A 57,671-nucleotide genomic window follows, 5' to 3' on the forward strand; every position below is an offset into this window, starting at 1 on the left:
CAATTGCACCGTCAAATAAACGGTGAATTTCTGCCAGAGTGATGTCGTTTTTGGAGCGTATCAGATAATATCCGCCAAATTTTCCCTGCTTACTGCTTACCAAACGTCCTCGTTTCAGGTCTAATAAAATCTGTTCCAGGAACTTTTTAGGAATATTGGCTCCATCAGCGATTTCAATAGTTCTTGAAATGTGATTTTCTTCTTGTTCTGCTAAATAAAGTAAGGCCTTAAGGGCGTATTTTGCTTTATGTGATAACATCTTTGTTTTAATTATGAATTATAAATTGTGAGTTGTAAGTTGTGGGTAGTTAAACTTAAATTTTATTTTAAAATTTAAGTTTAAGGGGAAACCTGAAACCTGAAACCTGAAACCTGAAACCTGAAACCTGAAACCTGAAACCTGAAACCTGAAACCTGAAACCTGAAACCTGAAACCTGAAACCTGAAACCTGAAACCTGAAACCTGAAACCTGAAACCTGAAACCTGAAACCTGAAACTGTTTACCAGCCCCCGCTAGAACCTCCTCCAGAGAAGCCTCCTCCGCCAAAACCTCCGCCAAAGCCACCTCCGCCTCCGGATGATCCTCCGCCGAAGCCTCCAAATCCTCCTCCGCCGCTTCTTCCAAGATTGCTTAGAATGATGACATCGAGCAGGCTAGGGCCGCCGCCTCCGCTATTATTGCCTGAATTGCCTCCGCCACCTCTTTTATTTCGGGACAGTAAAATTAATACAATTACGACAATTATAATAAAAGGCAGGATTGGAAAATCTTTTCCTTTGGTTTGTTTGCGCTCGCCTTTGAATTTTCCTTTAAAAACATCAATGATCGCATCTGTTCCTTTGTCAAGTCCGTTGTAAAAACTTCCGGCTTTGAATTCCGGAATAATTATATTTCGGATGATTGTTCCGCCAATTCCGGCAGTCAATCGGTCTTCGAGACCATAACCGGGATTTATGGCAATTTTTTTCTCCTTTTTTGCCAGCAGGATAATAACACCATTATCGTCTTTTGCAGTTCCTCCAATTCCCCAGGTTTGCCCCCATTTGGTTGCTAACTGACTTACATCTTCACCTTTTAAACTTTCGATTGTAATTACTACAATTTGAGTAGTAGTGGAGTCAGAATAACGAATTAGTTTTTGTTCCAGCTGAGATTTTTCAGATGCATTTAAGATGTTGGCATAATCGTAAACCGAAGTTTGTAAACTTGGTTTTTCAGGTATTGTAAATTGTGCAAAAATACTGTTGCAGGTAACAAGCGCGATAAACAAAAGAGTAAACTGAAAAATTCTGTTGGAATTTGAGATTTTGTATTTGGAAATTTTCATTATTTATCCTTTTGATATTTCGTTTGATAATTCATTGCTGTCTCCTTCAGACCACGGAAAGTATTTTTTCAATTGTTCGCCGGCATTCAAAATACCGTCGACAATACCTTGTTTAAAATTTCCGGATTTAAATTGTTGAATTAGGGCATCTTTGGTGCAGTCCCAAAAATCAGGAGTAACCACATCATTTATACCTTTGTCTCCGCAGATTGCAAAAGTTTTATCAGCAACGGCAAAGTAAAACAAAACCCCATTTTGAAGCTGGGTTTCGTGCATTTTTAATTCATGAAAAACTTCTAAAGCCCTTTCAAAAGGGACTTTAGAAGTACTTTGTTCTATATGTACTCTAATTTCGCCAGAAGTATTTTTCTCGGCCACGCGAATTGCTTCTACAATTTCCAGCTCTTCTTCTTTGGATAAAAAATCTTCTACTTTTGACATTGAAATAATTTTAGAGTTTAGATTGTTGATTTTAGATTATGATCTAAAAAACGGTTTTAGAATTTTACTTCAACCGGTTTGTCTGCACCTTCAACTGCATTAAAGTATGCTTTTTCTTTAAATCCAAACATACCTGCAAATAAACTATTTGGGAATGTTTTGATGTGGTTGTTGTATGGTTTTACCGCTTCGTTGAAACGTGTTCTTGCCGTTAAAATCTGATTTTCAGTACTAGCCAGTTCGTCTTGTAGTTTCAAGAAGTTTTCGTTTGCTTTTAATGTTGGATATTGCTCAACAGAAACCAATAATCTTGATAAAGAAGAAGATACGCCGCTTTGAGCTTTGTTGAATTCAGCAAGTTGTTCCGGTGTAATATTAGTAGGATCTACGGTTACACTTGTTGCTTTTGCACGAGCTTCGATAACAGCTGTTAAAGTTGATTTTTCGAAATCGGCAGCACCTTTTACAGTGTTTACTAAATTTCCAATAAGGTCATTACGTCTTTGGTAAGCTGTTTGAACATCTCCCCAGGATTGCTCTACAGTTTGGTTTAATGTTACCGCAGTATTGTTAATCCCTTTAACCCAGCTGTAAATTCCTATAAGTACAACTGCTCCAATAATCCAAGGCAAAAATCTTTTCATGTGTATTTAATTTAAGTTTGTTTCTGATTTAATTAATATCTTATAATTCGTTCTTAATATCGATTAATTGTGTTTTGATGGTCTCTAATTTACGTATTATTTCGAATTTATCTAATGTTTTCTTTTGTCCTTCTTTCAAATGTGTTTTGGCTCCTTCAAGTGTAAAACCTCTTTCTTTAACCAAATGATAGATCAATTGTAAGTTGGTAATATCTTCGGGCGTAAACATTCGATTGCCTTTGGCATTCTTTTTTGGTTTCAAAATGTCAAATTCGCTGTCCCAAAACCGAATCAATGATGCATTGACATTAAAAGCTTTGGCTACTTCGCCAATGCTGTAATATCGTTTATCTTTTGAAAGCTCAATATGCATGTTTCTTAATTTTCTATATTTATTCCAAAAATACTACTTTTTGCAGTATTAATCTAATGACTGATTTTCCTGGTTTGCCATTTGTGAAATGGCCACATATTCGACTGCCGAAATATTGCCGTAATAGAAGTTCAGCGGATTTACGACTTTACCGTCTTTGTGTACTTCATAGTGACAATGCGGTCCTTCAGATCTTCCTGTGCTTCCCACGTAACCAATAACATCGCCTCGTTTTACACGTTGTCCGGGTCTGCAATTGTATTTGCTTAAATGCGCATACAAACTTTCGTAGCCAAAACCATGCCTGATGACCACATGATTCCCAAATCCGGATGCCGAATTATCGGCTCGTTCGATAACGCCATCTCCTGTAGCATAAACGGGAGCACCTGTTTTGGCGGTGAAATCCATTCCGTTATGCATTTTTCGTACTTTCGTGAACGGGTCGGTTCTGTATCCAAAACCGGAAGCCATGCGTATTAAATTCTCATTTCGTACAGGCTGAATGGCCGGAATTGCCAGCAATAAAGTGCCTTTTGTACTGGCTAATTTTAAAATTTCATCTAACGATCGAGACTGAATCGCTAATTCTTTAGAGAGACGATCTATTCGTTTTGTGGTATTTAAAACCAGTTGAGAATTGTTGTAACCTTCTAAATCTTTATATTTTCGGGAATCTCTGAAACCTGCTTTTCGAATAGAATCCGGAATTTCGGCTTTGTTAAAATAGACTCTGTAAATGTTATTGTCTCTGTTTTCTAATGTCTCGGCTACGGCATCGATTTCATCCATTTTTCTGTTTAGAATGGCATATTGTAATTTCAGATTTTCAATTTCTCGTGCCTGTAAACGATCTTTTGGCGTTTCAAAATAGGGAGTATTGATTAAAAGTATAAAAACTAAAAAGCCAAATAATGCCGAAGCCAATAAAAACAGTAATGCATAGCCAACTTTAGCCCTTTTTCGGGTCTTTATTTTTGTATAAGCCAGATTTTCTGAGTCGTAATAATATTTTACTTTCGCCATATTTTAAAATACCCTATTTTTGCAGCTTGTAAAATAAGTTAGTCGAACAAATTTAGTAAATGTTTCAGATGTTCACAGCTTTTTTCAAGAATAAAACAATTTAGATAATGTGTCAATTTGATAATTAGATAATGTCTTAAATGCGAAATTTATTGTTTGGAACTTTAAATTTTGTATTAAAAAGAGGTAAGTATCACATTTTCAGATTAACATGTTTCTAATTAATTATCACATTTTCAAATTGACACATTTTCTAATTTTAATATGAAATCACAAGACGTACGTAAACAATTTTTAGATTTTTTTGAGAGTAAAGGACACACTATTGTTCCTTCAGCTCCTATTGTACTTAAAGACGACCCAACCTTAATGTTCAACAACTCGGGAATGGCCCAGTTTAAAGAATATTTTTTAGGAAACGGAACGCCAAAAAGTCCAAGAATTGCCGATACACAAAAATGTCTTCGTGTTTCAGGAAAGCATAATGATCTTGAAGAAGTAGGTATCGATACTTATCACCACACGATGTTTGAGATGCTGGGGAACTGGTCTTTTGGAGATTATTTCAAAAAAGAGGCTATCAACTGGGCTTGGGAATTATTGACAGAAGTGTACAAAATTCCAAAAGAAAATCTTTACGTTTCGGTTTTCGAAGGAAGTAAAGAAGATAATGTGCCGTTTGATCAGGAGGCTTGGGATATCTGGAAAGAATTAATTGATGAAGATCGCATTATTCTGGGGAATAAAAAAGACAACTTCTGGGAGATGGGAGATCAGGGACCATGCGGACCTTGTTCTGAAATTCACGTTGATTTGCGTACTCCGGAAGAAAAAGCAGCCGTTTCAGGAAAAAGTTTAGTAAACAACGATCATCCTCAGGTGGTTGAAATCTGGAATAATGTATTCATGGAATTCAATCGTAAAGCTGATGGGTCGTTGGAAAAACTTCCTGCGCAACACGTTGATACCGGAATGGGATTTGAGCGTTTGTGTATGGCATTACAAGGAAAAACATCCAATTACGATACCGATGTTTTCATGCCTTTGATTAGAGAAATTGAAACTATCACCGGGGCAAATTATACTGTTAAAGCATCAAACGAAGCGGAAGAAAAAGTAAATATTGCGATTCGTGTAATTGCAGACCACGTTCGTGCGGTAGCTTTTGCTATTGCTGATGGACAGTTGCCGTCAAATACCGGTGCAGGTTATGTAATTCGTCGTATTTTGCGTCGTGCTATTCGTTATGGATTTACTTTCTTAAATATAAAAGAAGCTTTCATCTACAAGTTAGTAGAAACTTTAAGTGAACAAATGGGAGATTCTTTCCCGGAAATCAGAACTCAAAAAGCACTTTGCTCGAATGTGATTCGCGAGGAGGAAAACTCTTTCTTACGTACTCTTGATCAGGGATTGGTACTTTTAGATGCTGTGATTCTGAACAATTCAGGAGATACCATCGATGGTAAAAAAGCTTTTGAATTGTATGATACTTACGGTTTTCCGATCGATTTAACAGCTTTGATTCTTTCTGAAAAAGGCTTGAAATTAGACGAAAAAGGATTTCAGGAGCAATTGCAATTGCAAAAAGAACGTTCCCGTGCCGCTTCAAAAGTTACTGCAGGGGACTGGAATGTTTTGGTAGAAGATGATATTCAGGAGTTTGTAGGCTACGACAGATTATCGCATCAGGTAAAAATTACGAAGTACCGCAGAGTGGATAGCGTGAAAGACGGAGAAATTTATCAATTGGTTTTCAATGCAACTCCATTTTATGGTGAAAGCGGAGGACAAACAGGAGATAAAGGATATCTGGAAGCTCAAAATGGTGATATCGTTTATATCATTGATACTAAAAAAGAAAACAATCAAACAATCCACCTGGCAAAATCGTTGCCTGAAAATTTAACAGGAACATTTAACGCGGTTGTGGATGCGCTTCAGAGAGCAAAAACATCATCAAATCACTCGGCTACGCATTTATTGCACCAGGGATTGCGTAAAATATTAGGAACACACATTGAGCAAAAAGGATCTATGGTTCGAAATACTTCTTTGCGTTTTGACTTCTCTCACTTCTCAAAAGTATCCGATGAGGAATTAAAAGAAGTAGAAAATTTTGTGAATGCAAGAATTCGTGAAAGTTTGCCTTTAATCGAAAAAAGAGCTATTCCGAAAGATCAGGCTCTCGAAGAAGGAGCAATTGCTTTGTTTGGAGAGAAGTATGGTGACTTGGTTCGTATGATTAAATTTGGTGATTCTGTCGAATTATGTGGTGGAACTCACGTAGCAAATACTGCTGATATCTGGCATTTCAAAATTATTTCAGAAGGAGCTGTAGCGGCAGGAATCAGAAGGATTGAAGCAATTACGAGTGAAGCTGCAAAAGATTATTTTGAGTCTCAATTGCTTTCTTATGATGAAATTAGAGAGACCTTGAAAAATGCTCAGGATCCTGTGAAAGCGATTCAGTCTTTACAGGAAGAAAACATTCAGTTGAAAAAACAATTGGAAATCTTGTTGAAAGATAAAGCCAAAAACATGAAAGGTGATTTGGCTAAAGAATTGCAGGAAATCAATGGCGTTCAGTTCTTAGCAAAACAAGTAGATTTAAATCCGGAAGGAGCAAAAGATTTGGCTTATGAATTGGGTAATTCTTATAATAATCTGTTTGTAGTTTTCGCAACTGCACAGGAAGGAAAACCAATGCTGACTTGCTATATCTCTAAAGAAATTGTAGCAGAGAAAAACCTAAACGCCGGACAAGTAGTTCGTGAATTAGGAAAATATATCCAGGGAGGAGGAGGAGGACAGCCTTTCTTCGCCACTGCAGGAGGTAAAAATGTTGATGGAATTGCTGAGGCTTTGGCTAAAGCAGTTGATTTCGTGAAGTAATTTTTTAGTCTCGCAAAGACTCAGAGTCGCAAAGTTTTTTTTAAGCTTTGCGGCTTTTTTTTTAGCTAATTAATTCAATATAGGTTTTTTCTTTAGTTTTGTAAGAAGATAAAATGACAGAGAATGAAATTTCAGCGATCGTAGTCGATTCGATGTCTGTTATAAAATACATGTAAAACTTGGACCAGGATTATTAGAATCTGTTTATGAAGCAATTTTGTATCATGAATTAACGAAGAGGGGTTTACGTGTAGAAAGACAAAAGCCCTTGCCCGTAATTTGGGATCAAATTAAATTAGACATCGGATTTAGAGCTGATTTAATAGTAGAAAACAAAGTGATTTTAGAAATTAAATCAATTGCACAAATTACAGATGTTCATGCAAAACAAGTTTTGACTTATCTAAAAGTTACCAAAAATGAAATTAGGATTATTAGTTAATTTTAATGTCCCAATCATTAAATATGGCATTAAAAGAGTAGTGAGTAATCTGTGATAAAAAGCTTTAAAAAACTTTGCGACTCCGCGTCTTTGCTAGATGAGCAAATTCAGAAGTAACGAGTTTTTTTATAGATAAAAGAGATAGGTTTTTAAGTTTTGTTTTGTTTTATTTGTAGGATTATTAAATAAATAAATTTACCAAACATGAAAAGAATTCTATGTTTCTTTAGTATTTTATCACTTATTTTAGCTTCTTGCTCCAGTAATGTTGAAAGTGCTGTCAATGCAGAAAATGTGCTTTTGCCCATGACAGAAAAATACACAAATGCCTCTTATCCGGAAGATAGCAGTACTGTGACTTATGCTTATGATGGAAACAAAATTACCAGTTTAACATACGACAATGGATCTGCAGTTGTATTTACGTATACCGGTAATTTAATAACAAAAGCAGTATATACAGAAACTTACGAAGGTACAACTCATACAAGTACTACTACTTTTACATATGAAAATGATAAACTTAAATCTACATTAAAAGTTAACTCGGGAAATTCTTTGCATAAAAAAAGAACTTATACCTACAATGCAGACGGAACAATTTCGACGATTACACTTCTAATTAATCCACAAACCCTTGAAGAAACTGAAGATTCATCCACTATTCTTACTCTGGATGTTAATGGTAATATTATTAAAGAAGAATCGGATGGTTTTACGACTGTAGTAGAATATGATACTAAAAACAGCCCTTTCAAAAGTATATTAGGATATAGCTCATTGCTGGACTCCGATGTTTTTGATCAGGACGCTAACTCTTCAAATAACCTGATAAAAGTGACTGATATATCTGGCGATGGTAGTCAGGATATAAACACTTATGTGAATACATACAATAGTGATAATTATTTGACTAAATCGGTAAATGGTGTTGAAACAAAAGAGTATACCTATTAAAAAAAAACAATTAGAAAAATAGAAGTACTCTCAAAAGCTTATTTGAAAACAAACTAGCTCCGGTAAGAAAAATGTAAATCCGACAAGTTTTTAAAACCTGTCGGATTTTATATTTTATCGTATTTCAATCAAAGGGAGAAATCTTTGTTCGAAATGACAAATAGTGCTTTTCGATTGATTATTCAAGAAAACTCAGAACCTTAGCAGCTTAGCCTCTTAACTATTTTCGTTCCCCAATCTGCTGGCGCCACATTGCGTAGTAAAGTCCTTTCTCAAAAATTAAATCTTCGTGTTTTCCTTGTTCGATGATTTTTCCTTGCTCCAGTACAAATATTTTGTCGGCGTGCATTACGGTTGATAAACGGTGCGCAATCAGAACCGTGATTCTGTTTTTATCGGATATATTACGAATAGTAGTATTGATTTCTTCTTCGGTAATAGAATCCAGGGCAGAAGTAGCTTCATCAAAAATCAATAAATTCGGATTTCTTAAAATAGCACGGGCAATCGACAAACGTTGTTTTTCACCACCGGAGACTTTAATTCCGCCTTCACCAATTGTAGTGTTTAAACCGTCTTCAGCACGTTGCAGCAGTTTTTCACAGCTTGCTCTTTTTAAGGCATCGTATAAGTCTTCATCGGTAGCGCTAGGTCTTACGAACAATAAATTCTCGCGAATTGTTCCTGAGAATAACTGAGCGTCCTGAGTAACGAATCCTAATTGTTTTCTTAAATCCAGTAAGTCAATTTCTGTAGAGTCGATGTCGTTGTAAAATACCTGACCTTCGGCTGGGGTGTACAATCCAACGAGTAATTTGACCAAAGTTGTTTTTCCTGATCCTGACGGGCCCACAAATGCAACTGTCTGTCCCTGTTTAATTTCGAAATTGATATTTTCAACCGCTTTAAATTTAGCGGTTTTATGCTGAAAACTTACATTTGAAAAGAGTAAAGACTGAATCGCTCCAACATGCTTTGGGTTTTTTGGACGAAATTCTTTCGGAGCACTCAATAAGGTCTTAAAATTCTCCATCGAAACTTTAGTTTCATTTAAGGCAATAATGAAATTTCCAAGTTCCTGAAGCGGTCCGAAAATGAAAAAAGTAAAGAAAACCATCGTTAGTAAATCACCCACAATAATTTTTCCTCCAAATAAGAAATAATATAAAGTGAAAACCACACAAGTTCTCAAAAAATGTACGGTTGTGCCCTGAATAAAACTCAAACTCCTGATGAAACGGATTTTTTCAAGTTCAAGTTGCAGGATTTTAAAGGTGTTCAGGTTTAGACGTTTTTCTTCCTGATACGTCAATCCAAGACTTTTTACAAGTTCAATGTTTCTTAAACTTTCGGTGGTGGAACCAGCCAAAGCATTGGTTTGATTTACGATTTTTTTAGAGACAATTTTGATTTTTTTACCCAGGTACGAACTAACCAGAGCAATTATTGGTGCTGTGATCAAAAAGATAATCGAAATACGATAATCGATTCGGGCGACATAAACAATTACAAATACAAAGCCAATCACCGTCTGGAAGATTAAAGAAATAGATAGTGTGATTAATTTCTCAGAATCAGAGCGTACTTTGGTGAGTTTACTTAACGTTTCACCGCTTCGTTGGTCTTCAAATTCGGCAAACGGCAGGTCCAGTGATTTTTTAATTCCGTCCGTGTACATCTGTGCTCCGGTACGCTGAATGACAACATTGGTAAAATAGTCCTGAAAGTTTTTGGTAATTCTCGATACCATAGCAGCACCAAGTGAAAGTCCTAACCAAAATGCTAATGATTTGATAAAACCGACTGCGTTTCCATCGTATTTATGTAAACCAACACCGCAATCCTGCATTAATTTACCGGTAATAATAGAGTCTGATAAACTGAAACAAATGTTGATCGAAGCCATAATCAAAGCAAAAAATAGTAACATTTTATGTTTGATTATATAAGAATACAGTAATTTCATAAGTGAGTTTGAATTTATGGAAGGTGTAAAAGTAGTGAATTGTTTAACACTGTTAAATGGATTTTTGTTATTAAAAATGTAATTTTTTTGCAAAATGATTTAAGTGCAGGTGATGTGTTATTTTAATTCAGAACCCGTATTCCATTTTTTTAATCCGTAAGCAATAAGTAAATACAAGAAAATAGCTAGGTATTTATACGGTTTTTTGTTTTTTAGTTATTTTTTTTCTAAAATTTTTTTTAGCGTATATTGTTCATTATTAGTGCCTTAGGTTTGTTTTGGATTGAGTTCTGTGTTTTCGATGTGGAATCCCGTAAGGTTTTGATTCTGAGGTGTATTACGTTTGTAATGCTAAAAATAATGCTGGTAAAAATATTTTAGGATTTGATAAAATTTCTTTTGTGGATGGAGAAGGAAGCGGAGTTTTTGACAATGAAATTGCAGATACTTTAGGAAAGAATATATGTTCTATCTATAAGTTAGGCGTATAATACAGCCGGATATCCTGAAAAAAGCATTGATAATGCTGAAGGATTAAAATATACATCTGAATATTTCTATTAGTAGAAAGTTTAAAATTTGGGGGCGAAAAGTCGGGGGCATTTTGTTTTCGGCTTTTTTGTTTGTGAAAAATAACCGAAATTTACACAAAACAACTTCATGCAATTCAGAACCCAGATTCCAGTTTCAAAAAGCAATAATCCAATCGATTATCATTCGAAGATCATTTCTATGGGATCTTGTTTTGCGGAAAACATGGCAGAGAAATTTGATTATTTTAAGCTTCAGAACGAAACCAATCCATTTGGAATTATCTTCAATCCTGTTTCTATTGAGAAAGTGATTCAGAGAGTAGTTACACAGGAGTTTTTTACGGAGAAAGATGTTTTTTTTCATAACGAACGCTGGCATTGTTTTGAAGTTCATTCAGATTTGAGTCATTCCGATCGACAGGAGTTGTTGCAAACACTTAATGAAGCAATTAGTAAAACAAACAAACAAATTAAAGAGGCGACTCACATCATAATAACTTATGGAACTTCGTGGATTTACAGAAATATTGAAAGTAACGAAGTAGTCGCTAATTGTCATAAAGTACCGCAAAAACAATTCACGAAAGAATTATTGACGGTTGATGCAATTCAGAAAAGCATTCAAAATACCATCCGTTTAATTCATGGCTTAAACCCCAATATAAATTTCATTTTTACCATTTCACCAGTGCGTCATATCAAAGACGGTTTTGTAGAAAATCAATTGAGTAAGTCACATTTATTTACGGGACTTCACCAGAATCTGCAATCTAAAATTGAGAATCAGCAATTAGAATATTTTCCTTCTTACGAAATTATGATGGACGAACTTCGTGATTATCGTTTTTATGCCGAAGATATGCTGCATCCGAATGCTGTAGCAATTGACTATATCTGGCAGAGATTCAGTGAAAATTATATTGCAGAGAATAGCATTCTGACCTTGCAGGAAGTGGGCGAAATTCAAAAAAGTCTGCACCATCGAAGCTTTAATCCGGAATCTGAACAGCATCAGAAATTTTTAGTCAAGCTTCGTCAGAAAATAAAAACGGTAGAAGAAAAATGGCCGCATATTAAGTTCTAAAACCTTCTGTACTTTTAAGATATTTTGATATTCAGTGCATTGCGGGTATTTGCTAAAATTTAAAATATCAATTTCAACAGAGCAGAATTCTTTATGTTTCCACTCGGTAATCACAATAGCAAACGTAAGAAAATAATTATTTGTTGCTAAATTTTAGAATAATTACAGGTAATTATGTAAATTGTTTGAGTTTAAATTTTACAAATTTGTTTTTGCAGATTTGTCTAAATCAAACTTTAATCTAAATGTGTTTTATTGACGTATGAATAAGAAAACCATTCATTTTCTAAAAAAAACACTTCGTGTACTGCTTTGGTGCATGGCTTCTGTAATTACACTTTTGTTGCTTCTTATTGTATTAATTCAGGTTCCTTCCGTCCAGAATTTCGTAAAAGATAAGGCCATTACTTATCTGCATAAAAAGATAAAAACCAAAGTTTCGTTAGATCATATTTCGATAAAATTTCCGAAAGACATTGTTTTGGAAGGATTTTACTTTGAAGATCAAAAAAAGGATACTCTCTTAAGCGGAAAACGTCTGGAGTTGGATGTTGATTTGTTTAAATTGATCAACAGTGAATTGGAGATTAATTCGGTTTCACTGCAAAATACCACAGCCCGTATTTCAAGGGACAAAAAAGGAGCTTTTAATTTTGATTATATTATTAAAGCGTTTGAGTCGAAAGAACCAAAGGTTGAAGATCCGAACAGCCAGCCTTTTAAAATTTCGATTGTAAAAATAAATCTGGATAACGTCAGGTTTGATTTTAAAGATGATTTTTCTAAAAACGACACTCGTGTAAAACTCACGCATTTTGATACCAAATTCCGGGAATTCGATTTAGATAAAATGAATTTCAACATTCCGGATATCAATCTAAGCGGATTAAAGGTAGTTTTGAATCAGGATGTGGTCGAAAAGATCGCTAAAGCATCAGTGCAAACGATAGATACCGTCTCGAAAAGAGTAGATTTCAATTTGAAGTTAGGAAACATCAGATTAGCAAAAATTGATATTGTTTACGACAACAAAGATTCCAAATTAGATTCCGGAATACAACTGGATCGGTTGAATGTAGCCGTAAACAAAATTGATCTGAACCGTCAATTATTGGATTTCGAAGCTTTCGAACTTAAAAATTTAAAAGGGAATTTACGGTTGGGCGCAAAAGACAAACAGCTTCAAACTCCCGATTTAGATACTACTGCCATAAAACAGGCAGGATGGAAAGTAAAGTTGAATGTTATAGACATCCAAAATATAGCGTTCAAATTTGATGATATGCAGTCAAAACCAATTTCGAAAGGAGTTGATTACAGTCATATGGATCTTAGTAAGGTTAATTTTAAAGCAGAAGAATTGTATTATGGGAACGATACAATTTCAGGAAATATAAAAACGCTGACCTTAAACGATAAAAGCGGCTTGCAGCTTCAGGCTTTAAAAACCAATTTCTTTTATGGACCAAAGAACGCTTACCTGAACAATTTGTATTTAAAAACACCCCAAACGCTTTTTCAGAATAGTATAAAAGTGAGTTATCCTTCTATCGCTTCTGTTTCCAAAGATTTGGGTAATCTTACTTTAGAGGCCAATTTAAATCAGTCCAAAATCGGTTTTAAAGATGTCCTGCTTTTCGCTCCCGATTTACAGAAAACCAATCCGTTTAAGAGTAATCCAAATGCCGTTTTGAAGGTCAATGCACGTTTGAGTGGGAAGATAAAAGATCTGAATATTGCACAGTTCGAAATGAGCGGAATCGGAGCTACAAAAGTTGCTGTTTCAGGAAAGATAAAAGGGATGCCTGATGCACAAAAAGCGGATTACGATTTAGACATCAGAAAACTTTCAAGCACATCAAAAGATATTTATTCGTTTGTACCTGCGGGAACTGTTCCAAAGAATATTCAATTGCCTTCACAGCTGAATTTACAAGGAAAGTTCAAAGGTTCTGTTGCCAATTTTAAAACCAAGCTGGCTTTCAGCAGCAGTTTCGGAAATGCAAAAGTGGATGCCTTGTTCGATCAGCGAGTGAAGAAAAAAGAAAAGTATGATGCGACCGTTTATTTGCTGAATTTTGATTTAGGTAAATTGATTAAAAACGATTCAATAGGAAGAATTACGCTTAAAGCGAAAGTAAAAGGCAAGGGATTAGATCCAAAAACAGCGCAGGCAGAATTTGACGGATTGGTTCAGAAGGCCGTTTTTAATCAATATACTTATAAAGATCTGGCTTTAAAAGGTAGTATCGAGAAAGGATCTTTTGTCATAAACTCCGGAATGAAAGACCCGAACCTGCATTTCGGTTTAACGGCCAGTGGAAATACTGAAGAGAAATACCCTTCCATTCAGTTAAAATTAAACCTGGATATTGCCGATTTGGAAAAATTAAATCTGCATGCCGGTCCAATGAAGCTGCGTGGAAATGTTGACGCTGATATTGCCAACAGTAATCCTGATTTTTTGAACGGAAAAGTATTTCTTTCAAACATTCAGATTGCACAGACAGCAGAACCTATCGTTCTCGATTCGATCAGGCTGATTGCTTTTGCCGATCAAAATAGAAACAATATCAAAGTTTCTTCTCAGTTTTTAAATGCGGAGGTTGATGGGAAATACAAACTGACGACTTTGACAGCAGCATTAAAAAAATCACTGTCAAAGTACATCGATTTAAAAAGTCCAAAAGTAAAAGGAGAAACGGATGAGCAGCGACTGGCTTTTACGGTGAAGATTGATAACGATCCCGTGTTACTGAAACTGCTTCCTGAATTAACGGGGTTGGAACCTGTTACTTTATCAGGAAAATACAACAATGTAATCGATTCTCTGGAAATAAAAGGAAGTATTCCGAGAATTGTATATGCCGCTAATACCATTGCCGATGGGAAAATCAATATCGAAGCCAAAGAAAATGGTTTAGAATACAATGCTTCTTTTGGAACAATTGAGAGCGGTTCTTTAAAAATTCCATTTACAAGCTTATCCGGAAAAATTGAAAATAATGTTTTGGATTATGCCCTTGAAGTAAAAGATGTCAAAGAGAAACAACAGTATTTTATTGCGGGAGACTTAAAGCACGACGGTTCAAAAAACAGTTTCAGAATTGATGCTCAAAATTTTATTCTGAATTATGATAAATGGAATATAGATCCGGAGAATTTGGTGGAGTTTGGAGGTAAAAGGTTGTTTGTCAATAAATTTTATTTAGAAAATTCAGGAAACGAATTAAAAGTTCAATCGCAGGGAGATCAGGATAATGCACCACTACAAGTTGATTTTGCAAATTTCAAAATAGAGACGATTATGAACATCGTCAAAAAAGACCAATTGTTAATGCAGGGTCTGATTAATGGACATGCACTGGTTGAAAATGTAATGACAAAACCCACTTTTACTTCGGACATAAAAGTAGATCAATTTGCTTTCAAAGGAGAGCCTGTTGGAGATATTACAGTAAAAGTAGACAATAAAACCCATAATTTGCTGGCAGCCAATATTACACTTAGTGGAGAAGGAAATGAGGTGAACCTGACCGGAAATTATAAAATTGACGATGGAAATCTAGATTTTAATCTGGATCTGAACAAATTATACATCAAAAGTATTCAGGGGTTCAGCATGGGCAATCTGACTGAGGGAACTGGATTTTTAGCAGGAAATTTCAAAATTACCGGAAATGCTGCTGCGCCAAAAGTAAACGGAGTACTGGAATTTAAAGAGACAGGTTTCAGAGTAACAAAATTTAATTCCTACTACAAAACAGAAGACGAAAAAATAACACTTCAGGATGACATTATCACTTTTGATACCTTTACTTTTCATGATGAAAACGACAATGAACTGATTGTAAACGGAACCATTAAAGCAACAGATTATACCAAATTTGACTTTGGCTTAACTGTAGTTGCAGATAATTTCAGAGCGATACATTCAGAAGAAAAAGACAATGATTTGTTTTATGGAGATTTGGTGTTAGACAGCAAGCTGAATATCAAAGGAACACTCGAAAATCCTGTAGTTGGCGGCAATATTAAAATAAATAAAGACACTAAATTTACAGTTGTGATGCCGCAATCAGATCCTTCAATCGCCGATCGGGAAGGGATAGTTGAATTTGTAGACGAAGACAATCAATATCTGAAACAAACTGTTGCAATGGAGCAAAAACTCAATCAGTCGCGGTTAGTGGGTATGGACGTTAGTGTGGCTATTGCCATCGACAAAGAGGCAGAACTTACTTTGGTTATCGATAAAGGGAACGGTGATTATCTGAATCTAAAAGGAGAGGCAGAACTTACAGGCGGAATCGATCCGTCCGGTAAAACAACGCTGACCGGTAAGTATGAATTCTCAGGTGGGGCGTATGAGATGAATTTCAATATGATCCGACGAAAATTTGATATTCAGAAAGGAAGTTATATCATATGGAATGGGGAACCGACTATGGCTAATTTGAACATTACGGCTATTTATAAAGTAAACGCCGCACCAATAGATTTGGTAGGAAGTCAATTGCCAACGGATAATTCTACTCAGAGAAACACTTACAAACAGAAAATTCCGTTCGAAACTCTCTTGAAAATGAATGGTGAACTTTTGAAACCGGAAATCACTTTTGATATTGTACTTCCGGAGGGGAATAATGATGTTTCCGGAGATGTTGTAACGCGTACGAAAACAAAACTCCAGCAGTTAAGACAAGAACCAGCGGAATTGAACAAACAGGTTTTTGCTCTTTTATTGTTGAATCGATTTATAGGTGAAAATCCATTTGCAAGTGAAAGCGGCGGAACGAGTGCAGAGTCTATGGCACGACAAAGTGTGAGCAAAATTTTATCACAGCAGTTAAATGATCTTGCCGGAGAGTTAATTACGGGAGTTCAACTGGAATTTGATCTGGAGTCGACAGACGATTATACCTCAGGAACAAGAGAAAACAGAACCGACCTGAACGTCGGGGTTTCTAAAAAGTTGTTAAACGATCGATTAAAAGTTACCGTAGGGAGCAGTTTTGCCGTTGAGGGTCAGGAACGTGCCAACGAGCAAAGTGCCAATATTGCGGGAGATGTAGCATTGGATTATCAATTAACCAAAGATGGCCGTTATATGGTTCGGGCTTACCGAAAAAATGAATATCAGGTGGCGGTCGAAGGTCAGGTAGTTGAAACCGGTGTTGCTTTTATCATCACCATGAGTTACAATAAATTCCGTGAACTTTTTCATCGAAGTGCAGCCGAAAAAGAAATGATTAGAGAAGAAAAATTGCGCAACGAAAAAAAGAAAAAGAAAGAGGAGGAGCAAAAAAAGGAAAATCAAATAGAAGGGAATGAGCAAAAAACTTAGCAATATAAGAATGAAATATGTCAGATATTTTGTTGTGCTGTCCTTATTTTTTGTTTTTGGATGCAGTAACACAAAATATTTGCTGGAGGGAGATTTATTATACACAGGAGGTTCGGTAACCGTAAAAGATTCAATTCTTAAAAAGAAAGAACGAAAAGAACTGGAAAATGAACTGAATGATTTACTGCGCCCTAAACCCAACAAACAATTTCTGGGATTACGTCCTAAGTTATGGTTTTATAATATCGCCGGAGAACCTAAAAAACAAAAAGGAATCCGATATTGGCTGCGTACCAAAGTAGGAGAGCCTCCCGTGCTTTTTAGTAAAGTTGATTTAGAGTACAATGCATCCGTCCTTCGCAATTTTACCGAAAACAGAGGGTATTTTAAAACCCGCGTCAGTGCCGATTCTACTGTTAACGACAAAAGAGTTACGGCAGAATACACACTGATACCGAAAAAACGATACACCATAAAAAGTGTGGCTTTTCCTGACGATTCCTTGGCGATGTCCAGAATAATAGGAAGGTCAAGCCGAAGAAGTCTCTTAAAGGTTGGGCAGCCGTATGATTTGGATGTTATTAAAGCCGAACGGGAACGTATCGATGCCAGACTTAAAGAAAAAGGGTATTATTATTTTAATCCGGATTATCTTTTAGCGCAGGTAGACAGCAGTAAAGGGGATCATGAAGTAAAAATTAAATTGATCATTAAAGCCGATACTCCGCCAAAGGCCCTTACAGCCTATAAGATTAATAAAATTGTCGTCTATCCTAATTTTACTCTTTCAAAAGACAGTGTAAAATACCAGCCGAAAGACGTTACTCAATATAAAGATTTTACGATTATTGATACCGCTAATACTTTTAAACCAAGAGTTTTTGACCGTGCGATCCGCTTCAAAAAAGGAGATCTTTACAATCGCAAAGACCACAATCTGACTCTAAATCGTTTTGTGAATCTTGGTACATTTAGTTTTGTGAAAAATGAGTTTAAACCTTCAGACAGTTTAGATAATGTACTGGATTCGTATTATTACCTGACGCTTTTGCCTAAAAAGTTTATTCGGGTAGAAGTTTTAGGGAAAACAAATTCGGCCAGTTATACCGGTAGCGAAATTAATATAAACTGGAACAATCGAAACTTGTTTAGAGGAGCAGAATTACTCACCGTATCTGTTTTTGGCGGAGCCGATTTTCAGCTGTCAGGAGCCAATAACGGAAAGAATATTTATAAACTTGGAACTGAAACCAGTCTGACCTGGCCAAGACTCATAACACCATTTCACATCGAAGGGCCTATTGAATTTGTTCCCAGAACGAAAGCAACCTTGAGATACGAGTATCAAAACAGAACGCAGTTGTATGCCCTGAATTCTTTTAAAACATCATTTGGTTATTTGTGGAAAGAAAACATTCGCAAAGAGCATCAGTTAAACGTTGTGGATATTACTTACGTGAGCCCGAATCACGTGACGGCTGAATATTTAGCAGATATTGAAAAAGATAAGTCTTTGGAAAAAGTAATTGAAAAACAATTGATTTTCGGACCAACTTATACGTATACCTACACCAATACCATGCAAAAACGTAAGAAGAGTACGTTTTACTTTAGTGGTGATCTCGATCTGGCGGGTAATATTACAGGCCTGGTTACCGGAGCTAATGTCAAAAAGAACGATACTATTAAAATATTTAACGTTCCGTTCAGTCAGTTCGTAAAAATGAGAGGTGATTTTAGGCATTACTTAAAATTGGGTAAAGAGAGTGAATTGGCCAGCAGAATTATTTTAGGAATAGGGATTCCGTATGGAAATTCAGGGGCTTTACCAACGTCTAAACAATTTGTGGTAGGAGGAACCAACAGTATTCGAGCCTTCAGAGCCAGATCGCTGGGGCCGGGAAGCTATCTCAATACACAAACGACCAATGATTTTCTTCCCGATCAGTCAGGCGATTTGAAGTTGGAGTTTAGTACCGAATACCGGGCAAAACTTTTTAGTATTGTTCGCGGAGCGTTATTTGTAGATGCCGGAAACGTTTGGCTTTTAAATGCCGATCCCAATAAGTCCGGTGGAGAAATTACCAAAGATTTTATGAAAGATATTGCCGTAGGAGCCGGAGCCGGATTGCGTTTTGATTTGTCTTTTTTAGTTTTAAGAACCGATTTAGCATTTCCGTTGAGGAAGCCCTATTTACCGCAAGGTCAGAGATGGGTAATCGATGATATTAATTTCGGAAGTGGTCCCTGGAGAAAAGAGAACTTGATTTTAAACATCGCCATTGGATATCCGTTCTGATTTTATGTTTTTGAAACAGACAGAATAAAATAAACCGCAGGAATAGAAAGCTTACTTTAAACTTCTATTCCTGCGGTTTAGGAGAGTTATTTTTACAATCCGGAAATAATAAATTCGCTTCTCCTATTCATTTGATGCTCTTCTTCTGTGCAATTTTCATTATCAGAGCAATGGTTTACAAGCTGTGTTTCACCATAACCTTTGCCGGTTAATCTGTTTTTATCAACACCATGTTTAATAAGCCAGTCTATAGTCGATTTAGCCCTTCTATCAGACAACAGCTGATTGTATTTATGCGTCTGACGGCTGTCTGTATGAGAACGAATATCCAATTTCATTTTAGGATACAAGTTCAGTACATCCAGAATTTTTTCGAGGTCTAAAGCAGCTTCTTTACCAATATTGGATTTGTCCAAATCAAAGTAAATCATTTTGATACCAAAAACTTTACCTAAATTATCTCCAATGGTTACCTGGTAGCTGGATTTTTCAAGAGGAATCGGTAAATAAGCTTTTGAACGATCTTTTGACACCAGTATTTTTTGTTCCCAGGTGGTGTAGTTTTCTTTTTCGGCCCTGATATAATAGGGAGTTTCAGGATCTAAAATGAAACTATAATTTCCTTTCTCATCGGAGAAGGTGGAATCTTTTACATTCATGCCCTGATCATACAAGGTGATTTTGGAATTTGGTAAAATTTCATTACTGTCCAGATCAGTCACAACTCCATATAATTGGTAGTCAGTATTTATTTTTTGTGTCTCTAAAAATTTATAAATATCATCTGATCCTTGTCCGCCTTTTCTGTTCGATGAAAAAAAGCCTCTTCGGGATTTGATGTCAATAATATAAGCAAAATCATCATTAGGAGAATTGACATCTGCTCCTAAATTTTGAATATTACTAACTCCGGCATCATTTATTTTTCCAACAAAAACATCAAGACCACCAAGTCCCGGATGCCCGTCTGAAGCAAAGTAAATTTCATTTTCATCGGTTACAAAAGGAAATGTTTCTTTTCCTTCGGTGTTGATTCCGGGGCCTAAATTTTGAGGGGAGCTGTATCCTCCGGTACTCAGGATTTTGACCTTGTAGATATCAGATTGTCCTATTGTTCCGGGCATATCTGAGGCAAAATATAAAGTCTTTTCATCCGGGCTGAGAACAGGATGTGCCGTACTGTAATCATTACTGTTAAAAGGTAATTCTACGATATTATCCCACTCCTTCTTTTGATTAAGAGTGGCTTTGTATATTTTTATAAAGGTAGTTTTTTGTTCGTTTTTCCCTTTTTTACCATCCATATAATTATTGCGAGTAAAATAAACAGTTGTTCCGTCTTTTGTAAAAGTGGGAGTGGATTCGTGAAACTTACTATTGATTTTTGATTTTATTTTTTTAGGTGCGCTTGGATTGAAATTTTCATCCAGGACAGCCTCATAAAGGTTGGTGAAACTTTCACCTGTCCATTTATGTCTTTGTTGTCCCAGTCCTCCCGTATCTCTTGCAGTGGTGAAAACAATTTTATTTTGGAAAAACGTTGTTCCGTAATCCGAATACTTACTGTTTATTCCTGAATCTTCAATCGTATAGCGTCCGGAATTAGCTTTAATCAAATCCAGATAGTTTTCATTTTTTTTGTAGAGTTTCCCCCTTGTATCATTTTTTGAATGCTGAAAGAATAAATCAAGCATTTGATTGGCTTTCTCTGTGCGATTTGTCGATTTTAACGATTGTGCATATCGGTAATAATATTCGGGTTCCACATCGTTAGTCATGGCAAATAGCTCGTCATACCATTTTGCAGCTTTATCAAATTCAGCATTAAAGTAAAAAGAGTTACCCAGTTTTTTGAACATATCTGCAGACTTGTAGCCTTTTGAAGCTACTCTTTCATAGGTTTCAATTGCATTAACATAAGCGTAGTTGGCATATTGTCTGTCTGCCGTAGCTATTTTATTCTTTTGAGAATAAGTATGAAGTGAAAAAAAACTTAGTATTAATAGATAAAATGGTATATAATTCTTCATAGTAAATAATTTTAAAAGAAACGAGGGGTTGTCATTCTGCTTTGTTTTCTGATAAACTCAAAACGCAGGAATACTTCATGCGAACCATTACTGTAATTGTTTAGTTTTGAGGATTCAAGATCATAACCGTAACCAATGTACATACCATCTGTAAGCTGAAAACCGGCCATGGTACTGAAAGCGGCATCCCATCGGTAGGCGATTCCAACCATAAATTTATCATTGAACATAAAATTACCTGAGACATCCACTTGCAACGGCGCACCTTGTGCTATTTTTGTAAGTAATGCGGGTTTGAATTTTATATTATTGTAAGCACTCAAATTGAAAACATATCCTCCCATTAAGTAGTAGTTAATTTTGTTTTTGAATATGGCTACTTCATTATTGTCATAATAGTTGGTCACTATAAAATCCGGTGCCGATAAACCGATGTAAGCTTTGTCAGAATGCCAATAAACCCCGGCTCCTATATTTGGAGATATGACATTATTTAAATTTTGTAAATGAGGATCGTCCAAATCTGCGGGATTGAGCCTACTGGTGTCCAGATTAAAAAGACTAACAGTTCCTTTAAGCCCGAATGAAAGTTTAAAATTATCTGAAGTTTGAACCGTATAAGAAAAGTCAGTCGATAAAGAGCTTTTATCAGAAGCACCAATTTTGTCATTTACAAGAGAAACACCGATACCTAAATTACTGTCGTTTATAGGGGTATTAACTGAAAAAGCGCTGGTTTTCGGAGCTCCTTCAAGGCCTACCCACTGTGCGCGATACAATCCAAAAATACTCATCGTACCTCTTGATCCGGCATAAGCAGGATTAATATTTATGGTATTGTACATGTATTGTGTGTATTGAGCATTTTGCTGAGCCGCGATATTTATTACATTGAAAAGCAATAAGAACCTTAAAAAAATTAAACTCTTTTTCATTTGTATATTTATTTTTAATGAAACTTCTGTGTGAAAAGATTGTGAAATTCCCTGTGTTTTTATCTAAAAGTAAGATGTAAGTATCCGCTTTTTTCGGTCATGAGCGCACCGTTTCCATAGGAAAGCACATAGAAATAGGTTCCTGGCGGTAATCCTACACTTTGGTTTACGGTTGCTCTGCCTTCAGAAATCCCACGAAAGAAATTATTGTTTGTGCCATAATTGTTAGTTTCGAATACTTTGACTCCCCAGGAATTATATATGGTTACCGAATTATTTGGAAACCGTTCCAGACCTCTAATTTCGAAGTAATCATTTTTGCCGTCTCCATTTGGAGAAACCATATTAAAAACAATTACCTCCGGATTTGTAATACCGGCCTGCGCTTTATTATTAAGCGGATTATAATCTTCCGGAGTTGAATTTTCCAGAAAAGCAATGTTAAGGTAATCCCCTGTTGCTTTTACTTTGGCTGTTATGGTCAATGTTTCTGTTTGATGGGCTAACAGTTCTGGTAAATTCCAGATTCCGGTTGTTATATTATAATCTCCGGACGAAGTTTTAGATGAGGTATACAGATATCCTGATGGAAGTATATCTCTAATTTGAACATCGTTGAAATTATTTCCTCCCAGATTTTCAGCAGATATGGTAAATGCAATCTGTTGACCGATGTTTGCAACGGGATTATTTATTGTTTTTCTTATCTCAATATCACTATCCTCATTGGGCTTTAAACATGCTTGAACCTGTATAGGAAAATTAATGCTTACAAGAGGATTGCATTTAGCTTCATCAATATAATTGACTTCGATAGTCCCTTTTCCGACATTATTCCACAAAACTGTTACAAAATCGTCTGATTGCTGTCCTCCATTTACGATAGTGCCTTCATTTGAAACAAGCCAATTGTAAGAGGACATTCCGGCAACAGTAGTGTAGGTTACTTTTTCTGAAATACAGACCGACGTAAGCCAATCAGGATCTTTATTAAGGACATCATTTTTAACAATTACGGTTACAGCTAAGCGATTTGTACTCTCACATGTACCCGCTTTTGCCGTTCCGTAATAAGTTTTACCATCAATTAATAGTGTTGCGGACGGAATTATATTCCCTCCTGTAAGTGCATCGTACCAGGTAATACCGGTTCCGGAAGCTGCTAAGTCTGCTACTGTAGCTTTTGTTGCTGCACAGAATTGTTGTGTAGCAGCACCGGTTGGCGTTTTTGGATCACTAATGCTAACGGTTACAGCTAAACGGTTTGTACTCTCACATGTACTTGTCTTTGCTGCTGCATAATAAGTTTTACCATCAATTAATAGTGTTGCGGACGGAATTATATTTCCTCCTGTAAGTGCATCGTACCAGATAACACCGGTTCCGGAAGCTGCTAAGTCTGCTACTGTAGCCTTGGTAGCTCCACAGAATTGTTGTGTAGCAGCACCGGTTGGCGTTTTTGGATCACTAATGCTAACGGTTACAGCTAAACGATTTGTACTCTCACATGTACTTGTCTTTGCTGCTGCATAATAAGTCTTACCATCAATTAATAGTGTTGAGGACGGAATTATATTTCCTCCTGTAAGGGCATCGTACCAGATAATACCGGTTCCGGAAGCTGCTAAGTCTGCTACTGTAGCCTTGGTTGCTGCACAGAATTGTTGTGTAGCAGCACCGGTTGGTGTTTTTGGATCACTAATGCTAACGGTTACAGCTAAACGGTTTGTACTTTCACATGTACCCGCTTTTGCCGTTCCGTAATAAGTTTTACCATCAATTAATAGTGTTGAGGATGGAATTATATTTCCTCCTGTAAGTGCATCGTACCAGATAACACCGGTTCCGGAAGCTGCTAAGTCTGCTACTGTAGCCTTAGTAGCTGCACAGAATTGTTGTGTAGCAGCGCCGGTTGGCGTTTTTGGATCACTAATGCTAACGGTTACAGCTAAACGATTTGTACTCTCACATGTACCCGCTTTTGCCGTTCCGTAATAAGTTTTACCATCAATTAATAATGTTGAGGATGGAATTATATTTCCTCCTGTAAGTGCATCGTACCAGATAACACCAGTTCCGGAAGCTGCTAAGTCTGCTACTGTAGCCTTAGTAGCTGCACAGAATTGTTGTGTAGCAGCGCCGGTTGGTGTTTTTGGATCACTAATGCTAACGGTTACAGCTAAACGATTTGTACTCTCACATGTACTTGTCTTTGCTGCTGCATAATAAGTTTTACCATCAATTAATAGTGTTGAGGATGGAATTATATTTCCTCCTGTAAGTGCATCGTACCAGATAACACCAGTTCCGGAAGCTGCTAAGTCTGCTACTGTAGCCTTAGTAGCTGCACAGAATTGTTGTGTAGCAGCGCCGGTTGGCGTTTTTGGATCACTAATGCTAACGGTTACAGCTAAACGGTTTGTACTTTCACATGTACCCGCTTTTGCCGTTCCGTAATAAGTTTTACCATCAATTAATAGTGTTGAGGATGGAATTATATTTCCTCCTGTAAGTGCATCGTACCAGATAACACCAGTTCCGGAAGCTGCTAAGTCTGCTACTGTAGCCTTAGTAGCTGCACAGAATTGTTGTGTAGCAGCGCCGGTTGGTGTTTTTGGATCACTAATGCTAACGGTTACAGCTAAACGATTTGTACTCTCACATGTACTTGTCTTTGCTGCTGCATAATAAGTTTTACCATCAATTAATAGTGTTGAGGACGGAATTATATTTCCAATTATAGCTGCATCATACCAGACAACATCAGTTTCAGAGGTAATTAAATCAGCTACTGTAGCCTTAGCAGCAGCACAGAATTGCTGGGTAGCGTTTCCTGTTGGGGTTGACAAACCTCCAAGTGAAATGTTGACAGATTCTGTAAAATAACATCCTCCGAAAGAATTAATTTCTACTTTGTAAGTACCAATTTGTGCAGCCGTTATATTATTGATATTTAATTCAGGGGCACTAATTTGCGTACCATCAGGCAATGTCCATTTTATCGAATTTACCGGCCCCATTTGTATTATAGACAATTTGATATCACTTCCGATACAAACAGTTCTGTCTCCACCATTTATTAATTGTGAAAATGAACTTCTTAAAATCAGAGGCTGTAAGACTTCATAGCAGGCTGTTTTTGCTTTTACGATATAATTTCCTGCAGTCAGTCCTTTAAATACAGGACTTGATTGTCCTGTTGTTGGGAAATCGGAATCTGTTTCTTTTTTTATAAAGTAAGTAATACTTTCTGAAACATTGTCTACTTTGGTATGAAGATCCCCTGTTGTATTTCCTGAACAGACAATTCCGCCAGATTCAGATAAATCAAACGTAGGGAAATTAGGTTGAACATCTACAAAAGCAGTTTGGGTGTTCTCAATTAATTCGGTTTGCAAGAGAGGCCTTCCACTTATAAATTTTCGGGTTATCCCTATTTCATATTTTCCTGCTATATCCTGAAAAAAAGAAAAATTACTGATTCCCTCTTTTAAAGTATTAGACCCCAGAATGGCATTAAAAGATCCCATGCCTGCAGGTCCACTGACAATCCCGGGGAAAATTTGGTTGTTTCCATAAAAATTAGCCAATGTGCTGTTTATTGCACCTGTACCGACAGCTGATACTTTTACAGTTATATTTTTGTTGTAACGATCACATCTTGAGGCGTCTGGACTAAAACTAACGTTGGTGATTTCAATTTTTGTAAAATAACTGTCTAAAACCACTTGAAATTCCTCATCGAAACAAGCCGAATCTTTTATTCTTATGGTATAAGTTCCTGGAAGTAATTCATTTCCTAATCCAAAAATAGGCTCGTTATAGGTTACTGCCAATGGTGACGGACCGTTTACAAGGTTTACGGTAACTTTACCTTGCAAGCCTACATAACCGGGAGTGGCCATAGGAGGATATACCGCCAGTGCACATTTACCAAAAAACGTAGCACTTGGTCCTGTGAAAAATTGTATTTTACCTTTGATGTCTTTATCAGGAGCAAAATAATTGGGATCAATAAAAACATTTTTAGGATCAGTAATAACAGGTTTTTGAGAAAAAGTGTTTGAGGTATTGTTCGTAAAATAGTAAGTTGTTATTGAGATTCCTGTATTATCCGTGACTTTTATAGTGTAGCTTTTGCCAATATTTAGTTTACAAATTTCCAAACTGTTTATACCTGTAACAGTATAAGTATTTTTGATACCTGTACCGTTGTCTGTTACTTCTACGGTATAAGGCAAACAGCCCCCCTGATCTTTAGGTACGTTTTTTAGCAAAACTTGTCCCGTGTCATTGCAATTGGTGTTCAAAGGGTCATCTTCGATACTAAATTCAAAATCAGTAAAAGGTTTAACAATCCCTATAGCAGATGCTCCATAATTCAGTTCAACAGTTTTTGTTATGTTACAATAGGTTGCGCTCAAACGGACAATACCCCATTTGGAGCGATCTGAAGGCATTGAATATTTCTTTCTTACATCAGTAAGAGTGAGATTGTCATAAACATCCCAGCCTGATCCCTTCTGAATCTCTAATTTGTAAATAAAATTCGGGACCCCATAAAGAGGAGGGAGAGCATTAAAATAAGCGCCACCATTACTTACAGCTAATAATCCGTTTGGAAGGGTAGCACTGCTAATACCGGAACAGACATCATTTGGAGTATTATAAATTAGATCAACAGCATTAATGGTTCCTTTATCAAGGTTAAAATTTTTCAGAACTTCATTTGGCGGAAGATTCAATACGGTTACAGGTGAAATTAAAGTACCACAATTATCTGTAGCCGAAACTTTATAATTGCCACTTGGTATACCATTAAGTCTGACGATACCGGTTGTTGTTTGTACGCTTCTTACAACGGTACCATCTGAAGCATTTAACAAGTTAACGGTATAGGGAGGGTTTCCTTTTTCGGCGTTAATAGCAATATCCCCCAGAGGATCAGGATCTGATGCACAGTAAGTATAATTTTTTGCGGTAAAAAGTCCAATAGTGGGAGAAATAGAAGAATAGGTGCTGCCTACCTTTATGGTAGTTGCAGCTTTTATAAAAGTATTGTTTTCGTAATACCCATAGAAATAATCTCCTGCCTCTAAGTGCGTAATTAGAGAAGCTGAAGATGCAATAATATTTGCCGGATCATAAGGAGATTTTGCAACAGCATAGACTACAGGTTCAGAAACATTTTTAACAGTGATCGTAATTGTACCATCTGCTCTACCATCGCCGGTACAGGAGGCATCTGTGGCAACAGCAGAAATTTCTGTCTGGGCAATTGCGGCTAAAGGCAGTATATAGAAAAGTGCAACTAGTAATTTTGAAAATTTCATAATGAGTCCGTTAAATTGTGTTTTTGGATTGTGGTATAGTTAAGTTTAGAAGGATGACAATTCAGAAGAAAGCACTAAAATTTCGTTTAACTCAATAATGAAATATATAGTGCCTTCAAAGCTGAATTGATGGGTGCCATCTTTTATCTTCATCTTAACTTAATGCAAAGGTATTTAGGACAATTGAGACAAATAATTCAGATTTAATAATCGGATTATCAATGGTATAACTGGTTGTTTTAAGTAACAGTTGATCAGCTAAAAGGTTCCAGGTTTTAGATTTTGGCAGGAACAAAAAATAAAATATAAGGTAAAGATTACAAAATAATGGGTCTAAAAATGGTAAGTGTGAAGTTTTGCGTTTTTAAAGTTTATACGAAATCAAAAAAAAGTCACTTCTGTTACATGAAGAGATAGATTCATGCCTAAAATTCTTTGAGGAAGATAGAAGCCGAATGCAAAATAAAAGCTGTAAAGAGCGCTGAAACCTAAAGCAAAAAATGATTTACTTTTCAGAAATTAGTTTTCGGAAATATTGCATCGATAAATACATCAGAAGAAAAAAACCTTACCCAAATAGGATGCTTTTGTGAAAAAAAGAAGTAATTTGGTTTAATAAATGGATAGAATGCAAAATCTAATAAAGAGAATAATAGTTTTAGCTGTAGCTGTACTTGTCATAGTGCTGGCTTTCAAATATTGTGAATTCAAAAAAGATGACGATTCAACTATTGATTATAATACCAATCTCATTCAGCAGCAAATCTTAAATGTTGGAAAACTGGTCGTTACCGAAGGTCATTTTTCGGAAGTCATTACTTATAAAAACCAGCAGAAGTATTTAATGGACATGGTTTCTTTTGAGAAAAAAGCACTTGTAGTTGTAAACGCAAATGTTACTGTAGCTTACGATTTACACAAAGTGAAATATGATATCGATGAAAAGAACAAGACGATTACCATTTTAAATATTCCAAAAGAAGAAATCACCATCAACCCTGATATACAGTTTTATGATGTTGAACAAAGTAAATTGAATCCATTTACGGGTGACGATTACAACAAGATCAACAAATCGGTAAAAGCAAATCTGGCCAAAAAAATAGAGAAATCTACCTTAAAAACAAATGCTCAAAACCGATTGATCAGTGAATTATCAAAGATTTTAATTCTAACCAATTCAATGGGCTGGAAACTGCAATACAACGGAAAAACAATCCAGTCTGAAAAAGAGTTTAGCGAGGACTTGAAGCTTTAGTTTTTTGAAGTGCTAAGACGCTGAGGTTCTGAGGTTTTTTTCAATATTGTCATTTCGGGCGGAAGGAGAAATCTTCGTAAGAAGCTTGACAAAGGTTGGATTTCTCTCTTCGCTCTAAATATTATAAAAGCACAAAATCCGACAGGTTTTTAAAACCTGTCGGATTTAATATAATTGTTTTAAAAACTTAGCGCCTTAGTACCTCAGAACCTTAGTACCCCAAAAAACTTAAACCGCTTCCTTGTCAAAAATCAGATCTAAGCCTCCAGAAATCAAATGTGCTACTTCAGGGCGTTTCAGCTTCAACTGATCCAGATGAACCAGAACTTCCTGTAAAAGCTGTTTCTCATTAGAGTGCTCCAAAAGCTCGACGATTTCCACAGCCAATAACCAATCATTAGGATGAGATTCTTTCAGTTTATGAAATACAGTGTGTAACTCAGTTGCAGCACTTTTATTTTCTCTGGTTAAGCGAACGGTTTGATAAAGGATTTCCAGATCATCACGTTCGGCAGTATGTTGTGCTTTTATAGTAGTTGTTTTGGGTACGGTATTGATCAGATCAAAACTATTCACATCAGCCGGACCGGAAAAAGCCGAAACGACTTTTTTACCAATTGACATATCATAATTTCCCCATTCAGGCTGAAACAAAATGGTTTCGCCGTGAGTTACAGTACAATTTCTGAAACTGATTAAAATGATTTCACCGTGTAAATTTCTTGAACCCGTAATGATTTCGCCTTCTACAATAACATCGCCTTCAAATTCTAACCTAACAGTTTCATTTTCTACGATAGAATAAGCCTGTAAATCTTTTGGACTCATGTCTTCGATTGCTAAATTGAAGCCTTTTAGTTTTCCAATTGGACTTCCAAATCCATGTGGATGTGTTAGTGTTCCATGACCAACCAATTCTTTTTCACGGTAGGATAAAGCCGTTTTTCCGGTAGTCTGAATATAGATAGGTTTTCCTTCATCTTCCAGAACATTGGTAAAAACACCCGAAATCTGTAAACCAGTACTCAACTCAATTGTTCCTAAAGCATTGGAGTGAATTAGTTTTTGTATACCGGAAAGACCTCCTGTTCTCAAAGCCATTTTATTGGCAAATTCTTCTAAAACCAAACTCAAATAGGAAAAATTTGGTGTTACAAAAAGTTGAGGCTGTAATTGTGTAATATCAAAGTTTTGATTGGCAGCAGAGATGTTATAAGGGATTTTCTTTACATTATCCGTCATGCACCAGGCACTCTCCCCAATAGAGGATAGTAAGCCCGCGCCATATATTTTCGGATTTTCAACGGTTCCGATTAAACCATACTCAACCGTCCACCAATGCAGGTTTCGAATTTGTGCCATTTCAGACAATTCACCCATATTGTTTTGTAAATCGGCAACTGCCTTCTCAGCTTCGTCTATTTTTTCCTGAGGCGTATCTTCCGCTTCTTTCAAAATAGAAAGTAGTCGAATCGCTTCATACATCTGGTAATCTTTATGAGATGAAATAGCTTTACAGCCAATTTCTCCAAAACGTCTTAAGTACTCCGCATATTCAGGATTAGCGATAATAGGAGCATGTCCTGCGCCTTCATGAATAATATCCGGTGCCGGAGTATATTCGATATGTTCCAGTTGACGAATATCTGAAGCAATAACCAAAACGTTATACGCCTGAAATTCCATAAAAGCGTTTGGCGGAATAAACCCGTCCACCGCAACAGCCGCCCAACCAATTTCAGTCAGAATTCTATTCATTCCGTACATACTTGGAATAGAGTCAATTTCGATTCCGGTTTTTTTCAAACCATCCAGATAAGAATGATGCGCAACTTTTGAAAGATAATCTACATTTTTACGCATTACATAGCGCCAAACAGCTTGATTAATTGGTGTATAATCACCATAATCCTGAGGTTTAATAAATTGCTTTAAATGTTTAGGCAATCGTTCTAGTAACGGGTTTGTTTCAATACTTGCATTCATTTCGAAAACGTTGTAGATTAGAATGTAAAATTACGGATTTACAGTGCTAATTTTTGCTATTTAGATCAATTTTTTTATCCGAAATGATTTTTAATTGCATTTTTCGTGACTTTTCCCAATAAGAAATGGAAGCTTATCTTTTAACAATCATTGTTTTCGTAATTAACTTTCTCCAGTTTTTTTTCGTACGATTCAATGTCTTTTTTAGACATACTGGCTTCTTTTAGTACCACTTTTAATTGCTTTTTAGTGTCAGGACTTATCCATAAGCCACTAAAATTGGTGCCTTCTTTCGTTAAAATCATCATGCCTGAGAATCCATGTTCTACAAGGGCGAACTGATTTTCGTTTTTTGTGTTTTGCGTAATATTCAGCTGAATCCAACCTCCTGATTTGTCATAACGATAGATTGAAGTGTACATGAGGTCGGCTGTACAGGGATTCTCTTCCGCTTTTATATAGAAAGTGACATTTATTTTTCCGTCAATTGTTCCTTTGTATAAAGTGTTTTTTGAGGATTGTGCTTTAGTAAAATTTAAAAATAAAAGAGAGAACAAAAAAGAAAGTAATATTTTTTTCATGTGTAAACGCAATAGTAGGTTGGGTTAGGATAATTTTATTTGGGTTTAAAAGTACGGTATATTTTAGTTAAGGCAAACCGTAAAATCAGCTAATTATCAATTAAAAAATTAGTGATTCTCAGGATTTCTGAAATAGTCAATTTTATAATTGAACATATAAGCCATGTTGGCTGCTCTCATTTTTGCTTCTTCGGTAATAGTTCCTGAGAAAAGCGCATCGATAGAAGTGTTAAAAAGCAGTACCCAACGATCGAAATGGGTTTTATCTACCGGTAGTTGTTTGTGTGGTGGAAAAGGACTTCCTGAATAGGCGCGTACATCAAATAAAATAGTTTGCCAGAAACCGTACATTTTTTCTAAATGCTCCGGCCAGCGATCCTGGAGTTTCTCATTGAAAATAGGGCCCAGTAAATCATCTTCTCTCACCTTCCCATAAAAGGTGTCGACCATTAATTTTATGTCTTCTATGTTTGAAATGTCTTTAAGCGTTGCCATGTTTTTTACTATAAATGAAAGACAAAAGTACGATTAACTAATTTGTGATCGCTGATATTTATCATTTTCAGTTAGTTTGTCATTTCCGTCGGAAGGATCGCTTTTATGACATTTCTTTACATAATTCTAATGGTTTTTACTATAAATTAAAACAGGGTTTTTTCTTAAATTGGTTGAACATGTCTTTTTCTTAAACATTATTTTACTTTTTGTTAAAATGTTAAATTTTGCATTTAGAATTAAAATATTGTGAATTTTCATGAGTTAACAAGATAAAACTTGTATTTTTAAAAAATATATGCAGGTTTGGTTTGTATTTACTTAATGACAAAATCACTTCAAAAACAATATGATAAGATTAATAGAAAAATTACTTGAATTAAATAATTATGACAAACTAAAAAATGAATTCGAAGAAATTTTTCTCTCACATCCAAATTACCCAAGTTTATTTGCCTTAACCGATACATTAGATTTGCTAGCGATAGAAAACATTGCTGCAAATGTTCCAAAAGATCAATTGTTAGAGCTGCCGGAATCTTTTTTAGCTCTTTGTAAAGAAAAGGTGGTATTGGTGTTTAAAAGCGAAAAAAATATAAAAATTGTTGACCAGGACGAAGTTAAACAAACACTTTCATTTGATGAATTTTCTTCAGACTGGAACGGGATAATTGTTGCAATAGAACCAAATGAAAGTAAAATAATAAAAGATAAAAAATATGATCTGAATGGACTAAAGTACATATTTCCTTTATTGTCCTTGGTTTTGTTGTCTGTTTTTATGAATGACTATACTTTATTTGATTTTATTTTTCTGGGAACTACAATAGCAGGATTAATAGTAAGTGTTTTTATTGTTCGGGAAAATTTTGGAATAAAAAATACAGTTGTTTCTAAGTGGTGTACTATAGGGGCAAATGTTTCCTGTGATTCGGTTATAAAATCAGAAAAAAACAATTTTATTAAAGGAATTAATTTTCCTGAGTTACCATTGATTTTCTTTAGTACAAGTTTACTTTCTGTATTACTTCAGCCTTCAATGTCGAGTGTTTTTCTCGGTTTTTTAAGCGTGCTCTCATTTCCGGTACTGCTGTTTTCATTTTGGATTCAAAAATTTCAAATTAAAAAATGGTGTGTTTTATGTTTGATAATTTCATTTTTAATAACAATTCAAGGAGTTGTATGGCTCTCTCAAAATGGATTTTCGTTAAGCTTTACTTCTGGTATTTTTGTTTTATTCTTCGTTTTGTTAGTCTCCATTTATTCTATTTGGAAATTGATAAAACCATTTATCAAAGACAGTATCGAAACCGGGTATGGTTTAAAGCAGATGAAGAAATTTAAACGAAACTATTCCCTCTTTAATTTTCTATCAAAAGAGGTTCCTGTATTAGATGGTTTCGAAGATCTAAAAAGTTTAAACTTTGGGAATAAAGATGCGGAGTTGCATTTGTCGATAATTGTTAGTCCAAGTTGTGGACATTGTCATAAGGCATTTCAGGAATCTCTAGCTTTAGTTTCTAAATTCCCCGAGCGCGTATTTTTGCGAGTTTTATTTAATATAAATCCAGAAAACAATGATAATCCATATAAAGTTGTTGTCGAAAGATTGTTGATGATCAACAAAACCGAACCGTCTAAAATCACTGAAGCAATTTCGGATTGGCACATTAAAAACTTGGATTTAAAACAATGGACAGAAAAGTGGAATGTCAATTTGGTCACAATGATGGTAAATTATGAGATTCAGAAACAGTACGATTGGTGTTTGAAAAATGAATTTAATTATACTCCGGTTAAAATTGTAAACGGCAGGTTGCATCCAAATGAGTACGATATAAGTGAACTAAAATATTTCCTGAATGAATTTGCAGAAGAAAGCGAAAATTTAGAAAAAATAATAGGTCCTCAAAATATTCTTGCGCAAGAGTAGACAGAAGCTTCAACTGTCTTAAAACGATTGAAGTATTAACTATATCAAAAAAAACAACTATGAAAAAATTAAAAGATCTAAAAGGAATCGAAATTTTAGATAAAAACCAGCAGAAAATAATTAATGGAGGAGAAGTAAGATGTGGTGGTTGGGATAGCCGAAGATGTGATTACGGATTACAATGTATAAATGGGTTTTGTACAGAAAATATAAAAACCTAATAAACTACTTCAAATGAGTAGGTAAACTTAGAGCCTGTCTAGATTTTAAGCAGGTTCTAAGTCTTTAAAAATAATAATTAGCAGCTATTTCCTGCTGTCCGCTGTATCTTTTAAGGCAGAGAATTTAGGTAAAGCAAGAATTTTTTCGATTGCCTAAAAAGGATGCCGCTTCCATCAGGGCTAGGAACTCTGCTTTCAAAAACATCAAATGCAGTTTTTTGAATTGCGGATATAGAGACTTTAGCAATTATAATCATTGGTTTATCCAATCAGCTGTGTAAACAAATCCTGACGGTCATTTAAATATTGAAACTCAAATCCGTTTTTGGTCATATTCATTTTAATCGCCAGTATGTCCTTCTTGTTTTTTAGTTCTAAACCAACGACTACTGAACCCACTTCGCGGCTGTTTTTCTTAGCAAATTGGAAATAAGTAATATCATCATCAGGGCCTAAAATATTGTTTACAAATTCTTTTAAAGCACCCGGGCGCTGTGGAAACTGAATCATAAAATAATGCATCAGACCTTCGTATAATAAAGAGCGCTCTTTTATTTCGGCTGTTCTTTCAATGTCATTGTTGCTGCCACTCACCACGCACACTACTTTTTTGCCTTTTATTTTATCCTTATAAAAATCTAAAGCGGCAATAGTCAAAGCTCCTGCTGGTTCTACGACCATGGCTTCTTCATTATACAAACGCAAAATCGTTGTACAGACTTTTCCTTCCGGAACCAGAATAATATCGTCTAAATTAGTTCGGCAGATTTCAAAAGTTTTGTCACCCACTTGTTTTACGGCAGCACCATCCACAAATTTGTCAATTGTTTTTAAAGCCGTGTTTTTATTTGCTTCGATAGAGGTTTTCATCGAAGGGGCGCCTTTAGGTTCGACGCCAATAATCTTTGTATTTGGACTCAGTTGTTTAAAAACTTCAGACAAGCCGGAAGCCAGTCCACCTCCACCAATGGGAACAAAAACATAATCAATAGGTTCTTTGCAACTGTCTAAAATCTCTAATCCTACAGTTCCCTGACCGGCAATAACTTTGTCATCGTCAAAAGGATGGATGAACGTTTTTTGATTTTCGGTTGCATCTGCTGTAGCTGAAGCATAGGCATCATCGAAAGTATCTCCGGTAAGTACAATTTCAACGAATGATTTTCCGAACAATTGTACCTGTTTGACTTTTTGTTTTGGAGTGGTTTTGGGCATGTAGATTTTGCCTTTTATTTGCAGAAGATGACAGGAGTAAGCTACGCCCTGTGCATGATTTCCCGCGCTGGCACATACAATTCCGCTTGCTTTTTCGGTTTCGGTTAACGAAGAAATCTTGTTGTAAGCTCCTCTGATTTTATACGATCGGACAATTTGTAAATCTTCTCTTTTTAATAAAATAGTAGATTTAAACTCTTCCGAAAGGTTTAAATTTTGTGTGAGTGGAGTAGCGGCAACCACATTTTCAAGTTGCTTTTGAGCAGCAAGTACTTCGTTAAATAAATTCATATTGTTTGTTTTATTTTTTGCGCAGATTCAGAAGATCTAAAAAGATTTTTATTCTGCAGCAAATAATTTAAAATAAAAAAACCTCCCGATTTGGGAGGTTTTATAAATTGTATTTTGTTTACTTATTTACACATTACCTCGCCATTATTGCTGAATTGCAATAATAGTAATAGAGATAATAATGTTATTTAAGTTTTTCATTTCAGATAATTGAATCGCAAATGTATTAATTATTTTGAGAAGATTTCAATAACTTTTTTTAGTTTTTGTAAAAAACTGAAAACAGAGACTGAAAACTACTTTTTAACCGGAGGGTATTGTGCCAGAATTTTAGATACAAACTCGGCAACCTTTTCGTCTTTTTTAGCCACGTTTTTGGTTAGCGTTCCAACACCTTCTCCTTGCCAGATCATTTCTTTTTTCTTAGCATCAATCAAATCAATGAATAAAGTTCCTTCGGTAGAAGTAGAAACGGTAGTTTGGTTTCCTCCGTACATCATGTAAGGATTCCATCCCCATCCCCAACCGTAACCCCAGCCGGCACTAAATTGATTTACATTGACTTGTTCTCTTGCTTTAGTGAAAATATTAACTAATAAATCGGGGTTTTCGCTTTTGGTAAAACCTTTGGCTTGCATTTGATCATCGATGGCACGTAAAATACGTCTTTTATCCAAATCAGATATTTCAACCTTGTCAATTCCGGGCTTGAAGAAAGCATACGTTTTGTAAGAGGCAAAATTTACGTTTTTGTCGTAATCAGAGTAAACGCTAACTGTGCTGCATGACGCTAGTATTAAAAGCAAAAAAACGGGTACTAATTTGAATGTTTTCATATGTTAAAAATTTAATGTTCTCTTTGATCTGTCAAACTGAGCGCAGCCCGTTAGACTGAGCATAGCTCTGTCAAACTGAGCGGAGTCGAAGTCTTTTTTTTCAACTCCGCTCAGCTTGACATTATTATCTAAAATAGATTTTCATCTACAATATTAGGCAAAGTAACTTTTAATAAAGGCTGAACTTCCATTGCTCTTTTGATAGCAAAAATAGCTTCGTCATTTCTGGCCCAGCTTCTTCTTGAAATTCCGTTGTTAACATCCCAAAAAAGCATTGAGGCTAAACGTTTTGAAGCCTCTTTAGATCCATCAAGAACCATACCAAAGCCACCATTTATAACCTCTCCCCAGCCAACTCCGCCGCCATTATGTATAGAAACCCAGGTTGCTCCTCTAAAGCTGTCTCCAATCACGTTTTGGATGGCCATATCAGCTGTAAAGCGTGATCCGTCGTAAATGTTAGAGGTTTCTCTGTATGGAGAATCTGTTCCCGAAACATCATGATGATCGCGACCTAAAACAACGGCTCCAATTTCACCTTTGGCAATCGCCTGATTGAAAGCCTCGGCAATTTTAATTCGGCCTTCGGCATCGGCATATAGAATTCTGGCTTGTGAACCCACAACCAGTTTGTTCTCCTGTGCGCCTTTGATCCATTTGATATTGTCCTGCATTTGCTGCTGGATTTCATTTGGAGCTGTTTGCGCCATTTCTTCTAAAACCTGACTGGCAATAGCATCTGTTTTCTGTAAATCTTCCGGTTTTCCCGAAGTACAAACCCATCTAAACGGACCAAAACCGTAATCAAAACACATTGGCCCCATGATGTCCTGAACATAACTTGGGTATTTAAAATCGATATTATTTTCGGCCATTACATCAGCACCTGCACGTGAAGCTTCTAATAAAAAGGCATTTCCGTAATCAAAAAAGTAAGTCCCTTTTGCGGTGTGTTGGTTGATCGCTTTCGCCTGACGACGTAATGATTCCTGTACTTTTTCTTTGAACAATTCAGGGTTATTGGCCATCATTTCGTTAGCTTCTTCAAAAGAAATTCCAACAGGATAATAACCTCCTGCCCAAGGATTGTGAAGAGAAGTCTGGTCTGAGCCCAAATCAATTTTGATGTTTTCTTTATCGAAGCATTCCCAAACGTCTACTACATTTCCTAAGTAAGCGATAGATACCACTTCTTTATTGGCTTTTGCTGTAAGGACTCTTTTTACCAGTTCTTCTGTCGAAGTTACGATTTCATTTATCCAGCCCTGCTCGTGACGAATCTTGGTGATTTTTGGATTTACTTCTGCACAAACTGTGATACAGCCAGCAATATTTCCGGCTTTTGGCTGTGCACCCGACATTCCGCCAAGTCCTGAAGTTACAAAAAGATTTCCTTCCGGATTTTGTTTGATTTTTCTAAAACCGTTCAAAACAGTAATCGTTGTTCCGTGTACAATTCCTTGTGGTCCTATGTACATATAACTTCCTGCAGTCATTTGTCCGTATTGCGAAACACCTAAGGCATTCATTTTCTCCCAATCATCCGGTTTTGAATAATTTGGGATAACCATTCCGTTTGTTACGACAACTCTTGGAGCTTCTGCATGCGACGGGAACAATCCCATCGGATGACCTGAGTACATGGTCAAAGTTTGCTCGTCTGTCATTTCAGACAGGTATTGCATCGTGAGTAAATATTGTGCCCAGTTTTGAAAAACAGCTCCATTTCCACCGTATGTAATCAGTTCGTGCGGATGTTGTGCTACAGCATAATCCAGATTGTTCTGAATCATGTGCATGATGGCTTTTGCCTGCAATGATTTTCCCGGATATTCGTCAATTGGTCGGGCATACATTCTGTACTCCGGACGAAAACGGTACATGTAAATGCGTCCGTAAGTTTCTAATTCTTCTGAAAACTCCTGAATTAATTCGGCATGGTGTTTGGCATCAAAATAACGTAATGCATTTTTTAAAGCCAGTTTTTTTTCTTCTGCTGATAGGATTTCTTTTCGCTTTGGCGCATGGTTAATCGCTAAATCGTATGTTGCCTTTGGTGGTAATATGGTAGGTATTCCTTGTTGTATTTGTTCTTTGAAAGTCATTTTTTTAAGGTACTAAGTTGCTAAGATTCTCAGCTGCTAAGGTTTTGATCTAAGCAAGCAATAATCTGCGATTTATTAAATAGGTTATAAGCTCCACCGGAGCGACGTGCCAATTGAAGAAAAAAAATAATGATCTCATTTTCAAATTGTCACATTTTCTAGTTTAAAAAAAAGCTAAGGATAACGGATATCCGACCTGTGATAGGATTTGTGGATGGTAATCCTAAATTTTCGAAACAGAATATCCATAAATAGATTTTTAGATTTTAGATCGTTAGACTTCTTAGATTTTCTATAAATACTGAAGTCGTGATTGTGTGATTTTACAATTGTTATTTTAAAGATTGGTTGAAGTTAGCCTACTCAGATGAAAAAAGATCTAATAATCTAAGAAGTCTAACATTCTGGCAATCTACTTTTTTCTTATTTCCCCTGTTCGCTTGTCAAACCCATACGGACAATGACGACAGCCGCTTTTACAGCAATAACCACGTTTTAGGTGGTGTTTTTCAGTAAAGCATTTATAACCTTCCGGAGTATAGTAAAAATCTTCCCCTTCGATTAATTTATTTTCATTACTTTGCTCCTTCATAAATCTGCATTGCGTTCGTGTTCTCCTTTTCTAAAATCAAAAATAATTAATTGATTGTGACTTTAATGAAATTGAACAATTTTCATCTACAAATTTATAAATTTTACAGCTAATGTTTCTGATTGTTGCTAAATATTTAATTCCAAAAGGATATCGGGGAATGGCTTTATTTCCGTTTGTGATTTTGAAGTATGATGCAGATAAAGCAAACGCTGTTTTTGTCAATCATGAAAAAATTCATCTTCGGCAACAATTGGAATTATTGATTCTTCCGTTTTATATTTTTTATGTTTTTGAATATGCAATTCGGCTGATACAATATAAAGACAAAGAGCTGGCCTATCGGAATATAAGCTTTGAGAGAGAAGCTTACGCCAATGAAACTCATCTAAATTATTTGAAAAGCCGATCTTTTTTTGGCTTTTTGAATTACTTAACTTTAAAACACGATTAGATTTTGAATCAGGAAATTCACATGGCCTTTCCGAAGGGTATTTCGTTGACTATAAAACGGGAAGATTTGATTCATCCCTTTGTTTCGGGAAATAAATTCAGGAAATTGAAATACAATTTGCTTCAGGCAAAAGCAGAACATCAAGAGACTCTGTTGACTTTTGGCGGAGCTTTTTCCAATCACATTGCTGCAGTTGCTTATGCCGGAAAAGAACAGGGTTTTAGAACAATTGGAGTGATTAGAGGGGAGGAGCTTTTTGATAAAATAGAAGAAAATCCGACATTAAAATTTGCTCAGGAAAACGGAATGCAGTTTGAGTTTGTGACGCGGGATGCGTATCGGAATAAGAATGAAGATTTCTTTATAGGAAAACTGAAAGATAAATTTGGTGATTTCTATTTAGTACCCGAAGGCGGGACAAATGAATTGGCTGTAAAAGGATGCGAAGAGATTTTAACCGAAGAAGATGCCATTTTTGATTTTGTTTGTTGTGCGGTAGGAACGGGCGGAACAATATCAGGATTGATTAATAGTGCGTTGCCACATCAGAAAATTTTAGGATTTCCGGCGTTAAAAGGTGACTTTTTAACCGATGAAATTCGTATTTTTGCAAAGAAAGATAACTGGGATTTAATTTCTGACTATCATTTTGGAGGTTATGGGAAGGTAAATTTGGAATTGATTGAATTTATCAATGCTTTTTTTGAAGAAAATAAAGTCCCTTTGGATCCAATTTATACGGGAAAGATGATTTTTGGCGTTATAGACTTAATACATAAAAATTACTTTCCTGAACATTCAAGAATTTTACTCATTCACACCGGCGGACTGCAGGGAATTGAAGGGATGAATATTAAATTGAAGCAGAAAAAATTACCAATACTTAAAAGCAATGGTTAAAAAAATATTAGCACTTTTAATTCTGGCAACTGTAGTGGGCTGCTCCTCAAGTAAACCTACTATCGCGACGACCAAAAAAGCGGCGGCAGTCCAGAGGCCCAGAGTGGCAACAACCAAAAAGCCAACTTACACCAAACCAATTGGCAAAAAATATCCTTCTACAAATAATACAACTGAGGTTATTCAGTCTACTTCAAAAACAGTTGTAACCAGCGATTTAATCAATAATTATATTTTACAGTACAAAGATATTGCAATAGGCAATATGCAGAAATATGGCATTCCTGCAAGTATCATTCTGGCACAGGGAATTTTAGAATCCGGTGCAGGAAAAGGAGATTTGGCCCTGGAAGCCAACAATCATTTTGGAATTAAATGTCACAAAGACTGGCTGGGAGAGAGCGTTCGTCATGATGATGATTCTGCTCAGGAATGTTTCCGAAAATATACAGAAGCTGCAGAATCTTATAGAGATCATGCTTTATTTTTGGTTGGCAAAAATAGATATGCGACTTTATTTACTTACGAAAAAGACGACTATAAAGCATGGGCAAAAGGATTAAGAGCTGCAGGTTATGCTACAGATCCCAACTATCCGGATAAATTAATTAGCTATATCGAACGATACAATTTGCATCAGTACGATTGTCAGGTTACCGGAAAAAGCTATAAACCTTTTGAAAAATCAACTCCGGTAAGAAGTTCTTCTGTTTCTTCTACCGCTCCTTCCTCTTCTAATTCAAATGATCCGAATCTATATGAAGTTCAGAAAGGAGATACCTTGTATTCGATTTCAAAAAAATTCAATGTATTGGTGGATGATTTAAAACAGAAAAATAATCTTTCGGATAATGCGATTTCGATCGGACAGAAGTTGAGAGTGAAATAATTATCAATTGTCAATTGTTAATTATTAATTTTCTATAAAGTTGTTTATGAAAAAGAAAGTCAAAATTGGAATTTTTACTTTTGCTATAATTTTAAGCACGAGACTTTTTTGTGGGGTTTATGATCATGATGAATTTGCAGAAAGTCATTTTTTTATAAAACACCGCCCAATCTGGAAATGGAACTTTTATTCGCCAATTGGAATGTCTGATAAAAAAAATGAAGAACTTACCCAAGAGGAACAAATCGAACAAAAATATTTTAATACGTTTATTAAAGATCAAGGCTTAAGCCGATAAATAAATCTAAAATCTAAAATCATAATGATTTATAAAAGAAGTAGTCAGCTTTTTGCTGAAGCAGAAAAAGTAATTCCGGGAGGAGTAAATTCACCGGTAAGAGCATTTAAAGCGGTTGGTGGAACTCCAATTTTTGTAAAGAGTGCCAAGGGTGCTTATTTGTATGACGAAGACGAAAATAAATTAATCGATTATATCAATTCATGGGGGCCAATGGTCTTAGGGCATGCTTTTCAGCCAGTTGTGGATGCGGTAATCGAAAAAGCAAAACTGGGAACTTCATTTGGTATGCCAACGGAATTAGAAACGGAGATTGCTGCTTTAGCGGTTTCTATGGTTCCGAATATTGATAAAATAAGATTTGTAAATTCAGGTACAGAGGCTTGTATGAGTGCCATTCGTCTGGCTCGAGGATTTACAAAAAGAGATAAAATCATAAAATTTGCAGGCTGTTATCACGGGCATTCTGATTCATTTTTGATTCAGGCGGGAAGTGGTGCCGTGACATTCGGATCACCAAACAGCCCTGGAGTTACGGAAGGAACTGCCAAAGATACTTTATTGGCAAAATACAATGATTTAGAGAATGTAAAAACTTTAATCGAAGCTAATAAAGGCGAAATTGCTGCCATTATTATCGAAGCTGTTGCAGGAAATATGGGTTGTATCCCGCCTCAAAAAGGTTTTCTGGAAGGCCTAAGAGAATTGTGTACGGCAAACGGAATTTTACTGATTTTTGATGAGGTAATGACAGGCTTCCGTCTGGCCCGCGGCGGAGTTCAGGAATTGTACAACATCAATGCAGATATCGTGACTTTCGGAAAAGTAATCGGTGGAGGTTTACCCGTAGGTGCTTTTGCAGCCCGTGAAGAAATCATGAATTATTTGGCACCGCTTGGTCCGGTATATCAGGCTGGAACATTATCAGGTAATCCGCTGGCAATGGCTGCAGGTTTGGCAATGTTACAGGCACTAAATAATGATCCGGCAATCTTTACTCGTTTAGAAGAAAAAACAGCTTATTTAGAAGCAGGAATCGAGAGGGTTTTAAAAGCCAATAATGTTGTTTTTACCATCAATAGAGTAGGATCTATGATTTCTGTTCACTTTGATGCAAATCCGGTTGTTGATTTTCAAACTGCTGCGAAAGGTGATAATGAAACGTTTAAGAAATTCTTCCATGGCTTGTTACAGGAAGGTGTTTATATTGCCCCATCGGCTTATGAAACCTGGTTTATTACAGATGCGTTAACTTATGAAGATCTGGATTTTACAATCAATGCGATCGATAAAGTTTCGAAGACTTTTTAAATCTTAAAAATTAAAGTATACATTTTTTTTCAATTGAAGGCTCAGTTTTTTTAGTAAAGCTGGGTCTTTTTTTATTGTTGTATTCAGTCGCAGTTTTCGGTCACGGTTTACAGTTTACATTTCACAATATACATTTCACAATATACATTTCACAATATTCGGCCTCATTTTGCAGCTTAAACATTAAAATCACAAAGTAGTTAATGAAAAGTTAATAAAAAGGTTTTCCGTCGTATATTCAGGATAAAAATTATTTTTGTTTATTAAGTAACCATTAAACCTGCAATAAATGAAGAAATTTCTCATTTTAACTACAATAGCGGCATTTGTGCTATTTCCCACTTCTCAATTTGCACAATCAAATAAGAAAAAATCTAAAAAAGACGAATCGGCAGCTGCCCCGCCGGAGAAAAAACCGGAGTCAGCAATTAAAGACTACAGCAAGGTAATCACCAAAGACGCTATCTCTGATGACGGACTTTTTAAAGTGCACAAAGTCGATAAAAAATACTATTTCGAGATTCCGAATAAATACCTGAACAAAGACATGCTTTTAGTCAGCAGGTTGTCGAAATTGCCTTCTAATTTGGGTGGTGGTTATGTAAATGCAGGATCAGAAACCAACGAGCAACTAATTGTTTGGCAGCGTTTTCAGGATAAAATTCTCATCAAATCAAAATCATACAATGCAGTTGCCAATGATACTTTGCCGATTAGTATTTCGGTAAAATCAAATAACTACGAACCTACATTATTCGCTTTTGATATTGTAGCTTTTAGTAAAGATTCGGCCAACACTGTTGTGGATGTTACCAAATTTTACAGTACTGATGTTAAGGCTATCAGCGGAATATCGGCAGAAATGCGTGAAGTGTATAAAGTAAAAGGACTTGATGATTCGAGAAGTTTTATTAACACCATCAAGAGTTTTCCGATGAATATCGAGGTAATTCAGGATATGACCTATAATGCTTCAAAGCCATCGATGCTGGAAGATACAGAATCGATTAGTATTCAGATGAACCAGTCGATGATTTTATTGCCTGAAGTGCCAATGAAACCAAGGTTGGCAGATCCAAGAGTAGGCTGGTTTACCGTAAGTCAGTACGATTATGGAAGTAATGAATTAAAATCTGATCTTAAAACTTACATTCGTCGTTGGAGATTGGAACCAAAAGATCCGGAAGCCTATGCAAGAGGAGAACTGGTTGAACCGGTAAAACCTATCGTTTATTATTTGGATCCTGCGACTCCTGAAAAACTGCGCAAGTATATCAAACAAGGAATAGAAGAATGGCAAAAGCCTTTTGAAACAGCAGGATTTAAGAATGCAATTATCGCAAAAGATGCTCCGACAAAAGAAGAAGATCCTGATTTTAGTCCGGAAGATGTTCGATATTCAGTTGTTCGTTATGTTGCAAGTACCACGCGAAATGCAGTTGGTCCGAGTGTTTCAGATCCTAGAAGCGGTGAAATAATCGAAAGCGATGTGATTTGGTACCACAATCATTTACGTTCGTACAGAAACCGATATTTACTAGAAACCGGAGCAGCAAACCCATCAGCCAGAACTTTGCAAACCGGAGACGAAGAAATGGGAGAGATGATGCGTATGGTAATTGCTCATGAGGTAGGTCACGCTTTAGGTTTTCCGCATAATATGGGGGCAAGCTGTGCCTATGACGTAGAAAGTTACCGAAATGGTGATTTTACCCAGCAAAACGGAATTTCTGCCAGTATAATGGACTATGCGAGATACAATTATATCGCGCAGCCGGGAGATAAAAATATTCGTTTTATTCGTAAAATGGGGGCTTACGATCACTATGCTTTAAACTGGGGATACAGAGTGATTCCAAATGCAAAATCTCCTAAGGATGAAAAAGCAACTCTGGACAAATGGATTTTGGACAAAGCCGGAAATCCTTTGTATAAATTTGGAAAACAAAGCAGTGCTTTTGACCCTACTTCGCAAACCGAAGATATTGGAAATAATTCAATGAAAGCGAGTACTTATGGACTTAAAAACCTGGAATATGTAGCAGCCCATTTAAATGAATGGACGAGTAATGTGACCAATAATTATGAAGATCTGGACGAATTGTATAAAGAAATGCTGGACGTTTGGAGCCGATATGTAGGTCATGTGGTGACGAATGTTGGTGGAGTTTATGAAAATACTAAAAATCCAAATCAGGCAGGAAGTGTTTATGAAGTAGTACCGAAAGCGAAACAAATTGAAGCAATGAACTGGCTTCAGACCAATGCTTTTGCATCACCAACATGGATCGTAAATGTGGCGACTTTAAAGAATACTGATTTTGCTGGTTATGCAGAGAAATTCAGAAGCTTACAGGTGAGACAGCTGAATAGTTTGCTTAGTATTGGACGTATCGGCAGATTGGTTGACAATGAAATTCTTGGAGCAGACACTTATAAAGCATTGGATTTATTAAGAGATACACGAAAAGGAATCTGGAAAGAGGCCGCAACACCAGGAAATGTTACGATTTACAGAAGAAACCTGCAACGTGGCTATATTGATCGAATGGGAGCTTTAATGACAGAAGAAATAAAGCCATCTGACAGATCAACAGTGTATTATAATGTGGGACAATCTGATGTCAGAGCCCTGGTTCGCGGAGAATTGAATGCATTAAGAAGTACACTTTTAGCAGCAAAAGCAAGACCTGTAAATGCAGAAACCAAATACCATTATGAGGATTGCATTAAGAGAATTGACTTAATTCTTAATCCGAAATAAGAACTTATAAAAAAAAGAGGCTTTTGAGCCTCTTTTTTTATGAATGATATTAGTTATTTGCCTTTTTGTATTCTCTCACTTTCTCTTTTGCTTTCTCTCTTTTTTCGTCTTGTATAGAGGTCCATTTTTTGTACTGGTCAGCATTCAGTATCGATTTCATTTTGGCGTCGTTAGCTGCTTTTTCATCCATTATTTGTTTTTTAAAAGCAGCCTTTTCTTCTGTTGTTGGTTTTGTACCGCTGTCTTTTCTGTTTTTACGGTCTTCTCTAAATTTTTCAGCGTTAGCACTTCTGTCAGCCAGAAGCTGTTTTATCTGACTTTGCTGATTGGCATCCAGATTTAGTTCAGAAGTAAGTTTCTTTAACTGTTTGTCATTGCGTTGTTCCGGAGTTAGTCGCTCTCTTTGTGGTTGAACAGTCTGATCCGCTTCTTGTGCAAAACTCGCTATTCCAACGAATAAGAAAGCTGCAATAATTAATTTTTTCATGAGGTACGTTTTTTAATTGTTTATAGCATTTAGACTTTATCGGATGAAAGAGGTTTAACGAGCTTGTCGTAATTATAGTTTATTTAACAAAATCAGATATGAAAAAGGTTTATGTATTTGGTTTTTAGTGTTTTAATGATGGTTTTGTCAGTCTATGTTTTTTATCATGTTTTTATAAGAAAAGGTTAATTAAATTTGTTTTCATAATAGAAAGAAGAGACACTTATCATCAGAATCAAAAAATGGAAGAATTATTTAGTAAAAAAAATAAAAACCGGGTTTTAAAAGCGGTAAACGGAGAGATGTCCTATCAGAAGTTAACTGCAGCAGAATGGCATCAGTTTGTTCAAAACTGGAATTATGATGATGGGATCGAACCTTTTGAGTGGATTGTCAAACAAAAAACACTTGATAAGGGAACAGTTCTTTGTTTGTATTGGCTGCTGCAGCCCGATTATTTTTGCAGGTTTAAAAGTGAAGATGAGGCAAGAGAAGATTTGTATTTCGATCAATATAAATTATTGAAAGAAATCGAAGGAAGGTATACAACAGGTTTTTATCAGGACGAGAATTTTTCTTTTAATCCCAAAGAAAGTTTTGTAGATGAAAATTCCAATCTCGAAGGTATTCCGTCTGAAATGTTGACTAAGACAAAAGGAGTAGTTTTCGAACGACAGGATATTGAATTTGCTTTTTTAAGAAATCCGAACGAAAAAGAGCTGAAAACGATTGCCAGCCGCATAGCAGATGCCATAAAGATTATTCAGATTTCAAAATCCGATTTTGTTTACGATAATACAGATATAGCAATAAGCACTATTGTGGAAAGTGTCGAATACTGGAAAACCAATGAACTGGGGAAGATCAAAATTAAAAATTTGTCTTATTTATGGATGGATTGTATGCATAAAAAGCACAATTGGGAGTGGATTGTCTGGGATTGGGAAACCGGAAATAATCTGGGAGTCACAAATACCACTAAAGAATTGACCTGTTTGGCAGATACGATTATCAATCATACCATAGACGGATTTCAGGCAGTTTCGATTATTAGTGATTTGTACAAAGATTTGGAAGGAGTGAATAATTTTTATGATTTAAAGAGAGATCCTTACAGTGGAATTGGGTTGCTTTTTAGCACCGATCATATGAAATTTAGAGAGTAGTAATCATGGTGTTGAGAAAAATTAAGGTTGAGGATAATGGCTATTTGTATAAATGCGAATCTGGATTTGGAATTAATACAGAAATAGCAACATTTGAGATAACAATATTTTTAGAGAATTATAAGCAGACACCTCTAAAAATTAATTTCATTACCTGGGAAGATTTATATGCTGGAAACCCATTAAAAACGGGTGTGGCTTTGAAAAAAATAGCTACTCAAACAGAAGAATTTGTTAACTTAAACCGACCTAAATATATTAGAGAATTTATTTTATATGGCTTGAAATTGGGTTGGAATGGTCAAAACAAACTTGAATCTATTGATGGTTTAAGAATATTGAGGAGTTTAGATTTTGATGTTTCTTCTTTATATCCAAAAGAGGGATTTTTTGTGGGACACGGCAGAGAATATTTAAAATAAATTGATTTTTCCTGATTGGAAATTTACTTCAAAAATTAACTACTTTAGGAAGACCATAATTTAAAACAAACTATTATGAGTTTAAAGGATACAAAAAACAGGAATAAAATAGCTTTTTTTTCAACACAGCCTTACGACAAAAGCTTCTTTAATAAATATAATGATCCGTTTGGTTTTGAATTGGATTTCTTTGAGACACAATTGAATCCTCAAACAGCTGCATTGATTGAAAACGCTTCGATTGTTTGTGTTTTTGTAAACGATATTGTCAACGAGGCCGTATTGAAGCAATTGGCTGAAAAAGGAGTACAAATTATTGCTTTGCGTTGTGCGGGTTTTAATAATGTTGATTTGGATGCTGCTAAAAAGTACAATTTGAAAGTTTGCCGCGTTCCGGCTTACTCGCCTCAGGCTGTTGCAGAGCATGCAATGGCGATGATTTTAACGCTGAACAGAAAGATGCATAAAGCTTACAATAGAGTTCGGGAACAAAATTTTTCACTAAACGGATTACTAGGCTTCGATTTGTTTGGAAAGACAGTCGGAATCATTGGAACGGGAAATATTGGAAAAGCTTTTGCAAAGATTGCGATAGGATTTGGCTGTAAAGTTCTTGCGTATGATATAGTAACAAGCGCGGAAATGGAAAAAGACGGTGTTCGGTTTGTTTCGTTGGAAGAAATCTTCAAATCCAGTGATATTATCTCCTTACATTGTCCTTTAAACGATCAGACGAAACATATTGTTAATAAGGAGTCTATTATTTTAATGAAAGACAGCGTGATGATCATCAATACCAGCCGTGGAGCTTTGATTGAAACAGCGGCTGTTATTGAAGGTTTGAAAGAAGGTAAAATAGGCTATTTAGGAATTGATGTTTACGAACAGGAAGAGAAATTGTTCTTTAGGGATCTTTCGGCTGATATTATTCAGGACGACGCGATTCAGCGTTTAATGAGTTTTCCAAATGTACTGGTGACAGCGCATCAGGCCTTTTTTACGAATGAAGCTTTAACGCAGATCGCCTTGGTGACCTTTGACAACATCAAGTCTTTGCTGGAGCAGAATGATATTGAAAATAAAGCAGCTTTGTTGGTTTAAATGGAATCACAAACCCGGCAGATTTTTAAAACCTGTCGGGTTTAGAAACGGAATCGTAAAAATTTAAAAAAAGAGAAAATATGAAAAGAAAAATTTTAATGGCATTTGTAATTTTAGGAATGATTTCGTGCCAGAATAAAGAAAAAACGGAAAAAGAAAATGTGGTCGAAGCCATTGCAACCGATACTATAACAAAAACAGCAGTCGGAACTGCGGATGTAAGTGATGTTCCTGTAAAAGACGATAAAACGGTAGAGTTAATCAGAAAGCAGCTTCTGGTTTTGCTAAAAAAGGATTTACCGGCTTTGACAAAAGACGATCGGTTTTTTTATTATGATGCATTTGATTTAAATAATGATCAGAAAGAGGAGTATTTTGTAGGCTTCTCTAATTCCTATTTTTGTGGAAGTGGTGGCTGCTCCGGATACATTTTAAATAATGACGGAAGTCTGATTAATTCTTTTACAGTAACTGATTTCCCAATTTATGTAACCACTTCAGTATCTGAAAAATTTTATAATCTAATAGCTGTAAGTGGAGGGAAATTTCATCTTCTAAAACTGAAAAACGGAAAATATCCGTCAAATCCATCTGTTCAGGAAGTTGTCAAAGAGGAGGCTACAAGAGAAAGTGCAAAGGTTTTGGATATTGATGGGAAGAAGTTGGAGAAGTACTCGTTTTAATCAAATTGTATTAAAAAATAAACCCGACAGGTTTTTAAAACCTGTCGGGTTTGAATATTAAGATGCCAATTATAGAATTTTGAATTCCCAGAATTGACTTTTTTATAAAATTATCCTACCAATTCCACAAATTTAAACTCACCTTCAACCGCTACTTTAGTCAGGCCATGTTTAGATAAGTTTTTCATAGAAGCATCCCATTTTTTACCGCTTAAATTTGCAGTAATTTTTAGTTGCTGAAGATCCATTTTATTTTCATTTCCTTTCAATAAGTCTACGATAAATTTCTCTTCGTCTGATAATTCGACAGTCTGTTTTTTCTCCGGACGCATTTGCGGGAATAATAAAACTTCTTGAATCGATGCGTTATTCGTTAAATACATAATCAAACGGTCCATTCCAATTCCCATTCCTGATGTTGGAGGCATACCGTATTCTAAAGCTCTTAAGAAATCCTCATCGATAATTCCGTTCGCTTCATCATCACCTTTTGCAGCCAGACGCATTTGATCTTCAAAACGCTCGCGTTGGTCAATTGGGTCGTTTAATTCTGAGTAAGCATTTGCAATTTCTTTACCACAAACCATTAGTTCAAAACGTTCGGTTAAGTCTGGATTGTCGCGGTGTTCTTTACATAACGGAGACATTTCTTTTGGATAATCCGTAATGAAAGTAGGCTGGATGTAGTTTCCTTCGCATTTCGCGCCAAAAATTTCATCGATTAGTTTTCCTTTCCCCATTGTTTTATCGACGTCTATTCCCATTCCTTTTGCAGCGTCATATAATTCCTCTTCGCTTTTTCCGGAAATATCAAAACCGGTAAAATGTTTGATCGAATCCGTCATTGTAACACGGGCATAAGGCGCTTTAAAGTTAATTTTGTGCTCGCCAAAAGTAACTTCGCTTGTTCCGTTTACCGCAATCGCACAATGCTCAAGAAGACCTTCAGCAAATTCCATCATCCAGTTGTAGTCTTTGTAGGCTACATATATTTCCATTGCAGTAAATTCAGGATTATGTGTTCTGTCCATTCCTTCATTTCTAAAGTTTTTAGAGAACTCATAAACACCTTCAAATCCACCAACAATTAATCTTTTTAAATACAATTCGTTTGCAATACGCATGTAAAGCGGAATGTCAAGCGAATTATGGTGCGTAATAAACGGACGCGCTGCTGCACCACCTGCAATTGGTTGTAAAACCGGAGTTTCAACTTCAAGATATCCAGCATCGTTAAAATAACCACGCATAGCGGTAAATAACTTGGTACGTTTGATGAAAGTCTCTTTAACATCCGGATTTACCGTTAGATCTACATAACGCATTCTATAACGCAATTCAGCATCATTAAAAGCATCGTGTACATTTCCTTCTTCATCCACTTTTGGTAAAGGAAGCGGACGTAATGTTTTACTCAAAAAAGTAAAACCGCTCACACGAATACATTTTGCTCCAACCTGAGTCGTAAACAATTCTCCTTCAATACCAATAAAGTCACCTAAATCGGTTAATTTTTTAAATACCTGATTGTATAACGTTTTATCATCACCTTCGCACAAAACATCGCGATTAACGTACAATTGTAAACGTCCTTCACTATCCTGCAACTCAGCAAAACAAGCTTTTCCCTGATCTCTCACACTCATCAAACGTCCGGCAACAATAACCTTCTTACCTTCCTCAAAAGATTCCTTTATCTGCTTTGAAGTGTGATTTACAGGAAAAAGATTAGCCGGATAAGGATTGATTCCTAAGTTGCGTAAGTTTTGAAGTTTTTCTCTTCGGATGATTTCTTGTTCTGATAATGCCATTTTGTGCTCTTTTTTAAGTGTGCAAAGATAAAGAAAAGAATGTAGATTTCAGAATGCTGATTTTAGATTTTTTGAAGCAGTAATTTTCAGGTTTTCAAGGTAGTTTTGTCCCGCTTTTCACTTGTGTCTTTTCTAAGGTTCTAAGATTCTGAGTTTCTAACAATCTAAAAATCCAAGAATCCAAGAATCCAACAATCCGATTAAACAATCCACGAAACTTCGTATCTTTGAGAAAAAATTAACCAAGATGAAATTATATAAGTTACTCAGTTTTTCTTTTTTATTCGCCACTCTGACAAGCTGTACTTTTACCGAAAATATTTATGTAAGCGATAACGGAACCGGAAAATTTTCTTTAGATATGGATGGCTCTGCTTTAATGGCAATGGCAGGAGATCAGATTGGTGATCAATTGGGAGCGAATAACAAAAAAAATATGGATTCTACTTTTACCTTCAAACAGCTGTTGGCAGATAAAGGTGAAAGCATTTCAAAATTATCTCCGGAAGTTCAAAGTGAAATAAAAAAATTGGAAGACCTTGTGGTTAATATTAAAGTGAATGATGAGAAGAAAGAATTTCTGATGATATTCTCGGAAGATTTTAAGAAAGTAAATGACTTACATGATATATTACAATCGGTGAATACACTTCAAAAGCTGGTTGGAGGAGCAGATGCTTCAACACCTTTTGCAGGAGGTTTGGGAGACAACAACAGTAAAGTAAGTTTTAATTACGACGGAAAGAAATTTACCCGTAAAGCGACAATTGACAAACAAAAACAAGCTGAGAAAGTGAAAGATACGACAGCCGAAATGTCAAAAATGGTTTTTGCATCTTCTACTTATGTTTTAAAATACCATTTTCCAAAACGCATTAAAAAAGTATCAAATCCGACTGCTTTGTTTAGTGAAGACCGAAAAACAATTACAATTCAATACCCTTTCACGGATTATATGGAGAATCCTGACAAACTTAACTTTGATGTTGAGTTTGAAAAATAATTAAGATGAATAAAAAAATCCAACTTCAGGATTTAGGAAGCAGAGACTATAAATCGACCTGGGAATATCAGGAAGAACTGTTCAAAGATATAGTCGACCTAAAAATCAGAAACAGAAGAGAAGAGCTCGATCTGGAAACTCCCAATTATTTGTTGTTTGTAGAGCATCCGCACGTCTACACATTAGGCAAAAGCGGGGATTTTGAAAATTTACTCTTGAACGAAAAACAGCTTGAGGCCAAAGGAGCTACCTTTTACAAAATCAATCGTGGTGGTGATATTACCTATCACGGACCGGGACAAATTGTAGGGTATCCAATTTTGGATTTGGAGAATTTTTTTACCGATATTCATAAGTACCTGCGTTTTCTGGAGGAATCTATTATTCTGACTTTGGAAGAATATGGTTTAAAGTCCGGACGAAGTGACGGTGAAACAGGAGTCTGGCTAGACGTTGGAACCCCGTTTGCCAGAAAAATTTGTGCGCTTGGTGTTCGTGCGTCACGCTGGGTAACCATGCATGGATTTGCTTTAAATGTAAATGTCGATTTGGGTTACTTTGATAACATTATCCCATGCGGAATCCGTGGTAAAGGAGTTACTTCTTTGCAGGTAGAGCTTGGCGTCGAAAAAGTTGATGAAGAAGAAGTAAAAGCGAAAATCATCAAACATTTAACTCATTTGTTTGAAGCGGAGTTTGTTTAAAAAAAAGAGCTTTTGAAATATAAAATAGTATGATATATGCTGAAGAAAATAACAATTATAGAATTGCTGTTCCTTCAGCATTTGATACTGTTTTTTCGCATTTTTATTTTGCAGAGAATAAAGGCAATATTCCTGTAACGAAAACATTATTGCCCACTTTTCAGACCATTCTGGTTTTTATTTTTGGAGAAGGTGCTTCTTTAAAATCACAGCAAAATACAACTCTTGAAGTGCAGAAATGTGTTGTTTTAGGCCCAATAAAACAAGCTTTTGAATACACTTTAAATCCTGATTCGGAGATTTTAGTTGCCAATTTTAAAGAAGATGCATTTTATAGATTTTTTGGAAACGCACTTCTTACTCATTCTTTACCTGTTGATCCCGATACTTTGATTGCCGAAAATTGTTTTTCCCTTTTATGGGAAGAACTTAATGAACGCTCTGATCCAAAAGAACGTGTTGACCATGTTTTAGAATTTTGCAAACCTTATTTGCGAGAACAGCATGTCATGACTTCTCTTTTGACCGATTTTAGAGAAAAAAACATAGACCCTATAAAAGCAGTCGCATCTGAAACAAATCAATCAGAGCGAAATGTTCAGCTCAATCAAAAGAAGTTTTTTGGCTATACAATTAAAGAAATTAGTCGGTACGAGCGTTTTTTAAAAGCGGTCGAAGTAATTCAGAAAGATATTTTACGGGATTCTAAAACAGACTGGCTTGCTATTGTAGAGCAATGCGGTTATTACGATCAGAGTCAGTTGATACATGATTTCAAACATTACATGAATATCTCTCCAACCAAATTTTTGAAATTTCAAAGCGATATTTGTAGTTCAAAGAAGCTTTAGAAGTCTGCTTTTCGTTTTCTTACAATTGTCATGAGGTCCTTGGATTTACATTTGTCATGTTCAATCTTAAAAAACAGAAAACATGAAAAATTTAATCGTTTACGCACATCCAAACACAGGAAGTTTAAATCACTTTTTCAAACAAATTATCATGGAAAATCTTGAAAAATCAGGGCAGGAAGTTATCGTGAGAGATTTAAACGCAATCAACTTTAATCCCGTTTTATCTCTGGCAGATATGAAGGGTCAGAGAGTAGGCGAAATTGCGGAGGAAGTTAAAACCGAACAGGATTTCATCTCATGGGCTGACCGCATTGTTTTTATTTATCCGATTTGGTGGACAGGAATGCCCGCGATCATGAAAGGTTATATTGACCGTGTTTTTAGTTATGGATTTGCGTATCGATACGATCAGGGCATTCAGAAAGGTTTATTGACAGGGAAACAGACCATCATAATCAATTCACACGGAAAATCGAGTGCAGAATACGAATCAATTGGAATGGATAAAGCATTAGCGCTAACGTCAGATATCGGAATTTTTAATTATTGCGGACTGGAGGTTCAGAAGCATTTTTATTTTGATAAAGCAGACAGAGTTTCTGACGAAAATATTTTAGAATGGAGCACTCAGATTAAAGAAGTGTTTCAGGAAAAGGTTTTATGTGTCTAATTTGTTATATTTCTGTTTTATAGCTGTTTAAGGCAATTTTTTTGAATTGTTAAAGTTATTTATAAAACCACTTTTTTCTAAAACCTAACCAATCATGCAAAACGTAATAACAGACCTGTCGCGATTTATGCAATTTAATGAAGCGGAAAGTATGGCTTTTAAAAACATACTGAGGCTAAAGAAAATCAAAAAAAACGAGCATCTTTTAGTCGAAGGAGAGGTTTGTAATTTCGGAGTTTTTATTGCGGAAGGCTGTATTCGTTACTATTACTCGCTTGATGGAGTAGAATCTACCGGAAACTTCTTCTTTGAAAATGACTGGTATTCTGATTTTGAGAGTTTTCTTTACGGAAAGCCTTCATTGCTCAATATAGAAGCTTTGGAAGATTGTGTGTTGTATCTGGCGTACAAGCATGATTTTGAAAAACTGGTTGCTGAATACCCTGTATTTAATTCCTTTTTGCGAATTATGATGGAAAGAACCATAAAAGGTCTAACCGGCAGAAATATGGCAATGTCTTTATTGTCACATGAAGAACGCTATTTACGATTTTTAAAGTACTGTCCCAAAGTGGTCGAAAGGGTTTCGTTAAAATACATTGCCAGTTATCTGGGAATCCAACCCGAAAGTTTAAGCCGAATTAGAACCAGAATTACATTGAACAGTAAATCTTAACTCAAGTCAATTTTTAAGAAAATTCGACTCTTTATTTTTGCTTCTATAACTGTAAAGCAAAATAAAAATGAAAAGAATATTCTTGATTATTATAAGTCTTTTTGGGTGGATTACCTATGCTCAAACGGGTACCGTAAAAGGAAAAATAATTGACAAACAATCTGAAAAACCACTTATCGGAGTTGCTATAGTATTAATTGGCGACGAGAAGAAAAATGCCATTTCAGATGCTGAGGGTAATTTTAAATTAACCAATATTCCGGTTGGTAGACAGAGTTTGAGTTTTAGTTTTGAGGGTTATGAAAATACTTCTGTTTCTGACCTGGATGTTACTACAGGAAAAGACAATCTTCTTACGGTTTCGATGATGGAGAAGTTTAACACACTGGATGAAATTGTAGTGACTTCGGGTTTAAGTAAAGCCAAACCCATTAATAAAATGGCGTTGGTATCGACTAAACAATTTACGACAGAAGAAGTCAATCGATATGCAGGAGGAAGGAGTGACGTGGCACGTTTGGTTTCTAATTTTGCGGGAGTTTCTACCGGAGATGACAGTCGAAACGATATTGTGGTACGTGGAAATTCACCATCCGGAATGTTGTGGAGAATAGAAGGAATGCCGGTTCCGAGTCCCAATCATTTTTCGACATTGGGAACGACAGGAGGTCCAATTTCGGCTCTGAATCCTAATCTTCTGGCTAATTCTGACTTTTTAACATCTGCTTTTCCGGCGGAATATGGAAATGCAATTGGAGGTGTTTTTGATCTGAGTTTCCGAAAAGGAAATCCCGATGATTATGAGTATATGATTAGTGCCGGAGCTTATCCGGGTGTCGAATTTATGGCCGAAGGCCCGCTTGGTAAAAAAGGAGGTTCCTTTGTAGCATCGGCAAGATATGGCTTTGTCGGGGTTTTAGGCTTGGCGGGTACAGATGCACAGCCTAATTACAGAGATATTAGTTTTAATGTAGATTTAGGAAAAAGTAAAATGGGTAATTTCTCGCTTTTTGGAATCTACGGAACATCGGATATTGATTTTTTAGGAGATAAAATAGATAAGGAAGATCCTTTTGCTGCACAGGATGAAGATGCCTATGTTAAATCAGGGTTTGCCTCTTTTGGATTAAAACACAATTTGGAAATTGGAACAAAATCATATTTGAAAACAATTGTCGGTTTTTCAAATTCGAGCAACTCTTATGAGAATTTCCGCTATTATAATTTCAATACACCCGCAGTAAATCGTTTGCCCTTTACTGATATTAGTAACAATGAAAATAGATTTACTTTCTTGACTTTGTTCAATTCTAAAATCAATAAAAAAGCAACTTTCAGAGCAGGTTTACTTTTTGAGAATTATACGCTCGATGCTAAAATGGCTACCCGCGACAGACAGCAGGACAATAACGGAGATGGTTATCCGGACTTTGTACAGCTCATAAACAATAACGGGAATTACAATATTATTCAGCCCTTTGCTCAGGGACAATTTCGTCTGACCGAAAAACTAACATTTAATGCCGGTATTCACGGACAGTATTTTTCGATCAACAAAGAGTTTGCTTTTGAACCCAGAGCAGCTTTGGCTTATGCAGTAAATCAAAGAAATACCATTAGTTTTGGTTATGGATTGCATCATCAAAGTGTTGCGGCTCCAATATTATTTCTGAATGAGTGGGTAAATGGAAATCAGGTTCAGACTAACAAGAATCTCGATTTAGTTCAAAGCCAGCATTATGTTTTGGGGTATGATGTGCGATTGGCCAGAAAATGGAGAGGAAAAGTAGAAATTTACTATCAGGATATTAGTAAGGCAGGAGTTCAGTCCTTTCCAAGCAGTTATTCTACCTTAACAGAAGGTGCTGATTTTGGTTATTCAATTGATAAAACGTCTTTAATAAGTAAGGGAAGCGGATACAATCAGGGAATTGAATTTACAGTTGATAAATTCTTTAGCGAAGGATATTATGCTTTGTTTACTACTTCGCTTTTTGAAAGTAAGTATAAAGGAAGCGACGGTATAGAACGTAATTCACCTTTTAATAATGGATATGTCATCAATCTGTTAGGAGGGAAAGAATTTAGAATAGGAAAAGCAAAGAAAAATGTCTTTTCTATTGATACTAAATTTACAACTGCAGGAGGGCGTTATTACACGCCGGTTGATTTGGCTGCTTCGAACGATGCGGGTTATGAGATTAGGGATGATGCCAATGCCTTTAGCAAACAGTATGATCCTTATTTAAGGTTGGATGTGAAGTTTGGAATTAAATTTAACAGTAAAACAAAAAAGAGGTTTCATCAGTTTTATATCGATTTCCAAAATGT

The 57,671-nt window shown here is 35.9% G+C and carries 44 protein-coding genes (2 of these 44 cut by a window edge); 25 read left to right on the top strand and 19 right to left on the bottom strand.

Annotated elements, in window-relative coordinates; translation table 11 throughout:
- The 6 genes from OLM58_RS12175 to OLM58_RS12200 all read right to left on the bottom strand — a co-directional run.
- Window positions 1-259 carry the 5' portion of an RrF2 family transcriptional regulator gene (locus OLM58_RS12175; RefSeq protein ID WP_070908800.1) on the bottom strand. The gene continues 155 nt to the left of window position 1, outside the view, so 259 of the gene's 414 nt are visible here — the first part of the coding sequence; its start codon is at window positions 257-259; its stop codon lies off the left edge, out of view.
- A gap of 242 nt (window positions 260-501) precedes the next feature.
- Window positions 502-1,329, bottom strand: coding sequence for a TPM domain-containing protein (locus OLM58_RS12180; protein WP_017498656.1), 828 nt, complete (start codon window positions 1,327-1,329; stop codon window positions 502-504).
- Between the two features lie 3 nt (window positions 1,330-1,332).
- Window positions 1,333-1,770, bottom strand: coding sequence for a TPM domain-containing protein (locus OLM58_RS12185; RefSeq protein ID WP_264529120.1), 438 nt, complete (start codon window positions 1,768-1,770; stop codon window positions 1,333-1,335).
- 56 nt (window positions 1,771-1,826) lie between these two features.
- Window positions 1,827-2,414 (bottom strand): LemA family protein, encoded by a 588-nt coding sequence (locus tag OLM58_RS12190; RefSeq protein WP_017498654.1) that lies wholly within the window; start codon window positions 2,412-2,414, stop codon window positions 1,827-1,829.
- 40 nt (window positions 2,415-2,454) lie between these two features.
- Complete coding sequence (locus tag OLM58_RS12195; protein WP_017498653.1) at window positions 2,455-2,787, bottom strand: MerR family transcriptional regulator; 333 nt, start codon at window positions 2,785-2,787, stop codon at window positions 2,455-2,457.
- A 48-nt stretch (window positions 2,788-2,835) separates the two neighbouring features.
- On the bottom strand, window positions 2,836-3,813 hold the full coding sequence (locus OLM58_RS12200; RefSeq protein WP_264529121.1) for a M23 family metallopeptidase: 978 nt from the start codon (window positions 3,811-3,813) through the stop codon (window positions 2,836-2,838).
- Window positions 3,814-4,077: 264 nt separating this feature from the next.
- Between OLM58_RS12200 and alaS the strand changes: the two genes are divergently transcribed.
- The 3 genes from alaS (at window position 4,078) to OLM58_RS12215 (ending at window position 8,107) form a co-directional block, all read left to right on the top strand.
- Window positions 4,078-6,708 (top strand): alanine--tRNA ligase, encoded by a 2,631-nt coding sequence (gene alaS, locus OLM58_RS12205; protein WP_264529122.1) that lies wholly within the window; start codon window positions 4,078-4,080, stop codon window positions 6,706-6,708.
- A 166-nt stretch (window positions 6,709-6,874) separates the two neighbouring features.
- The gene (locus OLM58_RS12210) at window positions 6,875-7,150 is read left to right on the top strand and encodes a GxxExxY protein (RefSeq protein ID WP_413614497.1); all 276 of its coding nucleotides are present in this window, start codon (window positions 6,875-6,877) and stop codon (window positions 7,148-7,150) included.
- A 204-nt stretch (window positions 7,151-7,354) separates the two neighbouring features.
- The gene (locus OLM58_RS12215) at window positions 7,355-8,107 is read left to right on the top strand and encodes a DUF2207 domain-containing protein (RefSeq protein ID WP_264529123.1); all 753 of its coding nucleotides are present in this window, start codon (window positions 7,355-7,357) and stop codon (window positions 8,105-8,107) included.
- A 220-nt stretch (window positions 8,108-8,327) separates the two neighbouring features.
- On the opposite strand, the gene OLM58_RS12220 is transcribed toward OLM58_RS12215, so the two are convergent.
- Entirely contained in the window at window positions 8,328-10,073 is a 1,746-nt protein-coding gene (locus tag OLM58_RS12220) for an ABC transporter ATP-binding protein (RefSeq protein WP_264529124.1), read from the bottom strand.
- A 660-nt stretch (window positions 10,074-10,733) separates the two neighbouring features.
- Between OLM58_RS12220 and OLM58_RS12225 the strand changes: the two genes are divergently transcribed.
- The 3 genes from OLM58_RS12225 (at window position 10,734) to OLM58_RS12235 (ending at window position 19,336) form a co-directional block, all read left to right on the top strand.
- Complete coding sequence (locus OLM58_RS12225) at window positions 10,734-11,690, top strand: GSCFA domain-containing protein (RefSeq protein ID WP_264529125.1); 957 nt, start codon at window positions 10,734-10,736, stop codon at window positions 11,688-11,690.
- A 262-nt stretch (window positions 11,691-11,952) separates the two neighbouring features.
- Complete coding sequence (locus OLM58_RS12230; protein WP_264529126.1) at window positions 11,953-17,037, top strand: translocation/assembly module TamB; 5,085 nt, start codon at window positions 11,953-11,955, stop codon at window positions 17,035-17,037.
- Window positions 17,021-19,336, top strand: a complete 2,316-nt coding sequence (locus tag OLM58_RS12235) for a BamA/TamA family outer membrane protein (RefSeq protein WP_264529127.1) — start codon at window positions 17,021-17,023, stop codon at window positions 19,334-19,336. The genes OLM58_RS12230 and OLM58_RS12235 overlap by 17 nt, the downstream gene beginning before the upstream one ends.
- 92 nt (window positions 19,337-19,428) lie before the next feature.
- Here OLM58_RS12235 and OLM58_RS12240 read toward each other — a convergent pair whose 3' ends face one another.
- From OLM58_RS12240 to OLM58_RS12250, 3 genes are read right to left on the bottom strand one after another with little or no spacing between them, the layout of a single operon-like run.
- Complete coding sequence (locus tag OLM58_RS12240) at window positions 19,429-21,366, bottom strand: OmpA family protein (protein WP_264529128.1); 1,938 nt, start codon at window positions 21,364-21,366, stop codon at window positions 19,429-19,431.
- An 11-nt stretch (window positions 21,367-21,377) separates the two neighbouring features.
- A complete protein-coding gene (locus OLM58_RS12245) occupies window positions 21,378-22,301 on the bottom strand; it encodes a type IX secretion system membrane protein PorP/SprF (protein WP_264529129.1) in 924 nt (307 codons plus the stop codon).
- Window positions 22,302-22,360: 59 nt separating this feature from the next.
- Window positions 22,361-27,634: a gliding motility-associated C-terminal domain-containing protein gene (locus OLM58_RS12250; protein ID WP_264529130.1), complete on the bottom strand. Its 5,274-nt coding sequence runs from the start codon at window positions 27,632-27,634 to the stop codon at window positions 22,361-22,363.
- 628 nt (window positions 27,635-28,262) lie between these two features.
- On the opposite strand from OLM58_RS12250, the gene OLM58_RS12255 reads away from it, so the two are divergent.
- The gene (locus OLM58_RS12255) at window positions 28,263-28,892 is read left to right on the top strand and encodes a DUF4230 domain-containing protein (protein ID WP_264529131.1); all 630 of its coding nucleotides are present in this window, start codon (window positions 28,263-28,265) and stop codon (window positions 28,890-28,892) included.
- Between the two features lie 228 nt (window positions 28,893-29,120).
- Here the strand turns inward: OLM58_RS12255 and OLM58_RS12260 are convergent, their stop codons facing one another.
- From OLM58_RS12260 to OLM58_RS12270, 3 genes are all read right to left on the bottom strand, one after another.
- Window positions 29,121-30,878 (bottom strand): aromatic amino acid hydroxylase, encoded by a 1,758-nt coding sequence (locus tag OLM58_RS12260; RefSeq protein ID WP_264529132.1) that lies wholly within the window; start codon window positions 30,876-30,878, stop codon window positions 29,121-29,123.
- A 140-nt stretch (window positions 30,879-31,018) separates the two neighbouring features.
- Window positions 31,019-31,459, bottom strand: a complete 441-nt coding sequence (locus OLM58_RS12265) for a hypothetical protein (protein ID WP_017496684.1) — start codon at window positions 31,457-31,459, stop codon at window positions 31,019-31,021.
- A gap of 108 nt (window positions 31,460-31,567) precedes the next feature.
- Window positions 31,568-31,954, bottom strand: coding sequence for a group III truncated hemoglobin (locus OLM58_RS12270; RefSeq protein ID WP_264529133.1), 387 nt, complete (start codon window positions 31,952-31,954; stop codon window positions 31,568-31,570).
- 349 nt (window positions 31,955-32,303) lie between these two features.
- Between OLM58_RS12270 and OLM58_RS12275 the strand changes: the two genes are divergently transcribed.
- Window positions 32,304-33,887 (top strand): vitamin K epoxide reductase family protein, encoded by a 1,584-nt coding sequence (locus OLM58_RS12275; protein WP_264529134.1) that lies wholly within the window; start codon window positions 32,304-32,306, stop codon window positions 33,885-33,887.
- Between the two features lie 59 nt (window positions 33,888-33,946).
- Window positions 33,947-34,108 carry a hypothetical protein gene (locus OLM58_RS12280; protein ID WP_264529135.1) on the top strand — a complete coding sequence of 54 codons (162 nt, stop codon included), beginning with the start codon at window positions 33,947-33,949 and terminating at the stop codon, window positions 34,106-34,108.
- A gap of 261 nt (window positions 34,109-34,369) precedes the next feature.
- Here OLM58_RS12280 and ilvA read toward each other — a convergent pair whose 3' ends face one another.
- The 4 genes from ilvA to OLM58_RS12300 all read right to left on the bottom strand — a co-directional run bounded on the left by ilvA (window position 34,370) and on the right by OLM58_RS12300 (window position 39,147).
- Window positions 34,370-35,614: a threonine ammonia-lyase IlvA gene (gene ilvA, locus OLM58_RS12285; RefSeq protein WP_264529136.1), complete on the bottom strand. Its 1,245-nt coding sequence runs from the start codon at window positions 35,612-35,614 to the stop codon at window positions 34,370-34,372.
- A 296-nt stretch (window positions 35,615-35,910) separates the two neighbouring features.
- A complete protein-coding gene (locus OLM58_RS12290; RefSeq protein WP_017496687.1) occupies window positions 35,911-36,450 on the bottom strand; it encodes a DUF4136 domain-containing protein in 540 nt (179 codons plus the stop codon).
- A 128-nt stretch (window positions 36,451-36,578) separates the two neighbouring features.
- Window positions 36,579-38,555: a urocanate hydratase gene (locus tag OLM58_RS12295; RefSeq protein ID WP_017496688.1), complete on the bottom strand. Its 1,977-nt coding sequence runs from the start codon at window positions 38,553-38,555 to the stop codon at window positions 36,579-36,581.
- Between the two features lie 412 nt (window positions 38,556-38,967).
- Complete coding sequence (locus tag OLM58_RS12300; RefSeq protein ID WP_066032608.1) at window positions 38,968-39,147, bottom strand: DUF5522 domain-containing protein; 180 nt, start codon at window positions 39,145-39,147, stop codon at window positions 38,968-38,970.
- A 112-nt stretch (window positions 39,148-39,259) separates the two neighbouring features.
- Here OLM58_RS12300 and OLM58_RS12305 point away from each other — a divergent pair, with 112 nt between their 5' ends.
- From OLM58_RS12305 to OLM58_RS12330, 6 genes are all read left to right on the top strand, one after another.
- A complete protein-coding gene (locus tag OLM58_RS12305; protein ID WP_264529137.1) occupies window positions 39,260-39,601 on the top strand; it encodes a hypothetical protein in 342 nt (113 codons plus the stop codon).
- A gap of 21 nt (window positions 39,602-39,622) precedes the next feature.
- Window positions 39,623-40,501: a 1-aminocyclopropane-1-carboxylate deaminase/D-cysteine desulfhydrase gene (locus tag OLM58_RS12310; RefSeq protein WP_413614498.1), complete on the top strand. Its 879-nt coding sequence runs from the start codon at window positions 39,623-39,625 to the stop codon at window positions 40,499-40,501.
- On the top strand, window positions 40,494-41,390 hold the full coding sequence (locus tag OLM58_RS12315) for a glucosaminidase domain-containing protein (RefSeq protein ID WP_264529139.1): 897 nt from the start codon (window positions 40,494-40,496) through the stop codon (window positions 41,388-41,390). The genes OLM58_RS12310 and OLM58_RS12315 overlap by 8 nt, the downstream gene beginning before the upstream one ends.
- Window positions 41,391-41,436: 46 nt before the next feature.
- Window positions 41,437-41,688, top strand: coding sequence for a hypothetical protein (locus tag OLM58_RS12320; RefSeq protein WP_264529140.1), 252 nt, complete (start codon window positions 41,437-41,439; stop codon window positions 41,686-41,688).
- Window positions 41,689-41,712: 24 nt separating this feature from the next.
- Window positions 41,713-42,999, top strand: coding sequence for a glutamate-1-semialdehyde 2,1-aminomutase (hemL, locus tag OLM58_RS12325; RefSeq protein WP_264529141.1), 1,287 nt, complete (start codon window positions 41,713-41,715; stop codon window positions 42,997-42,999).
- 289 nt (window positions 43,000-43,288) lie between these two features.
- Window positions 43,289-45,763 carry a zinc-dependent metalloprotease gene (locus tag OLM58_RS12330; protein ID WP_264529142.1) on the top strand — a complete coding sequence of 825 codons (2,475 nt, stop codon included), beginning with the start codon at window positions 43,289-43,291 and terminating at the stop codon, window positions 45,761-45,763.
- A 49-nt stretch (window positions 45,764-45,812) separates the two neighbouring features.
- Here the strand turns inward: OLM58_RS12330 and OLM58_RS12335 are convergent, their stop codons facing one another.
- A complete protein-coding gene (locus tag OLM58_RS12335) occupies window positions 45,813-46,250 on the bottom strand; it encodes a hypothetical protein (RefSeq protein ID WP_264529143.1) in 438 nt (145 codons plus the stop codon).
- A gap of 242 nt (window positions 46,251-46,492) precedes the next feature.
- Here OLM58_RS12335 and OLM58_RS12340 point away from each other — a divergent pair, with 242 nt between their 5' ends.
- From OLM58_RS12340 to OLM58_RS12355, 4 genes are all read left to right on the top strand, one after another.
- Window positions 46,493-47,416, top strand: a complete 924-nt coding sequence (locus tag OLM58_RS12340) for a DUF4274 domain-containing protein (protein WP_264529144.1) — start codon at window positions 46,493-46,495, stop codon at window positions 47,414-47,416.
- A gap of 11 nt (window positions 47,417-47,427) precedes the next feature.
- Window positions 47,428-47,838 (top strand): hypothetical protein, encoded by a 411-nt coding sequence (locus tag OLM58_RS12345; RefSeq protein ID WP_264529145.1) that lies wholly within the window; start codon window positions 47,428-47,430, stop codon window positions 47,836-47,838.
- Between the two features lie 75 nt (window positions 47,839-47,913).
- Window positions 47,914-48,939: a 2-hydroxyacid dehydrogenase gene (locus OLM58_RS12350; protein WP_264529146.1), complete on the top strand. Its 1,026-nt coding sequence runs from the start codon at window positions 47,914-47,916 to the stop codon at window positions 48,937-48,939.
- Window positions 48,940-49,019: 80 nt separating this feature from the next.
- The gene (locus OLM58_RS12355; RefSeq protein WP_264529147.1) at window positions 49,020-49,622 is read left to right on the top strand and encodes a hypothetical protein; all 603 of its coding nucleotides are present in this window, start codon (window positions 49,020-49,022) and stop codon (window positions 49,620-49,622) included.
- A gap of 110 nt (window positions 49,623-49,732) precedes the next feature.
- On the opposite strand, the gene lysS is transcribed toward OLM58_RS12355, so the two are convergent.
- Window positions 49,733-51,433, bottom strand: a complete 1,701-nt coding sequence (gene lysS / locus OLM58_RS12360) for a lysine--tRNA ligase (protein WP_264529148.1) — start codon at window positions 51,431-51,433, stop codon at window positions 49,733-49,735.
- Window positions 51,434-51,680: 247 nt separating this feature from the next.
- Here lysS and OLM58_RS12365 point away from each other — a divergent pair, with 247 nt between their 5' ends.
- The 6 genes from OLM58_RS12365 to OLM58_RS12390 form a co-directional block, all read left to right on the top strand.
- Window positions 51,681-52,436, top strand: coding sequence for a hypothetical protein (locus OLM58_RS12365; RefSeq protein ID WP_264529149.1), 756 nt, complete (start codon window positions 51,681-51,683; stop codon window positions 52,434-52,436).
- Window positions 52,437-52,441: 5 nt separating this feature from the next.
- Window positions 52,442-53,140, top strand: coding sequence for a lipoyl(octanoyl) transferase LipB (lipB, locus tag OLM58_RS12370; protein WP_017496704.1), 699 nt, complete (start codon window positions 52,442-52,444; stop codon window positions 53,138-53,140).
- 29 nt (window positions 53,141-53,169) lie between these two features.
- Window positions 53,170-53,991, top strand: a complete 822-nt coding sequence (locus tag OLM58_RS12375) for a helix-turn-helix domain-containing protein (protein WP_264529150.1) — start codon at window positions 53,170-53,172, stop codon at window positions 53,989-53,991.
- Between the two features lie 82 nt (window positions 53,992-54,073).
- Window positions 54,074-54,664: an NAD(P)H-dependent oxidoreductase gene (locus OLM58_RS12380; RefSeq protein ID WP_264529151.1), complete on the top strand. Its 591-nt coding sequence runs from the start codon at window positions 54,074-54,076 to the stop codon at window positions 54,662-54,664.
- A 94-nt stretch (window positions 54,665-54,758) separates the two neighbouring features.
- Entirely contained in the window at window positions 54,759-55,340 is a 582-nt protein-coding gene (locus OLM58_RS12385; RefSeq protein WP_070905507.1) for a Crp/Fnr family transcriptional regulator, read from the top strand.
- Window positions 55,341-55,407: 67 nt separating this feature from the next.
- Window positions 55,408-57,671 carry the 5' portion of a TonB-dependent receptor gene (locus tag OLM58_RS12390; protein ID WP_264529152.1) on the top strand. It continues 112 nt past the right edge of the window, so only the first 2,264 of its 2,376 coding nucleotides appear in the window; its start codon is at window positions 55,408-55,410; its stop codon lies beyond the right edge, outside the window.

Origin of the sequence: Flavobacterium sp. N502540, from assembly GCF_025947365.1 — a bacterium.
Taxonomy (GTDB): Bacteria; Bacteroidota; Bacteroidia; order Flavobacteriales; family Flavobacteriaceae; genus Flavobacterium.

Excerpts from the sequence above, each read along its gene's own strand:
- OLM58_RS12340 (WP_264529144.1), top strand. The coding sequence starts at position 46,493 with ATGGAAGAATTATTTAGTAAAAAAAATAAAAACCGGGTTTTAAAAGCG.
- OLM58_RS12190 (WP_017498654.1), bottom strand. The coding sequence starts at position 2,414 with ATGAAAAGATTTTTGCCTTGGATTATTGGAGCAGTTGTACTTATAGGA.
- OLM58_RS12235 (WP_264529127.1), top strand. The coding sequence starts at position 17,021 with ATGAGCAAAAAACTTAGCAATATAAGAATGAAATATGTCAGATATTTT.
- alaS (WP_264529122.1), top strand. The coding sequence starts at position 4,078 with ATGAAATCACAAGACGTACGTAAACAATTTTTAGATTTTTTTGAGAGT.
- OLM58_RS12225 (WP_264529125.1), top strand. The coding sequence starts at position 10,734 with ATGCAATTCAGAACCCAGATTCCAGTTTCAAAAAGCAATAATCCAATC.
- OLM58_RS12250 (WP_264529130.1), bottom strand. The coding sequence starts at position 27,634 with ATGAAATTTTCAAAATTACTAGTTGCACTTTTCTATATACTGCCTTTA.
- OLM58_RS12380 (WP_264529151.1), top strand. The coding sequence starts at position 54,074 with ATGAAAAATTTAATCGTTTACGCACATCCAAACACAGGAAGTTTAAAT.
- OLM58_RS12180 (WP_017498656.1), bottom strand. The coding sequence starts at position 1,329 with ATGAAAATTTCCAAATACAAAATCTCAAATTCCAACAGAATTTTTCAG.
- lipB (WP_017496704.1), top strand. The coding sequence starts at position 52,442 with ATGAATAAAAAAATCCAACTTCAGGATTTAGGAAGCAGAGACTATAAA.
- OLM58_RS12385 (WP_070905507.1), top strand. The coding sequence starts at position 54,759 with ATGCAAAACGTAATAACAGACCTGTCGCGATTTATGCAATTTAATGAA.
- OLM58_RS12315 (WP_264529139.1), top strand. The coding sequence starts at position 40,494 with ATGGTTAAAAAAATATTAGCACTTTTAATTCTGGCAACTGTAGTGGGC.
- OLM58_RS12195 (WP_017498653.1), bottom strand. The coding sequence starts at position 2,787 with ATGCATATTGAGCTTTCAAAAGATAAACGATATTACAGCATTGGCGAA.
- OLM58_RS12255 (WP_264529131.1), top strand. The coding sequence starts at position 28,263 with ATGCAAAATCTAATAAAGAGAATAATAGTTTTAGCTGTAGCTGTACTT.
- OLM58_RS12350 (WP_264529146.1), top strand. The coding sequence starts at position 47,914 with ATGAGTTTAAAGGATACAAAAAACAGGAATAAAATAGCTTTTTTTTCA.
- OLM58_RS12295 (WP_017496688.1), bottom strand. The coding sequence starts at position 38,555 with ATGACTTTCAAAGAACAAATACAACAAGGAATACCTACCATATTACCA.
- OLM58_RS12185 (WP_264529120.1), bottom strand. The coding sequence starts at position 1,770 with ATGTCAAAAGTAGAAGATTTTTTATCCAAAGAAGAAGAGCTGGAAATT.
- OLM58_RS12290 (WP_017496687.1), bottom strand. The coding sequence starts at position 36,450 with ATGAAAACATTCAAATTAGTACCCGTTTTTTTGCTTTTAATACTAGCG.
- hemL (WP_264529141.1), top strand. The coding sequence starts at position 41,713 with ATGATTTATAAAAGAAGTAGTCAGCTTTTTGCTGAAGCAGAAAAAGTA.
- OLM58_RS12310 (WP_413614498.1), top strand. The coding sequence starts at position 39,623 with ATGGCCTTTCCGAAGGGTATTTCGTTGACTATAAAACGGGAAGATTTG.
- OLM58_RS12320 (WP_264529140.1), top strand. The coding sequence starts at position 41,437 with ATGAAAAAGAAAGTCAAAATTGGAATTTTTACTTTTGCTATAATTTTA.
- OLM58_RS12305 (WP_264529137.1), top strand. The coding sequence starts at position 39,260 with ATGTTTCTGATTGTTGCTAAATATTTAATTCCAAAAGGATATCGGGGA.
- OLM58_RS12215 (WP_264529123.1), top strand. The coding sequence starts at position 7,355 with ATGAAAAGAATTCTATGTTTCTTTAGTATTTTATCACTTATTTTAGCT.
- OLM58_RS12240 (WP_264529128.1), bottom strand. The coding sequence starts at position 21,366 with ATGAAGAATTATATACCATTTTATCTATTAATACTAAGTTTTTTTTCA.
- OLM58_RS12245 (WP_264529129.1), bottom strand. The coding sequence starts at position 22,301 with ATGAAAAAGAGTTTAATTTTTTTAAGGTTCTTATTGCTTTTCAATGTA.
- OLM58_RS12260 (WP_264529132.1), bottom strand. The coding sequence starts at position 30,878 with ATGAATGCAAGTATTGAAACAAACCCGTTACTAGAACGATTGCCTAAA.
- OLM58_RS12220 (WP_264529124.1), bottom strand. The coding sequence starts at position 10,073 with ATGAAATTACTGTATTCTTATATAATCAAACATAAAATGTTACTATTT.
- OLM58_RS12275 (WP_264529134.1), top strand. The coding sequence starts at position 32,304 with ATGATAAGATTAATAGAAAAATTACTTGAATTAAATAATTATGACAAA.
- OLM58_RS12330 (WP_264529142.1), top strand. The coding sequence starts at position 43,289 with ATGAAGAAATTTCTCATTTTAACTACAATAGCGGCATTTGTGCTATTT.
- OLM58_RS12270 (WP_264529133.1), bottom strand. The coding sequence starts at position 31,954 with ATGGCAACGCTTAAAGACATTTCAAACATAGAAGACATAAAATTAATG.
- OLM58_RS12280 (WP_264529135.1), top strand. The coding sequence starts at position 33,947 with ATGAAAAAATTAAAAGATCTAAAAGGAATCGAAATTTTAGATAAAAAC.
- OLM58_RS12200 (WP_264529121.1), bottom strand. The coding sequence starts at position 3,813 with ATGGCGAAAGTAAAATATTATTACGACTCAGAAAATCTGGCTTATACA.
- OLM58_RS12300 (WP_066032608.1), bottom strand. The coding sequence starts at position 39,147 with ATGAAGGAGCAAAGTAATGAAAATAAATTAATCGAAGGGGAAGATTTT.
- OLM58_RS12375 (WP_264529150.1), top strand. The coding sequence starts at position 53,170 with ATGATATATGCTGAAGAAAATAACAATTATAGAATTGCTGTTCCTTCA.
- lysS (WP_264529148.1), bottom strand. The coding sequence starts at position 51,433 with ATGGCATTATCAGAACAAGAAATCATCCGAAGAGAAAAACTTCAAAAC.
- OLM58_RS12335 (WP_264529143.1), bottom strand. The coding sequence starts at position 46,250 with ATGAAAAAATTAATTATTGCAGCTTTCTTATTCGTTGGAATAGCGAGT.
- OLM58_RS12355 (WP_264529147.1), top strand. The coding sequence starts at position 49,020 with ATGAAAAGAAAAATTTTAATGGCATTTGTAATTTTAGGAATGATTTCG.
- OLM58_RS12230 (WP_264529126.1), top strand. The coding sequence starts at position 11,953 with ATGAATAAGAAAACCATTCATTTTCTAAAAAAAACACTTCGTGTACTG.
- OLM58_RS12265 (WP_017496684.1), bottom strand. The coding sequence starts at position 31,459 with ATGAAAAAAATATTACTTTCTTTTTTGTTCTCTCTTTTATTTTTAAAT.
- ilvA (WP_264529136.1), bottom strand. The coding sequence starts at position 35,614 with ATGAATTTATTTAACGAAGTACTTGCTGCTCAAAAGCAACTTGAAAAT.
- OLM58_RS12365 (WP_264529149.1), top strand. The coding sequence starts at position 51,681 with ATGAAATTATATAAGTTACTCAGTTTTTCTTTTTTATTCGCCACTCTG.